Origin of the sequence: Burkholderia sp. Tr-20390 (assembly GCF_017104595.1) — a bacterium.
GTDB lineage: Bacteria > Pseudomonadota > Gammaproteobacteria > Burkholderiales > Burkholderiaceae > Burkholderia.
Genome location: NZ_JAAGPC010000049.1, coordinates 1 through 50805, shown reverse-complemented (window position 1 = coordinate 50805; position 50805 = coordinate 1). Strand labels below are relative to the sequence as shown.

The 50805-nt window shown below is 65.5% G+C and carries 48 protein-coding genes, 1 tRNA gene and 1 pseudogene; 13 read left to right on the top strand and 37 right to left on the bottom strand.

Annotated elements, in window-relative coordinates:
- Positions 1–317: hypothetical protein (locus G3N98_RS16065; protein ID WP_206148650.1), on the top strand; the 317-nt coding region annotated here is incomplete at its 5' end.
- A 181-nt stretch (positions 318–498) separates the two neighbouring features.
- Here G3N98_RS16065 and G3N98_RS16060 read toward each other — a convergent pair.
- The gene (locus G3N98_RS16060) at positions 499–1029 is read right to left on the bottom strand and encodes a cytochrome b (RefSeq protein WP_175237668.1); all 531 of its coding nucleotides are present in this window, start codon (positions 1027–1029) and stop codon (positions 499–501) included.
- Positions 1029–2123 (bottom strand): catalase family peroxidase, encoded by a 1095-nt coding sequence (locus G3N98_RS16055; RefSeq protein WP_206148649.1) that lies wholly within the window; start codon positions 2121–2123, stop codon positions 1029–1031. The genes G3N98_RS16060 and G3N98_RS16055 overlap by 1 nt, the downstream gene beginning before the upstream one ends.
- Before the next feature lie 156 nt (positions 2124–2279).
- On the opposite strand from G3N98_RS16055, the gene G3N98_RS16050 reads away from it, so the two are divergent.
- Both G3N98_RS16050 and G3N98_RS16045 read left to right on the top strand, forming a co-directional pair.
- The gene (locus G3N98_RS16050) at positions 2280–2801 is read left to right on the top strand and encodes a sigma-70 family RNA polymerase sigma factor (RefSeq protein WP_206148648.1); all 522 of its coding nucleotides are present in this window, start codon (positions 2280–2282) and stop codon (positions 2799–2801) included.
- Positions 2798–3556 carry an anti-sigma factor gene (locus G3N98_RS16045; RefSeq protein WP_206148647.1) on the top strand — a complete coding sequence of 253 codons (759 nt, stop codon included), beginning with the start codon at positions 2798–2800 and terminating at the stop codon, positions 3554–3556. Before G3N98_RS16050 ends, G3N98_RS16045 begins: the two co-directional genes overlap by 4 nt.
- A 247-nt stretch (positions 3557–3803) precedes the next feature.
- Here the strand turns inward: G3N98_RS16045 and G3N98_RS16040 are convergent, their stop codons facing one another.
- The 8 genes from G3N98_RS16040 to G3N98_RS16005 form a co-directional block, all read right to left on the bottom strand.
- A complete protein-coding gene (locus tag G3N98_RS16040; protein ID WP_206148646.1) occupies positions 3804–4364 on the bottom strand; it encodes a hypothetical protein in 561 nt (186 codons plus the stop codon).
- 806 nt (positions 4365–5170) lie between these two features.
- On the bottom strand, positions 5171–5494 hold the full coding sequence (locus G3N98_RS16035; RefSeq protein ID WP_206148645.1) for a hypothetical protein: 324 nt from the start codon (positions 5492–5494) through the stop codon (positions 5171–5173).
- 325 nt (positions 5495–5819) lie between these two features.
- Positions 5820–6170: a hypothetical protein gene (locus G3N98_RS16030; RefSeq protein WP_346779090.1), complete on the bottom strand. Its 351-nt coding sequence runs from the start codon at positions 6168–6170 to the stop codon at positions 5820–5822.
- A 192-nt stretch (positions 6171–6362) separates the two neighbouring features.
- Positions 6363–6683 carry a hypothetical protein gene (locus tag G3N98_RS16025; protein WP_206148644.1) on the bottom strand — a complete coding sequence of 107 codons (321 nt, stop codon included), beginning with the start codon at positions 6681–6683 and terminating at the stop codon, positions 6363–6365.
- A gap of 176 nt (positions 6684–6859) precedes the next feature.
- Complete coding sequence (locus G3N98_RS16020; RefSeq protein ID WP_241025937.1) at positions 6860–7225, bottom strand: hypothetical protein; 366 nt, start codon at positions 7223–7225, stop codon at positions 6860–6862.
- The gene (locus G3N98_RS16015) at positions 7222–11967 is read right to left on the bottom strand and encodes an RHS repeat-associated core domain-containing protein (RefSeq protein WP_206148643.1); all 4746 of its coding nucleotides are present in this window, start codon (positions 11965–11967) and stop codon (positions 7222–7224) included. Before G3N98_RS16015 ends, G3N98_RS16020 begins: the two co-directional genes overlap by 4 nt.
- Positions 11968–12017: 50 nt before the next feature.
- A complete protein-coding gene (locus tag G3N98_RS16010; RefSeq protein ID WP_206148642.1) occupies positions 12018–15188 on the bottom strand; it encodes a type VI secretion system Vgr family protein in 3171 nt (1056 codons plus the stop codon).
- A gap of 181 nt (positions 15189–15369) precedes the next feature.
- Positions 15370–16086, bottom strand: a complete 717-nt coding sequence (locus G3N98_RS16005; protein ID WP_175237675.1) for a hypothetical protein — start codon at positions 16084–16086, stop codon at positions 15370–15372.
- Between the two features lie 694 nt (positions 16087–16780).
- On the opposite strand from G3N98_RS16005, the gene G3N98_RS16000 reads away from it, so the two are divergent.
- A tRNA-Val gene (locus G3N98_RS16000) sits at positions 16781–16857 on the top strand.
- 308 nt (positions 16858–17165) lie between these two features.
- Positions 17166–17669: a DUF2628 domain-containing protein gene (locus G3N98_RS15995; RefSeq protein WP_206148641.1), complete on the top strand. Its 504-nt coding sequence runs from the start codon at positions 17166–17168 to the stop codon at positions 17667–17669.
- 109 nt (positions 17670–17778) lie between these two features.
- On the opposite strand, the gene G3N98_RS15990 is transcribed toward G3N98_RS15995, so the two are convergent.
- Positions 17779–18660: a sigma-70 family RNA polymerase sigma factor gene (locus G3N98_RS15990; RefSeq protein WP_206148640.1), complete on the bottom strand. Its 882-nt coding sequence runs from the start codon at positions 18658–18660 to the stop codon at positions 17779–17781.
- Positions 18660–19136, bottom strand: a complete 477-nt coding sequence (locus G3N98_RS15985; RefSeq protein WP_206148639.1) for a carboxymuconolactone decarboxylase family protein — start codon at positions 19134–19136, stop codon at positions 18660–18662. Before G3N98_RS15985 ends, G3N98_RS15990 begins: the two co-directional genes overlap by 1 nt.
- Positions 19137–19698: 562 nt before the next feature.
- On the opposite strand from G3N98_RS15985, the gene egtB reads away from it, so the two are divergent.
- The 5 genes from egtB to G3N98_RS15960 all read left to right on the top strand — a co-directional run bounded on the left by egtB (position 19699) and on the right by G3N98_RS15960 (position 23391).
- Positions 19699–20922, top strand: coding sequence for an ergothioneine biosynthesis protein EgtB (egtB, locus tag G3N98_RS15980; protein ID WP_206148638.1), 1224 nt, complete (start codon positions 19699–19701; stop codon positions 20920–20922).
- Positions 20906–21919: an L-histidine N(alpha)-methyltransferase gene (egtD, locus tag G3N98_RS15975; protein WP_206148637.1), complete on the top strand. Its 1014-nt coding sequence runs from the start codon at positions 20906–20908 to the stop codon at positions 21917–21919. Before egtB ends, egtD begins: the two co-directional genes overlap by 17 nt.
- 296 nt (positions 21920–22215) lie before the next feature.
- The gene (locus tag G3N98_RS15970) at positions 22216–22518 is read left to right on the top strand and encodes a hypothetical protein (protein WP_206148636.1); all 303 of its coding nucleotides are present in this window, start codon (positions 22216–22218) and stop codon (positions 22516–22518) included.
- A gap of 43 nt (positions 22519–22561) precedes the next feature.
- Entirely contained in the window at positions 22562–22816 is a 255-nt protein-coding gene (locus G3N98_RS15965; protein ID WP_174974691.1) for a hypothetical protein, read from the top strand.
- 188 nt (positions 22817–23004) lie between these two features.
- On the top strand, positions 23005–23391 hold the full coding sequence (locus G3N98_RS15960; RefSeq protein ID WP_206148635.1) for a hypothetical protein: 387 nt from the start codon (positions 23005–23007) through the stop codon (positions 23389–23391).
- A 256-nt stretch (positions 23392–23647) separates the two neighbouring features.
- Here G3N98_RS15960 and G3N98_RS15955 read toward each other — a convergent pair whose 3' ends face one another.
- The 19 genes from G3N98_RS15955 to G3N98_RS15865 all read right to left on the bottom strand — a co-directional run bounded on the left by G3N98_RS15955 (position 23648) and on the right by G3N98_RS15865 (position 42856).
- The gene (locus G3N98_RS15955) at positions 23648–26674 is read right to left on the bottom strand and encodes a DEAD/DEAH box helicase family protein (protein WP_175237683.1); all 3027 of its coding nucleotides are present in this window, start codon (positions 26672–26674) and stop codon (positions 23648–23650) included.
- Positions 26674–28692 (bottom strand): site-specific DNA-methyltransferase, encoded by a 2019-nt coding sequence (locus G3N98_RS15950; RefSeq protein WP_206148634.1) that lies wholly within the window; start codon positions 28690–28692, stop codon positions 26674–26676. The genes G3N98_RS15955 and G3N98_RS15950 overlap by 1 nt, the downstream gene beginning before the upstream one ends.
- Positions 28693–29027: 335 nt before the next feature.
- The gene (locus G3N98_RS15945; protein ID WP_089424113.1) at positions 29028–30158 is read right to left on the bottom strand and encodes a porin; all 1131 of its coding nucleotides are present in this window, start codon (positions 30156–30158) and stop codon (positions 29028–29030) included.
- A 281-nt stretch (positions 30159–30439) separates the two neighbouring features.
- The gene (locus G3N98_RS15940; RefSeq protein WP_069246727.1) at positions 30440–31117 is read right to left on the bottom strand and encodes a response regulator; all 678 of its coding nucleotides are present in this window, start codon (positions 31115–31117) and stop codon (positions 30440–30442) included.
- Positions 31118–31130: 13 nt separating this feature from the next.
- Entirely contained in the window at positions 31131–32498 is a 1368-nt protein-coding gene (locus tag G3N98_RS15935; protein ID WP_089424114.1) for a sensor histidine kinase, read from the bottom strand.
- A gap of 88 nt (positions 32499–32586) precedes the next feature.
- Positions 32587–33444, bottom strand: coding sequence for an ABC transporter permease (locus G3N98_RS15930; RefSeq protein ID WP_089438879.1), 858 nt, complete (start codon positions 33442–33444; stop codon positions 32587–32589).
- Positions 33445–33481: 37 nt separating this feature from the next.
- Positions 33482–34279: an ABC transporter ATP-binding protein gene (locus tag G3N98_RS15925; RefSeq protein WP_039351969.1), complete on the bottom strand. Its 798-nt coding sequence runs from the start codon at positions 34277–34279 to the stop codon at positions 33482–33484.
- Between the two features lie 121 nt (positions 34280–34400).
- The gene (locus G3N98_RS15920; RefSeq protein ID WP_069249187.1) at positions 34401–35405 is read right to left on the bottom strand and encodes an ABC transporter substrate-binding protein; all 1005 of its coding nucleotides are present in this window, start codon (positions 35403–35405) and stop codon (positions 34401–34403) included.
- A gap of 184 nt (positions 35406–35589) precedes the next feature.
- The gene (locus G3N98_RS15915) at positions 35590–36060 is read right to left on the bottom strand and encodes a hypothetical protein (RefSeq protein ID WP_206148633.1); all 471 of its coding nucleotides are present in this window, start codon (positions 36058–36060) and stop codon (positions 35590–35592) included.
- Between the two features lie 59 nt (positions 36061–36119).
- Positions 36120–36815: a hypothetical protein gene (locus G3N98_RS15910; protein WP_241025936.1), complete on the bottom strand. Its 696-nt coding sequence runs from the start codon at positions 36813–36815 to the stop codon at positions 36120–36122.
- A 66-nt stretch (positions 36816–36881) separates the two neighbouring features.
- Positions 36882–37664, bottom strand: coding sequence for a flagellar biosynthetic protein FliR (fliR, locus tag G3N98_RS15905; protein WP_206148632.1), 783 nt, complete (start codon positions 37662–37664; stop codon positions 36882–36884).
- Between the two features lie 23 nt (positions 37665–37687).
- The gene (fliQ, locus tag G3N98_RS15900) at positions 37688–37960 is read right to left on the bottom strand and encodes a flagellar biosynthesis protein FliQ (RefSeq protein WP_039351961.1); all 273 of its coding nucleotides are present in this window, start codon (positions 37958–37960) and stop codon (positions 37688–37690) included.
- Between the two features lie 20 nt (positions 37961–37980).
- Positions 37981–38742: a flagellar type III secretion system pore protein FliP gene (gene fliP / locus G3N98_RS15895; protein ID WP_027788754.1), complete on the bottom strand. Its 762-nt coding sequence runs from the start codon at positions 38740–38742 to the stop codon at positions 37981–37983.
- A 36-nt stretch (positions 38743–38778) separates the two neighbouring features.
- Positions 38779–39342 (bottom strand): flagellar biosynthetic protein FliO, encoded by a 564-nt coding sequence (gene fliO / locus G3N98_RS15890; RefSeq protein WP_175237688.1) that lies wholly within the window; start codon positions 39340–39342, stop codon positions 38779–38781.
- Positions 39339–39830: a flagellar motor switch protein FliN gene (gene fliN / locus G3N98_RS15885; protein ID WP_206148631.1), complete on the bottom strand. Its 492-nt coding sequence runs from the start codon at positions 39828–39830 to the stop codon at positions 39339–39341. Before fliN ends, fliO begins: the two co-directional genes overlap by 4 nt.
- The gene (gene fliM / locus G3N98_RS15880; protein WP_069246733.1) at positions 39823–40821 is read right to left on the bottom strand and encodes a flagellar motor switch protein FliM; all 999 of its coding nucleotides are present in this window, start codon (positions 40819–40821) and stop codon (positions 39823–39825) included. Before fliM ends, fliN begins: the two co-directional genes overlap by 8 nt.
- A gap of 22 nt (positions 40822–40843) precedes the next feature.
- On the bottom strand, positions 40844–41380 hold the full coding sequence (gene fliL / locus G3N98_RS15875; protein ID WP_089424119.1) for a flagellar basal body-associated protein FliL: 537 nt from the start codon (positions 41378–41380) through the stop codon (positions 40844–40846).
- A 263-nt stretch (positions 41381–41643) separates the two neighbouring features.
- Positions 41644–42366, bottom strand: coding sequence for an LrgB family protein (locus tag G3N98_RS15870; protein ID WP_069246735.1), 723 nt, complete (start codon positions 42364–42366; stop codon positions 41644–41646).
- 13 nt (positions 42367–42379) lie between these two features.
- A complete protein-coding gene (locus G3N98_RS15865; RefSeq protein WP_069246736.1) occupies positions 42380–42856 on the bottom strand; it encodes a CidA/LrgA family protein in 477 nt (158 codons plus the stop codon).
- A gap of 140 nt (positions 42857–42996) precedes the next feature.
- On the opposite strand from G3N98_RS15865, the gene G3N98_RS15860 reads away from it, so the two are divergent.
- The gene (locus G3N98_RS15860) at positions 42997–43923 is read left to right on the top strand and encodes a LysR family transcriptional regulator (RefSeq protein WP_085041246.1); all 927 of its coding nucleotides are present in this window, start codon (positions 42997–42999) and stop codon (positions 43921–43923) included.
- Positions 43924–43960: 37 nt separating this feature from the next.
- On the opposite strand, the pseudogene G3N98_RS15855 reads toward G3N98_RS15860, so the two are convergent.
- From G3N98_RS15855 to G3N98_RS15845, 3 genes and pseudogenes are all read right to left on the bottom strand, one after another.
- Positions 43961–44208, bottom strand: a pseudogene (locus G3N98_RS15855) (type II toxin-antitoxin system prevent-host-death family antitoxin).
- Between the two features lie 115 nt (positions 44209–44323).
- The gene (locus G3N98_RS15850) at positions 44324–45883 is read right to left on the bottom strand and encodes a DHA2 family efflux MFS transporter permease subunit (RefSeq protein WP_206148630.1); all 1560 of its coding nucleotides are present in this window, start codon (positions 45881–45883) and stop codon (positions 44324–44326) included.
- A 177-nt stretch (positions 45884–46060) separates the two neighbouring features.
- Positions 46061–46552, bottom strand: coding sequence for a MarR family transcriptional regulator (locus G3N98_RS15845; RefSeq protein ID WP_089471858.1), 492 nt, complete (start codon positions 46550–46552; stop codon positions 46061–46063).
- 174 nt (positions 46553–46726) lie between these two features.
- Between G3N98_RS15845 and G3N98_RS15840 the strand changes: the two genes are divergently transcribed.
- Entirely contained in the window at positions 46727–47011 is a 285-nt protein-coding gene (locus tag G3N98_RS15840) for a multidrug ABC transporter ATPase (protein WP_089439027.1), read from the top strand.
- Between the two features lie 276 nt (positions 47012–47287).
- Complete coding sequence (locus tag G3N98_RS15835; RefSeq protein WP_175237689.1) at positions 47288–48859, top strand: efflux transporter outer membrane subunit; 1572 nt, start codon at positions 47288–47290, stop codon at positions 48857–48859.
- Between the two features lie 22 nt (positions 48860–48881).
- Here G3N98_RS15835 and G3N98_RS15830 read toward each other — a convergent pair whose 3' ends face one another.
- From G3N98_RS15830 to gspL, 3 genes are all read right to left on the bottom strand, one after another.
- Positions 48882–49670, bottom strand: a complete 789-nt coding sequence (locus G3N98_RS15830) for a type II secretion system protein N (protein ID WP_206148629.1) — start codon at positions 49668–49670, stop codon at positions 48882–48884.
- Between the two features lie 32 nt (positions 49671–49702).
- Positions 49703–50209, bottom strand: coding sequence for a type II secretion system protein M (locus G3N98_RS15825; protein ID WP_069249188.1), 507 nt, complete (start codon positions 50207–50209; stop codon positions 49703–49705).
- A partial coding sequence (gene gspL, locus G3N98_RS15820; protein ID WP_206148628.1) for a type II secretion system protein GspL occupies positions 50206–50805 on the bottom strand: 600 nt, incomplete at its 5' end. The genes G3N98_RS15825 and gspL, both read right to left, overlap by 4 nt.

Below are 50805 nucleotides of genomic sequence, written 5' to 3'. Positions count from 1 at the left end.
ACCTGACTTACTTTAGTGTGAGACTCTTGATACTTTCGCTATCTGATCCGAGGATCAGCTCGCTTTCATCAAGCGCCCACACTTATCGGCTGTTAATTTTTAAAGAGCGTTTCTGCGAGGAACTTCGTGTTTCTCAGCAGCGCTGCGTTTTCAGCAGCAGAGAAGCGAGATTATCAACCGTTTTTTTAAATCCGTCAACAACTTTTTTAACTACTTCGTTGCGACGACTGCGGTTTAATTCCATTTGCGCTGGAGTCTTTAAAACCGACATCAACAGCACCGCTTCCCTTCTTTCCCCCGCGCTGCGTTTCCGTTAGCGCGAAAGAGGCGTGATTCTAAGCACCCGTCTCAGTCTTCGCAACCCCTTTTGTGAAATTATTTTGACATGGGGTGGCGGAGGCGCTGAACCGCTCTATTAGTCATATATAAGCGGCACGGCAGGAGCCGCCCCGGTTGCCCGTGAACAGCCCCGCCGCATCGAACGCAACCCACCGTCGCTCATCGCCCTACCATCGCCCTCACCACGCCGTCCCGTCGAATCAGCCCGTGATACAGCGCCGCCGCAAAGTGCGCGAGGAACGTCGCGAAGAACAGATAGGCCAGCACCCGGTGCGCGACCCGGAGCCAGGCAAACGTCACCGGATCAGCCGACACCAGCGCCGGCAGCTGCACACCGCCGCCCAACGTCACCGGATACCCGCCCGCCGACAGCATCGCCCATCCGATCAGCGGCATCGCAAGCATCAGCGCATACAGCACGAGATGCGACCCGTGCGCGGCAACCTTCTGCCACCACGGCAGATCCTCGGGCAATGCCGGCGGCTTCGACAGAATCCGCACCACGATCCGCACGCAAACCAGCACGAGCACGGCAATACCCAGAGGCTTGTGGATCGCCACCAGAAGCGCATGCCGCTCAGAGACAGACGCCACCATCCCCACCCCGATGAACAGCATCGCGATGATCATCGCGGCCATCACCCAGTGCAGCACCCGCGCCGGCAAGCTAAACGTCGTCGAAGCCTTCATCACCGTCCCTCCCCACTCAATCGCGCCACGCCCGCTACCCCGGCCTCTTCACTCGTCCTGCGCAGATACGAATCCGCGTAAGCCGCCGACCGCGCCGGCAGCAACGGATCTCCCGACACCTGAATCCCCTGCGGCAGCACCGTCGGGTCGTAATTCACGTCGCGGCACGGCCCGCTGTCCTGCGCCTCCACGTGGTCGAGCACGAGCGTGCCCGCATCGATCGTCGTGCGCTGTGCGGGCCAGACCTTCGTCGCGTCGTCCACCGGGTCGCCTGGCTCCGCCAGCGTGACCAGCAGCTTCCACTTCTGCGGACCGGCCGCGATACGCTGCGTCACGTCCTGCTGCAACACGTTCGGGTCCGCCGCCGTCGCGACGTCGCCGGCGCCGGCCGTCTGCTCCGGCACGACGCGCCACCGCACCGCCTGGCGCTTGCCCGCCGCGTCGACGAAGTAGAACGCGTTCAACCCGTAATAGCTCTCGGTGACGTAGCTTGCGCTCGGCTTCGCACCTTTGATCCACTGCAGGAACGCGGCCGTCTCCGGATGCGCACCGAAAAACGCCTTCACCTTCGCCGGGTCGGGCTTGCCCGTCTTCGGATCGGGCCGGGTCGCCATCAATTGCGCGTAGAACGCCTGCGGCGTCGCCACCGGAAACACGGGCATCGCGTTCATCCCGGTGCGCCATTGCTCGCCGTCCGGCGCGGTGAGCCTCAGCGCGAGGCTGCGGATCGGCACGCTGCTGTCGGGTGCATACGGATTTCCGCCCGGCAACGCGAACCGCCCGACCACCGGCGTGCGCACCGCCTTGAAGAACGGCGCGACCGAATACGCGCTCGCCGCACCGTTGCCTTCGAAGTAACCGGTCACGCACACGCCCTTCGCGTGATTGCGCCGGAAGCCCGGGTGAATGCCGCCGCCGGCCGTCTGCAACGCGTCGACGATCCGGTTCGGGGTCAGACGCGCCGGCGCGAGCCAGCCGCCGACATACCCGAACGCCACGGCCACGCCGGCCACCGCGCCGCCGATCGCGGCCCAGCGCCACCACCCGCGCCCGGGCTCGCGCCGCGGTGAAGAAGAGGAAGAAGATCGCTCCATATATAGACTCCCGACCATCAGGTCATTGTCGAACCCGCGTAGGACGCCGCCCGCGCCGCTTTATTCCACGAAAAGTTTTTTCGTATGCTGGTGGAATAAGCGGCGCCGACCGGCGTCCTACGTGGCATCTCGACCCATTCGGCAACCGGCCCGGCCATGCCCTCCACCGCCCTCGACGACGAAGCACTGCGCGAACTCATCCCCAGGCTGCGACGCTTCGCGCTCTGGCTCGCGCGTGACGTCCACGCGGCAGACGATCTCGTCCAGTCGACGCTCGAGCGTGCGCTGTCGCGCTGGTCGAGCCGCCGCGACGACGCGTCGCTGCGCAGCTGGCTCTTCACGATCCTGTACCGGCAGTTTCTCGACGGCAAGCGCAGCGCGAAGCGCTACGCGTGGCTGCTTGGGCGCATCCGCGACGACGACGAAGCGCACTGGCCGTCCGCCGAACGCGAATTCGCGGCGCGCGCGACGCTCGAAGCATTCGGCCGGCTCTCCGACGAGCAGCGCAGCCTGCTGCTGCTCGTCGCGGTCGAGGGCTTCACCTATCAGGAAGTCGCCGACCTGCTCGACGTGCCGATCGGCACCGTGATGTCGCGGCTCGCGCGCGCGCGCCAGGCGCTGCGCCAGCTCAGCGACGGCGAGCTTCCCGCTCCTTCTCTCCGGTTGATGAAGAAATGAACACGCCTCCGAACGAACACGACCTTCAGGCCTACGTCGACGGCCAGCTCGACGACGATGCGCGCGCCGCGGTCGAGCGCTATCTCGCGCTGCATCCGGAGCGCGCGGAACAGGTCAGGCAATGGCAGCAGGATGCGCAGCGGTTGCGGGCCGCGCTCGAAAGCGTGCGGATGCCGGCGGATAACCCCACGCTGGATCCAGCCGCGATTCGTGGCCGGCGGGCCGATCGCGTGCGCATGCGGTTCGCGATGGCGGCTTCGTTCGTGTTCTGCGTCGGGCTGGGGACGTTCGGCGGCTGGCAGGCGCGCGGGTGGAACGCGCCGCCGCCCATCGCGCCGATGAGCGATGCGGTCGAGGCTTACCGGATGATGGTGGTCGATCAAACGGCCAAGGTGGATTACCGGCCGACCGGTGCGGGAGATTTGCAGGGGTGGCTCACCCGGCGCGTGGGGGCTTCGGCGAAGCTGCCGGATTTGAGCGCGGCGGGGTTCAGGCCGGTCGGCGGGCGGTTGTTCACGACGGACAGCGGCGCCACGGCTGCGATGGTGCTCTATGAGGATGCAGCCGGAAGGACGCTGAGCTTCTATATGCGGCCGGCGGAATCGAAACATCGGCTGCTGCCGGCCGGGCAACGCGTGGATGGTGCGTTGCTCGCGCGATATGGATCGGTGAACGGGCTCAACTATGCGGTGGTCGGGCCGGCCGGGAGTCTCGCGGAGAAAGCGGTCGTGCAGGCGCTCGACCAGCAGACTTGAAGTGGCAGGATGCGCGCCCGACTGGCGGTTGGTAACGGCCGCCCGCGCCTTTCGTGGGGCGGCCCGGCGGGCTTGAACGGGCGCCCGCTCACCACTCACCTGCACAGCGTTTCGACTGACTTTCCCTCGCTGTTATGCACATCGCGCCACGCTGGCGCCCTCACCTTTGGAATCACAGGGTTTCGAGTTGCTGCGGAACAGGATATCCACATCGATCACGGGTAAGCGATCTGGCTTCCAAGGCGGGCTACGATCCTGTCCGTCCAGGTAGAGTCGTCACCGAGACCTGGCTGCCGGCAAGCATCTTGTTCGTCCGGCGCACGAACACCCAGTGCCAAACCCAGAGGAAAACCGCGACGCCGCCAGCGATCGAGCCAATGGTATTGGGTATCAACGAAAGAACCTGGGCAAGACACCACCCGATGCCGCTGATCCGTCCGAACGAGCGCAACCCCGACAGAGCCGGATTGATACGAGACTCCGCTTCCAGGGACTTCGCAACGTTGGAAATAATGAAGAAGTCCTCGATGAAGTTGTAGGGCAAGAGGAACATCAGCCAGACGCTGTTGGGTTCGGCCGCACGCGATCCTCGGTTGACCGATTTCAGGGTCGTCCTGAGGTCACTCGCGTAGGCATAGACCAGCGCCAGGAAAACCGCGACGACGACGATGCTTCCGATTGTTCCAAGCACCGCTATTTCGCCGAGAACGCCTCCGTCTTCGGAGGGATGGACAAGGGGATAGGCAAGCCCAAAGGCAATGGGGATGCTCAGAATGGCTTTGAGAATGGTCCGTGCAGTTGCGCTCATGTGTGTCGCGGAGGGAATCGGTGCGTTGTCACCGGCAGCATAGCGAACGATCATCCTCGCTGTGCGACTTTGTCATGGCGTTTGCCGCCTTCTCTCGCGACGCTCGCCGAGCCGGTGCCTGAAGTGCGTCGGGAATCGTGGAGTCGACTTGTATGAAAGCGCGATATCCACGACCCGTGAGGTAATGCGAACATCCTCGCCGAATTCGCGTACCCTCACCCGTTGAATGCACAGGGTTTCGAGTGCGTTGGCTGCTCGATATCCACAAGGCATTCCATCACGACGGATCGCGCCAGCAGGCTCCACATCGCCTGCGCTATTCCGGAAAATCCCTGTCAGACAAGGCGTTCGGGCTGATTCGCATGGTCGAATGCATGGCGCTCACCTGTTCGACGCACAGCGATTCGACTGGTTGGGTATGCGAGTTGTCCACATACGCGCTGTGGACAAACGCACGAAACCCAATGCACGTTCCGCATACACCCCGTTCTCAGCGCTTGCTTCTCTCCGTCCAGTCGCGTGCTCGAACATTCTGATCGGCTTGTCGAGGTCAACATTCGCCGAGATCCGCGCCCAGCTTGTGATCCGGGCAAACGCTCACCTTGTGTCGGCACAGCGTTTCGCATCGTTTTGTGCCGCAGTTGTCCACACGTGAAGGCTGACGACCTTCACCCCCTCCGAAGTCACTTGGTCAGATAAACCCCGAGAATCTCGCCGGTTTCCGGAGAAACGACGTACTGGATCGACGTTCCGAGCGGACTCGCGTTACCGAGCCCGCGCGAGCACATGTCGCGCGCTGGCATCACTTATCCCGTCTCGAACAGCGCCCTAAATTCACGAAGGCAAGCGCCGCAGGTCGTTGTCAATAAACCGATCGCCGCCTCCATCGATTCGTCGTCGCTGAAGCGATAAACATCACCATCCTCGTACGTGCCGCCCAAATCGGCGATCGTCCCGCTCTCCGAATCGAGCATGAAACCCGGATATTCGATCTCGTCACGAACAAGCGTCAAAGGCACGACACCATCATCGTCCTTCCAGCTCTGACGATCATTGACGAGATGGCGCACGGCTTGCGTAACAAGCTCGCCGCCGCCGCATCCGTGAGACGTGCAATGCACTAACGGCATCGAGCCTCCGTTGTCCTGACACCTGATCTCGCGAATGCATCGCGTATCGATAGCGAAGAAAAGCCATGTTGAAGCACGCCCGCCCCTCTTTGTGTTGCTGGCCGACCTTCGCTCGACTCGACTCACGACCAGAACGTCGCACGCAATCGTCGATTCGGCAGGCAAGCTGATGACCCAGTGCGCTTCCGGCCGCTTCTGCAGCGGCAGCCGAATTGCTGGCCTTGTTCAGCTCTGCCGCCTGCGCATCCTTCAATGCGGCCCGCGAGAAAGACACTCCGCTCGTTCCCGCCACTCGTCGACCGTATAAAGCAGGTTGCGTGATCGACTACCTCGCCAGATAGATCGCAAGGATCTCTCCGTTCTCTGGCGAGATGACGTAGTTGATCGACTTCCCGAGCCGGTTTGCGTTGCCAAGGCCCTTCATTCCCGGGATGAACTTTGCGGTAAACGATACGCCAATGACGTCTTTTCCATCGACACCTTCGCCGTTGGATGCCTTTCGTTCGTAGACGGACACTTCGAAATTATTGATGTCCTGCTCGCTCTTTTCGAAGTCGGCATAGGCCGAGCGCAGCCCGATGACTGTTGCGGTATTGAGGGTGACGCTATCGTTGTCCGCATCACCAAAAATTGTTTTACTCATGGCAAGTACAGGTATCGGGGCGATATGCGTCATAGTGTTTTCGTGGCGGCATGGTAGCCCTTGTGACCATCACTTGGCGTGCCGAGGTCCCCTCGGTAGTCGGGATCATCACCCAGCCCCATCTCGGCCACCGACCTGGTCTCGCGAATGCAACTCGTATCGATGGCGAAGAAAAGCCATGTCGAACCACGCCCGCTCCTCTTTGTACTGCTGGCCGACCTTCGCTCAACTCGACTCGCGACCAGAACGCCGCAGGCAATCGTCGATTCGGCAGGCAAGGTGATGACCCAGTGCGCTTCCGGCCGCTTCCGCAGCAGCAGCCCACTTGCGGGCCTTGTTCATCTCCGGCGGTTGTGCATCCATCAACCCGACCGCCAGAGCACACTGCGCACACTCAGAACCGAGGCGAGCGGCCGTCAAGCACCAGTGATCGGCACCGGCGTAATCGTATTCACCGAATGAATAGTAGATGTACAGCCGCCCTGCGGCGGCCACATCGCCGGAATTGGCAGCGACCAAGGTCGCGCGCGATGCAACTTCGGACAATGTGTGTTGCTCTCGTCTAGTCGCAGGTATCGCGTCGTCCGACGGAGCTTTCATCTACAAGCTCACGCGACCTGTCGACACGTATCGCCACGCGCCAACCTTCCGATACCGGCGAAAATTTTCATCGATCCCGAACTCGCCGACGGAAATGGCTCGACATACATCACTCCATTCGATCATTTCGTACCATATATCTTAACTATTTTCCCATCCTCGGGAGATATAAGGTAGTTAATTGACTCCCCAAGGCGATTTGCGTTACCAAGCCCACGCTTCCCTTGGATAAACTTTGCCACAAATGCCACAGATATAAAATTTTCCTCATCTGTCGCATCTTCCTTTGAGGCTTTCACATCGCGAATATGGACTTCGAAATTATTCAAGTCCTGCCCTGATTTTTCGAAATCCTCATACGCAGCCCTCAATCCAACTGTAGTTGCAGTGTTGAGAATAATACTATTTCTATTCATCGAGCCAAAATTCAAATCACTCATGGCGGATATAGGAAAAATTAAGGCAACAATTAAGAGACATGCTTTCATAGACGATATTCATGGTCCTTGGCGGCCTGGTATCCCTTGTGACCATCACTCGGCGTCCCAAGGTAACCCCGGTAGTCAGGATATTCGTCCAGCCCAATTACAGCCGCATTCCTGTCTGCCGGCGAAAATTCGTTGCTATTGTAGTAATCCCGTCCTTTCGTCGTTCTGTTCCCGCGCCGATCCGAATGGTCGCCGTGCGTGTGCCAGTAACCGACCTCTTGTGCGCAATTCGGAGGTTGGGGCGCACGCGAATCCCACGGATTAACCTCAGCCCCATCGCCCCGGATCGCCTTCGTATAGTCGAACCGACCATCCGGTGTCCGATAGATGAGCCCACCATATTCCAGGTTGTCACGAATCGACTTGTCGTTGTATCTGAGCAAGGCGGCCTTTGCCGCACCATCCGGCGTCGCAAACCGGCCAGACCTGAACTTCTTGCAGGTCGTGCCCAACGGATCGATCCAGCCCGTGGGATTGGGGCCGTACCGATACGTATTCAGTCCGCCCTGCAAGCCGACAGGATCCTTCGAAATGAAACGTCCGCTCTCCGGAGCGTAGTAACGATGTCGGTTGTAGGCAAGCCCGGTTTCGTCATCCAGCTGCTGCCCCTGGAACCGGATCGGATTGCGCACCGTCAAGCCCGTGGCACGCGATACGCGCTCGATGACTTCTCGCACGTCACCCCAAGCCTTGTAGCTGGCCTCCCACACCACGTCCCCAAGCTCGTCGGTCAACAATTGCGGCGTGCCGATCTGATCGCAGTGGTAGTAGTACACCGCTGCCTTCGACTTCGGTTCCGGAATTCGCCGCAGTGGATCCTCCTCAGGCGTATGACGCATCGCGGCATCGTGGCTCGGCGTTTCCACACCCTCGACCGCCGCGCCGACATACTGGGCGAGCGGCACGAACGAATCAGCCTCGTACACGTAATGCGTACTGCTCGTGGCGCCGCTTTCGTATGCGAGCGCGTTGCCTTCCCAGCCATACGTCGTCACAACACCATCGACCTCCTTCGCGATTCGTCGCCCGAACGCATCGTAGAAATAACGTGCCTCGCTGCGGCGTGCCTCGGTTTCAGTCAGGGCCCGTGCCAGTCGATTGAATCCGTCCCACTCGAAGCGCTGCAGGCTGCCCGCCGCTCGGGTTTCGACGAGATTGCCCTGCGGGTCATACTCGAGTTGCTTGCCCGCATACGCACGAAGCAGGTTGCCGAGCACCTTCGACACCTGCGGTGGCAACGTGCTTTCAGGCCGAACCGGGTTCGCCGGCGTGCGCGCCTGAGGATGATCGGGACTCCGTGCGTCGATCACATTGCTCGCCGGATCGAACGCAAACCGCTCCGTGCCTCCGGGCCCGATCGACTCGATCAATCGTCCGATCGGATCGTATCGGTAGTCGCTCAACCCGCGCCGACTGTCTTCGACATGCGTCAGCTGACCCGCGAGATCGTAGCGGTAATGTCTGCCGCTCAGCGGCGCCGGCGCATGTTCGCGCCGGAGAGTCTGGCTGCGGATCAGGCCCGCCGGATCGTAATCCGTACTCTGGATCAGTTTGCTCGGCAGCACACGCCGGACCTCACGGTGCAGATCGTCCCGCTCGAACTGCATCCGTTCGTCGCCATCGAGCAGCATCCCATGGACATGCCCGGAACCGTAGGTCAACCAGTCGATCGCGTGGCCATCCGGTCGGATCGTCCGCTTGCGGTTGCCCAGCTCGTCATACGTGTGATGCCACACGTAGCTGCGCTTGACACCGAACAAGTCGTACGCGTGATGTTCGCGAACCAGATTGCCGACCGGATCGAAGAAATGCTGCACCCGGCTGAATGCATTTTGCGCGTCGGCCAGACGACCGAGCGCATCGTAAGCGAAGCGCTCGTCGGCATCGCCGCTTGTGCGGCGTGTCAGCCGGCCTGCACCATCGTATTCGACCCGTGTGACCTTTCCCGCAACGTCGATGGTCGACAGGCGATTCGTTTCGTCATCGAAGCCGTAACGCGTCACTATCCCGTCAAAATCGACCGTTTCGAGCAGCCGGCCGACAGGGTCATAGGTGAATCGATAGCTGGCCTGATTCGCATCGATCAGACTGACCAGCCGGCCGAGGCGATCGTGGCCGTAGTTCAGCGTGTGGCCGAGCGCGTCGCTGCGTGCGTGCAACCGACCCGCCGCATCGTAGCCGTAGCGCGTCGTGCGGTTCATTGGATCGGTGTAATTCAGCAGGCGCCCTTCCGCGTCGTATTGAAAGCGTTCGACGCCCGCTGGCGTACGCACCTCATTCAGCCAGCCGTTTGCGCCATAGCCGAACGCTGTCGCGATACCCATCGCATCCGTGGCTTCGACCAACCGACCTTGCGCATCGTATTTCCACTGCGTCGTCTTGCCCGAACAATCGGTATGCGCAGTTAGTCGTCCAGCCTCATCGTATGCCATGACCGTCGTGCCACCCTTCGCATCGGTCACTTCACTCGGCAGCCCCTGCGCGTTGTAGCTGTATTTCGTCTCGTGGCCGAGCGGGTCCGTCTCCAGCACGACGTTCCCCGCTTCGTCATAGCCGCGTTTCCATGCATGCCCCTGCGGATCGACAATGCGGATCATCTGATCCTTCTCGTCATATTCCATCTCGATCACGCTGCCGTCGACACGCTGGTGGCGCACCATGTTGCCGCGGGCGTCGTACGTCATCTTCTCGTTGCCGCCATCCGGATACGTATGCTGCACGAGATTGTGGTGCACATCGCGATACATCCACTCCTCGCTGCCTTCCGCATAGACGATTCTGAACGGATAGCCGTAACGGTCGTAGTAGTGTCGCGTGACGTTGCCGAGCGCATCGGTCACGCTCACCATCCGGAAGTCGGGGTGCCAAGCGAAGCGCGTCTCGTCGCTGCCACCATCCGCATATTCGCGAACACATTTTGCCTTCGGTCCGGTTCCGCTCCATTCAAGGTTGGTGCCACGACCGGTGCGGTCCGTATAGCGCGTGATCAGGTGGTGACGGTACGCATATTCACGACGGTTGCCGTTGCGATCCGTTGCCGCGACGAGATCGTTGTCCTCGCTGTATTCGTAACGCGCAAGCGTGCCGACCCGTGTTCCTTCGCTATCGTGATGCAACACCTCGGCGATGCGATGCTTGTCGTCGTATGCGAACGCAACAATCGCTTGTCGCGCGATGATCCGAGAAAGGCGTTGCTGCGCGTCGTAGTCGAGTGTCAGCTGATTGCCGGAGCGATCCTTGATGAATGCGAGACGAAACGCGTCGCCACGCTTCTCGTATGCTTCAAGCAATTCGTGGCCTCGCGTGACAGTGACCCACGACTCGTCCAGCCGCAACAAGGTCAATCCTTCGCCGCGATCATCGTGCGCGTCGCCCGGGGAAAGCAGCGGATAGTCGATGCTGCGACCGGTCGCATCGTGATATACGAGCTTCGATGCATGCATGTCGATGCGCGTCGTCAATGATGTGATCCATCGGGCGCCGAGCTCGCCATGCACGTCATTTGCGTCGAAGAAAGATCGATAGGTGCGGCTCCATATGATCGGCATCACGCCGGGAAGGACAAAATCCTGATGGGTCACCCGTTCGTCGCCCAGCGCAAACCCGACTGAACGTCTCGTCGCCGCCGCGGGCGTCGACGCCGGACATCCGAGCTTGCAGTCGTTCGGGCCGGGATGCTGCGCCTCTTCCGTATGCCGGACCGATTCCTTCTGGCCTTCACCCTCCTGGCGGTGCACTTTCGTGCTGCCTTGCTCCTTGATTCCGGTCTGGTGTTTGCGCTGACGATGCAAAAAGTCGCGCTTCTTGTCGATGGCGACCTGGATAAGATTGATCAGCCAACCGATCTTGCCCGCGTCTACACCGCCGAGCGCAAGGATTTTTTCCTTGATCACCGGCACCAAGGTGCGCAACGTCTTCGCCATGTTCAGCAGCGGCTCGCGATACTTGAGATCGAGTGCCTTCGCCACCTGCGTCCCTGTATTGATGAGCTCCTTCGCCTCGATCTTCACGAAGTCGACGATCAGATGACCGAGCCCCGCAAACGTCTTGCGTGCATCATGCGCCGCGAAGCCAGATGCAACCTGGCCCGCATGCTGCCCAACCGCCCGCACATTGTGCGCGACGCTCAATTGCTTCTCGCCCGCCACCTCCTCGAACAGGCGCGCGAAGCCGATCATGAATTTCTCGATGTAATCGGCGCAAGTCTTGAGCAGGTTGTCCAGCTCTTTCTTCACGCCATCGACGAAACTCTGAATACGGCCGGCGAACTGCTCGCTCAGACTGTCGATGAGTGCCTGCAGCAGTGCGGTCTGCATGACCTGCAATGTCGCTTCACCGACTGCCTTGCCGCTTTCGACGACCTTTTGCCGCACGAGCTTCATCACCGGACGTACACCCATCCGGAATTCGGCAGTCCCGGGTGGAATCGGGATGATCCCGATCAAGTCGAGACCGAGGTTCAGATAGTCGAACACATCGGGATGCTTGCCGCTCTGTCCATGCTCGATCATGTCCTTGATATCGAGCACGAGATCGACGGCTGCCATGATGTTCGCCACCACCGGCAGCGCGTTGGCAACCATCTCGATCCGCTCGATGGTGATGAAGTCGTGGCTGATGGCACGCAGCCACCGGTCACAAGCCTTGACGCCGGCCTTTACATCGATGGTCTCGATCTGCAGCAACGGCGCGACATAGACCTCAGTCGGCTTGGGAAGAATGACGCCAGAAGAAGCGGTCATGGTTGTTCTTTATTCGAAAGTGATGGATCGCGCCTTGCGCGAGCGGATACTCAGAGAACCTTCAGCGCAGGCACGGCACTTCGCGCGGCTTGGGCGAGCGCACCGACCTGGTGGGCTGCGGCGCCGAGTTGGCTGGCTTGCGAAAGGGCCGCACCGGCACCAGACGGTAATGCGCCGGCAAGGGCACCTTTGGCGAGGCTCACCGCCTGTCCGCTCAACGCCTGACCAACACCTCCCTGGACAACCTGCCCCGCCATGCCGGCCAGTTGGGTCGCCCCCGACACCGCGCCCATCGCGCCTGACGGCAACGCGTTAGCAAGCGCCCCCTGCGCGAGCCTCGTCACTTGTCCGCTCAACGCCTTCCCGATGCCGCCCTGGGCGGCCTGCCCCGCGACGGCTGCAACCTTCGTCGCACCCGGCAGCGCCCCAGGTGGCAACAGGCCGCTCAGTTGAGACATCGCCGTCGCAGCCGCATTCCCTTCCTGCATCGGCTTAGCTGGCCATTGCGCCGTCTTGAATACGCTCGACGGATCGTACTGATTGCGCGGATCTTCGCCGAACTGGACCTGCGCTGCGCCGGCCGGCAAGCCGCTCACGATCGTATGTCCCTTTGCATCCAGCGCACCTTCTCTCAACACGCCACCGCTGGCGTCCAGCACCTTGAATTTGCCGCCCTTGAAACCCTCGCCATTCGCGTACTGGTGCAGCAATTCCAGTTGCCCCGGCTGATCCGGTCGCGGGCTCGGCAACGGATACCCCATGCTCGCCGGCCCCGCGAACGTATGCGACGCACCCTTCACGTCGATCGTCCCGGGCGCATGGACCTCGACATTGCCATCCTTGATCCGGATGTATGCCCCGCCGCTCGTCAGCAGGATCCCCTGATCAGCCGCGATCTCGATCCTGTCCGTCGCCGACACCACCTTCACCGCCTTCTGCGCGGTCACCTCGATGTTGTCCGACTGCGCCTGGATCTCCACCTTGCCCTTGCCCGCGAACAGCTTCATCCCCGCGTTCTGCACAAAGAGGCTCAGCTTCTGCCCGATGCTCCCGATCAGCGACTTGCCCGCCGCAACGTGCACGCTCTGCCCGCTCGCCACGTTCACGTGATCGTTCGCGACCATGTGCACCGACTGCTGCGTCGACATCCCGATCCCCGACGGGCTGCCGAACAGCATCACCGGCTCCTTGAACGCGTTCGCGTTCCCCGTGCCGCCGCCTGCCGTGCGCCCGCCGGACGCGCTGCCCGATACGCTGTCCTGCGTCGCATCCGTGAACGCGCGCATCGTGTCCTGCGCGTCCTTCATGCTTTCCGCCTGATGCTGCTCGCTCACGCCCGACATCGCCTCGACGAGGCTCTCGCCCGTCACGAGCTGCTGCTGCGTTTCCTTCACGTCGAGCGGCTGGCTGTTCGCCGCCTTCGGATGCGTCGTCACGTACAGGCCCTGGCTCGCCCGCACCGCGCCGTACGCATCCGAGCGCAGGTCGAAGCCGCTGCCGAGGTACGACCCGCGCGAATTGCCGCTCTGGTCGATGATGTAGCCCAGATGCAGCAGGCTGTTCGCGCTGCTGCTCATCAGCTGCACGCGGTTCTGCCCGGTCGCGTCGTCCATCACGAGCTGGTTGTAGCCGCCGCCCGAATACTCCTTCGACCGATACCCGGACAGGATCCCGTCGGTATGCCATTGCGGCTGGTTCGCGCCGTTGTACACGCGCCCGACTGCGAGCGGCCGGTCGCAGTCGCCGCCCACATAATCGATCAGCACTTCCTCGCCGACGCGCGGCACGTGCACGCCGCCGTAGCCGCCGCCCGTATCCGACTGCACGACGCGCACCCAGCACGACGCGTTCTCGTTGCCCGGATTCAACCGGTCCCACACGAACTGCACGCGGATCCGGTTCAACTCGTCGGTATAAACCTCCTCGCCCTGCGGCCCGACGACGATCGCTGTCTCGAGGTGCATCTCCGGTTTGCGATGCTCGAACGGGCTGCGGTACGGCACGCTCACGCGCTGAGCTTCGACTTCGACGAGATAGAAGCCGACCGATCCGTCGTTATGCGAAACCTGAAGCCCTGGCGTGTTTTCGTATCGCACTCGCGTCCGGTCAATCGAACGTTTCAAGCTATGCGGGAAATCCGAATCGCTAGCAGGTACGGGCAAGTTGTTCTCGATCCACCACGCCACCTCGATCGCGGCGAACTCCCGCTGGTCGGCCACGTCGCGATCATGCACCGGATGATCGGCCAACGTGAAGCGCCGGCCGGCATCGATCGCGCGAACCCCGCCAGAACCATGGAAGCGCTTCGCCCGCGACTCCCACTCCTCCATCTTGACCTTCGTCAGATGGTCGCCGCGCGTCTGATCGAGATACGTGTAAGCGCCCGTGTACTCGTAGACTTCGAGTTGATCCGGCAACTCGCCCTGACCGCCCATCGTCGGCAACGACGTGCCTTTCGGGTTCGACGGCTGCGAAGGATTCTTGTAGTCGAACGTGCGCGTCGTGAGCGTCACGCTCTGCAGCGTCCGGGTCCCTGACCATTGCGTGAACGCGTCGGCTTCGCCTGCCGTGCCGCCGCGGTAGAAGCGCACGGTTTCCGGCGACAGCGGCACGAACGCCAGCAAGTTGTCGGTGATGACGAGCGTATGCGACTTGCCGTCGTCAGCTTGCTGCCATGCGCAGTAGAGCCCTTCGCTCTCCATCAATCGGTGCACGAGGTCCCAGTCCGTTTCGCTCTGCCGCGTGTACGAACGGTTCGCTAAAGGCTGTGACAACGCAAAGCGGAAACGCCCGCGTGCTTCCGGGTGCATTCCAAGCACGTCGGAAATGATTTCCTCGACGTTCTTGTCGATCCAGATCTTCTCGTCGCGGCGGAACCGGAGCACATGCATCCACGCACGCAGCTCAAGCTGATAGGTCGTCAGGCCGCCGTTCGCGCCCAGCCGACGCGCGGTATAGAGATAGCCGCTGACAGGCCGGTACGCATTGTTCTCGAGCTGAATCCAGAGCGTCGCAGGCTGAGCGATCAGCTTCTTGAGTTCAAGACTGTCATTGTTCGATACGACATCGAGTGTGAATGAGTAGTCCCTGCCTATCCGCGATCGGCCGACCGCGCGCTGTACGGCGAGTGCGTTGGCGCCCAGGGGGGTGTCCAACTTGAGCAAACGATCCTGCTGAAGCAAGCCACCGCGAATCGCGGCGCCAATGTCCGGCATATCCATGATGCAGCCCTTTTTTTTATTTCAGCACCCTCGGATGGTGTCTGTGACTTAGTCGGGCGAGATTTTACCGCTTAATCAATGCGTCAATGTTAATCGTCGGATCAGAAACAGGGACATGGCACGAACACGCGCTGTGCGATCCGTCATGTGGATCGCCCCGGCCGTCGTCGCTTCGTTCAGTTCAGGCTGGTGTGTCGTCGTCACCCAGGCCGCTGCGTTTCAACGTTTCGCGCAGGCAGTACCGGCACACGGGTTCGCCGGCATTCCACAACACCCGGAACGCTTCCTCGTCAGCGATTCTGAGCGCCGAATCCTCGACCCCGGCTCCCGGCCCAAGCACCTGATGCAGAAACGCTTCGCTGAACCAGTACTTCTGCTCATGCCTCGTCGTGCCATCGGTCACCTGCACGACACGATAATCGCGAATCCCGCCGGTCGACAGGATCGCTGCTTCGATATCAGGCGATGTCGGTACCGGCGAGATCAACCCGTTACGCTCGCATCGCACGAAACCCTCGGGCCATGTCGCATCGGCCGCGACGACGGATGTGTCGAATGCCTGCTGCAGCGACCTGGGCTCACGTGGTGTTTCACCGGACCGCACGAGCAACTCGTCAACACACGTCGAGCAGCCATAGGCCCGCAAACGCTCGAGCGCTGCAATTTTCGGGAACGCAGTGACATGGGCAACGTTCCCAACGAACGGCGCTTCGACCTCGAGTTCGTCGAACTCGGCACGCAGCACCCACATTTCACGGCTGTACCTCGGCCGGTCAAGCGAGACCTTGACCAGTTCGCCGGGCACAAACTGGCCGCGCACCCGGACGCGTGCATGGACACGTTCCGATGTCATTCTGACAACGTTGAACCCGTGGCGATGGCAAACAATCGGTCCCATCACTGGCTCCCCTTGCGAGCATCATCGTTGGTATCGCCCTGCTTTTTGCCAGGGTTCATCTCGTCGCGGAAAACATCGATAGCCGGGTCAACGAAGAATCACTCATCTGTCGCGAGCCTGTGTGCCAGGCCTTCGGATCCTGAATGCTGGCGATTCTACAGATACAGCGGCTCGGGCATCGTCCGATGCGCCTCACAGCTTGCCGCTTCGTTCATCCAGTCACCGCACGCAGTGCATATCCTGCCCGGATCACAGTCGACGAACTGTGCTTATCCAAAGGTGTTAACAGAGTTCGTATACATACGTAGTGATAGTTAACAAACCCTGTGCCTCACAGTGGATAACGTCCCTAACCCCATGAATTCTCGACGGGAAGCAGAATGCATAACCCTGGGTGCGCGACGTGAACAGCTCCCGGCAGCACAGAACAACTTTTCGTCGATTCACAGTCGCGGCGACATATCCTCAATCGTTCCACTGTGAATCCAGAGGCTTGTCGAAGGGTTATCCAGAGGGCAATGTGGATAACATCACAGCACATCGACGCGTTTTGCTGTGATGCGAACAGGTGAAGCCAACGTTCCCGGCATCGCGAGGCATCATCGATCGTCGGCCCTCGCGCACCTCGATTCAAAAAATTTTCACGAAGGGGCTTGTGCTCCTCAAAAACCCTCTCTATAATTCGCGGCTTCTTAGGCTCGTAGCTCAGTTGGTTAGAGCACCACCTTGACATGGTGGGGGTCGTTGGTTCGAATCCAATCGAGCCTACCAACGAACAAATGAAGGGGTCTGGCAGCACAACTTGCCTACAGGCAATGCGGCTCGCCAACATACAAACGCCACGCGGCAACATCGCGTGGCGTTTTTCTTTTTCCGGCCGAAACAACGCATGTCGCCCCGATGCGTTGCGCGATCCGCGGCATCGCATCCTTCCTCGCCGACCCTTCGATCCGCCACACAACGGCCACTGCGCCGCGCGTAGAATCGTGTGCGCATCGCAGCGGCGGTTCCGACCGTCGCCCGATCTCCAGCACATCAAAACAACGACGCGCGATCCGCGCGACTGAGAGCACACGACCATGTCCGACGTCACGACCGCCACGTCCTCCGCGAGCAACGACGAGATCGCCGCTTACGTCGGCAAGAAAGCCGCCTGGTTCGAAAGGAAGTGGGAGATCGCCGCGTCGCGAAAGAACCGGCAGTCGTGGAACTGGGCCGCCTGTTTCCTCGGCCCGGTGTGGATGGCGTATCGCTGCATGTACTGGCAGGCGGCGGCCGTCCTTGGCGCGTCGCTCGCGATCACGCTGGTCGAGCTGCTGTACTTCCCGCGTTACTTCGAATCGACCACGTTCGACCCGGTCACCATCGGGATCGCGGTCACGCTCGGCTGGTGCGGGAACAGCCTCTACAGGACGCACGTCGAACGCCAGATCGAAAAACTGCGCCCGAGCGCGACGTCCCGCGAATCATTGCTCGCGCTGCTGGAAGCGCAGGGCGGCACGAACTGGCTCGCGGCAGCCGGCTTTGCGATCGCGACGCCGTTGCTGGGCTTCCTGATCTACATCGTGGCCGGGACGTATTGATCGCAGGAGCCGGCGGCCGGCAGCCGGTAAAGCAGGGCGGCAGGGCGAAGAAAGAGGCCGCATCGCGGCCGCGCATGCGCACGGCACCTGACGCATGATTCCGCCGCACTCAATGCAGATGCTTCAACTTGTCAGGATTCCGCACGACATAGATCGCGACGATTTTCCCGTCCTCGATCTCGAGCGCCGTGGTCTGCAGCTCGCCGTCCGCTTCCTGCGTCACGAAACCCGGCAGCCCGTTGATGAACCCCGCACGCACGAGCGTCGACGCATGCGTGGCGAACAGCCTGGCCAGGTACTCGTGCACCTTCATCACGCGCTCGAAGCCGAGCACCGGGATGCCCGCGGCCGGGCGCTTGCCGCCGCCATCCGCGTGCAGGCTCACGTCCTCGGCGAGCATCGCGCCGAGCGCGCGCATGTCGCCGCTGCGTGACGCCGCAAAAAACGCCTCCGCCAATTCGATCCCGCGCTGCTTCTCGACATGGAAGCGCGGTCGCGCCTCGCGCACATGCGTGCGGGCCCGCGCAGCGAGCTGCCGGCACGCGGCCGGGTCACGCTGGATCGTCGTGGCCACTTCGTCGAACTCGAGGCCGAACACGTCGTGCAGCAGGAACGCTGCACGTTCGAGCGGCGAGAGCCGTTCGAGCGCGAGCAGCAGCGGCAGCGTGACGTCTTCCTGTTCGTCTTCCTCGACGACCGGCTCGGGCAGCCACGGGCCGACATAGGTCTCGCGCTGGTGCCGCGCGGACTTCAGCTGGTCGAGGCACATGCGCATCACCATGCGGCGCAGGAACGCTTCAGGCACGCGTACCTCGGCGCGGTCGACGTCCATCCAGCGGATGAACGCCTCCTGTACCATGTCCTCGGCATCCGCGACGGAACCGAGCATCCGGTACGCGACGCGGATCAGCGTGCGACGCAGCGGGTCGAAGCTCGCCGCCGCATCGGCCCGTGCTTCGGCGCTGCCGTTGGCCGGGTCGAGGTTCGGCATCAGGCCACCATCTTCGCGGCGGCGGCCTTTGCATCGGCCGGTTCGATCCACAGCCCGAAACCGACCGCGAGCCGGTTCCAGCCGTTGATCACGTTGATCATCAGCGTGAGTTTCACCTGTTCCTCCTGGCTGAAGTGGTCATTCAGCGCCGCGTAGGCCGCTTCGTGTGCCGCGTGGTCCTCCGACAGTCGCGTGAGTGCGTCGGTCCAGCCGAGCGCCGCGCGTTCGCGGTCGGTGTAGCAGGGCGCTTCGTGCCACGCGGACAGCAGGTAGATGCGCTGCTCGGTCTCGCCTTGCTCGCGGGCTTCGGCCGCGTGCATGTTAATGCAGTTCGCGCATGCGTTGACCTGCGATGCGCGGATCTTGACCAGCTCGACCAGCGTCGGCTCGAGGCTCTGCGCGGCGGCGACCGAGACGGTCATCCAGCTCTTCATCAGCGCGGGTGCGGCGGCAAACGGGTTGAGTTTCGCAGTCATGGTCCTTCTCCTTTGGTGTGGGTTCCGGTGATATGACGAGCGAGCCCCCCGCGTGTGTGACATCGACGCAAAATTTTTTTCGAAGCCGGCGAGCGGATCGGCGCGGAAGGCCGCGGGGGAAGGGCGGGCAGGGTGCTCGTCGAATGCGATAAACGCGGCGAGCATGCTTCGCGCGTCCGTGCTGGTCAGACGATTCCGCATTCGCGTCAGGGAGACGATCACGGCCGCGAACGCCCGCGGCGTGCGTCGATCACAACGGCCGACGCATGCACTTCGGCACGCCCCTCGATACACGCTGATGTCAGCAATTGGCAACTGATCGGTTGCTTTCATTTACATTTATCTGCCGTTTCATTCGCATCTCGGTCAGCAACATTCACATTTCTGGCCCATACTGTTCTGCACGGGCAGATGAAGTGACGCCGCATCCGCGGCCCGGCGCGCGCGCCGGCTGCCCGACGACGCAGCAGCAGGTCGCACGTCAGCCGCGCGCATCACGCGCAAGGCTTTCCTTTTTCCGGCAACACGCAACGCAGCGAATCGCGACGTGGACGGTAAACCGATGAGCCTCCTTGCATCACAGCTTCAGCGCCGTTACCAGGACGTGCGCGCCCATAGCGTCGCGTTGACCGCGACGTTGTCCGCCGAGGACCAGGCCGTGCAGTCGATGCCCGATGCCAGTCCGACGAAATGGCACCTCGCGCATACGACCTGGTTCTTCGAAACCGTCGTGCTGATGCGACGCGTGCCCGGCTACGCGCCGTTCGACGCGGCATTCCAGTTCCTCTTCAATTCCTATTACGAAGCGCTCGGCCCGCGCCATCCGCGGCCGCAACGCGGGCTGCTCACGCGCCCGTCGCTCGACGAGGTGCATGCGTACCGGCAATACGTCGACGACGCGATGCTGCGCGCGCTGGCCGGCGCCGACGCGGCGCTGCTCGAGACGATCGCGCCTGAGCTTGTGCTCGGCCTGCATCACGAGCAGCAGCATCAGGAGCTGATCGTCACCGACATGCTGCACGCGTTCTCGTGCAACCCGCTGAAGCCGGCATTCCGGCCACGCAACGGGACGGACACCGGCGCGATGGCCGCGGGCGACGCCGGCGCGCAGCACTGGCTGCATCAGCCGGGCGGGCTCGTCGAGATCGGCCACGACGGCGAGGCGTTCTCGTTCGACAACGAACGGCCGCGCCATACGGCGCTCGTGCGGCCGTACGAGATCGCGAGCCGCCTGGTGACGAATGCGGAATTCGCGGCGTTCGTCGCCGACGGCGGCTATACGCGCCCCGAGTTCTGGCTGTCGGACGGCTGGGCCACCGTGCAGCGGGAAGGGTGGCAAGGGCCCGGGTACTGGATGCCCGACGACGACGATGCGGCCGCCACGCGCGTACGGCGCACGTTTGGCCTGCACGGCGTCGAGCCGCTCGCCCCCGACGCGCCGGTGTGCCACGTGAGCTTCTACGAAGCGGCCGCGTATGCGGAATGGGCGGGCGCCCGCCTGCCGACCGAATTCGAATGGGAAGCCGCGTTCCCCGCCGAAGGCATCCGGCAGATGCTCGGGCACGTGTGGCAATGGACGCGCTCGTCCTACGAGCCGTATCCGGGCTTTCGGCCGCTCGTCGGGGTAGCGGCCGAATACAACGGCAAGTTCATGGTCGGCCAGCAGGTCCTGCGCGGCAGCAGCATCGCGACGCCGCCGGGGCACGAGCGGCCGACGTACCGCAATTTCTTTCCGCCGGCCGCGCGCTGGCAATTCACGGGAGTGCGACTTGCGCGAGACGTCTGACCAGACGGCCACGAGCGGTGGCCAGCAACCCGCCCGCGATTCGCGGCCGAGCGCGTTCGAGCGCGACCTGATCGACGGACTGTCGCGTACGCCGCGCAGCATTCCGCCGAAATACTTCTACGATGCGGCCGGCTCCACGTTGTTCGATCGCATCTGCGAGTTGCCCGAGTATTACCCGACCCGCACCGAGCTCGGCATCCTGCACGATCGCGCGGCCGAGATCGTGCGGCGTGTCGGCCCGCATGCGGAACTCGTCGAATTCGGCGCGGGCTCGCTCGAGAAGATCCGCGTGCTGCTCGACGCGTTCGCGGGCAACTATGCGAACGCGCCGGCGCGCTACGTGCCGGTCGACATCTCGGCCGACTACCTGCACGGCGCCGCCGCGCGGCTGCGTGCCGCGTATCCGTGGCTCGACGTCGCGCCGATCGCGGCCGACTACACGAAGCCCGAGCAACTGGCCGAGCTGACCGCGACACCGGCGCGGCGCATCGGCTTCTTTCCCGGTTCGACGATCGGCAACTTCGCGCCGGACGAAGCCGATGCGTTCCTGCGCGATGCCGCGCGGCTGCTGCGTGGCGGCGGCTTGCTGGTGGGCGCGGATCTCGTGAAGGACGAGCGCACGCTGCACGACGCGTACAACGATGCGCAGGGCGTGACCGCGCAGTTCAACCTCAACCTGCTGGTGCGCGCGAACACCGAGCTCGGTGCGGATTTCAACGTCGACGCGTTCTCGCATTGCGCGTTCTACGACAGCGTGCGGCAGCGCATCGAGATGCATCTCGTCAGCGACGTCGCGCAGACGGTGCACGTGCGCGGCCACGCATTCCGCTTCGACGCCGGCGAGCGCATCCACACGGAGAATTCGCACAAGTTCACGATCGACGGTTTCCATGCGATCGCGCGCCGCGCCGGATTCGTGCCCGATACCGTGTGGACCGACGCGGACAACCTGTTCAGCGTGCACTGGCTGCGCAGCGTCGACGATATCCGCGCATGATGCACGTGCTTGCGAACCGCTCGCGGATGGTGCGGGCGGTTCGCTTTCGGCTCTTTCCAGTTCACGCCTGCGCGTGCCGATCACCCGGTTTCGTGCCGAACCCCCCTTTTTTACCGGCCCGATGCACCGCTGCAACGGTGTTTGGAATGCCGCCTCTTCCTTGTCCCGCAAGGCTTGGCGGGCGCCTGTAAACGTCCGTTACCTGTCTCGCATACCCGTTTCACCTGTGTCTGTGTCCGGTGCCTAGACTCCGAACCGTATTCACTTGACGCACGACACGTGCAGGGAGTTGCGAGATGAACAAGAAACTCATTCTCGGTGCAGTTCTCGGTGTAGCGGCGCTGGCAGCTTCGGGCGTCGCATCGGCCCACGTCGACCTGTCGGTCGGCATCGGTGTACCCGCCTATGTGGCGCCGGCGCCCGTCTACGTGGCGCCGCCTCCGCCCGTCATGTACGCGCCGGTCGGCTATCGCGACGACGGTTGGCGTGGCGACGGCTGGCGTCAGCGCGAATGGCGCGAACACGAGTGGCGCCGCCGTGAATGGCGCGAGCACGAGTGGCGCGATCGCGGCGGCTGGCGTGGCGGCCGTTGGGATTGAGCGAAGCGGCCCGACTTGATCTCCACACGAGGAGAATGAAAACATGATGCCCATTCGACACATCAGGCTGTGTGCCACCGCGGCCATCGTGGCGCTTGCCACCATCGGCAGCGCGCACGCGGCGGGCTGCATGAAGGGCGCGGTGGTCGGCGGTGTGGCCGGCCACTATGCGGGGCACCACGCGGTCGTCGGCGCGGTTGGCGGTTGTATCGTCGGCCACCATATGGCGAAGAAGCAGGCGCAGGAGCAGGCCGCGCAACACAGGGCCGCCGCGCAGGGCATCCAGCCGGCGCAGTAAGCATCATCGTCACCGGGGCGGCGCTGCGGCGCCGCGCCCGCCTGCCTCGTTCCCCGCTCAAGCACGATCCGGATTGATCTGACGAATGCGCGCCGCGCGCCTCGTTACGATCATTTACAACGTCGCGTGCCGCGAATCCTGCGCGTTCATAGAATGCAGTCACACGAACGCGCTCCAGGGAGCACAAGATGAAACAGCAACGATATCTGTCCGTACTGACGGCCGCGCTGCTCGCGCTCGGCACGGTGTCCGCGTATGCCGCAGCCGGCGGCAATGGCGGTGGAAACGGCGGTGGTGGCGGCGGCGGAGGTCACGGGGCAGGCGGCCTGGGCGGCAATGCAGGCGGCATGTCCGCCGGCCACATGAGCGGCCACGCGCTGAGCAACTCGAACGGCATGCACGCGGGCGACCGCGACAAGGGCCTGTCGCGCGCGGCCGACCGCTCCGACACGATCGCCGATCGCGCCGGCGCGCAGCCGGGCCGCGGTCACACGCACGCACACGCGCATGGCCACACGACGCACGCGTCGACGGCCACGCATTCGCATCACCATGCATTGGGCCGCACGCTTTAAGCGCGGCGCGCAATCGTGACGGAAGGGCGCTTCGGCGCCCTTTTTTCATGGCGGGAATGCAACGCGGCTGTCGCGCGAAAACATCGTGCCGACCCGATTTGCAACCAGCCGTAACCGCGCCGCGAACGGGCGCGAATACGGATCGCTTACACGCGGGTAACAGATCGGAAATCGGCGCAAGGCGCGCGCATGGCGAGCGCGCCGGGCCGCGTCGAGAAAGCCGATAAAAAAGGGCGGCTCATCGCCGCCCTTCGTTTCAGCGCCCGGCGCTCGCCAGGGGCACTGCAGGTTCAAACAAAGCGTCCGCCTGCCTCACGCGCACGAAGCGCGCCGCGCCGTCACCGTCCACCAGCGCCCGGAAGTGCGCTTCGCCGCACGCGAGCTTCGCCCGCTCGTGCTCGCTCGGCACGTGGCCGTCCGCATTCGGCGTATCGACGACGAAGTACAGCCGTTCGCCGCCGTCCTGTTCCGCGAGCACGGCCCAGTCCGGGTGATAGCTGCCGAGCGGCGTCTGCACGCGGAACCACGCGGGCAGCTTTGCATACAGCTTCACGCCGTCGTGTGCCTCGAGCGCATCGGCGAACGCGCGCTCCGCGTCCGTCTCGCACACGACCGCTTCGTGGATCGACTTCTGCGCATCGGGCCGCAGGTTGCGCAGATAGCCGGTCAGCGCCTCGCTCTCGAACGATTCGAGCGCATGCACATGACGCTCGCCGAGCTTGTGGTACGCGATGCCCGCGACGAGCGCGAGCCGCTTGCAGCGGTTGATCGCATCGGCCGCGACCGCGATGAACTGCTGCGGGTTCACGCGGAAATCCTCGAGCCGGCCGCTGTCGGCCAGGATCGTCGCGAGCGAACGGCGCGTGAGCTGCGTGCGGTCCTGCAGTTCGGTGAGCAGGTCGGGCAGCGGCAGCTCGCCTTCGTCGAGCAGCACCGTGCCGGCGCCGGCCACCTCGATCGCCTCGATGCCGGCCTTGCCGATGTCGATCTCGGCCTTGCGCCACTGCAGCCGGGCGCGCGCGATGTCCGGCGCGTCGTGCAGCGCGGCCGCGCAGTCACGCACGAGCTTCGCGTTGTCGAACTCGACGCGGTAAACGGTGCGATGGCGGATGCGGTCCCACAACGCGCGGAAATCCTCGCCGAACACGACGGCCTTGCCCGACGCATCGCGCCGCAGCGCGATCGCGCGGCGCTCGTCCGCGTTGCGCACCGCAAAGCGGCCCGACAGCTTGCGCAGCGTCGCGACGATCGGCGCGCGCAGCATCTCGAACGCCTCCGGCAGCACCAGCGCGCTCTGGCGCAGCGCATCCTTCAGCCGGTCGAGCACCTTGCCTTGCGCGTCGACGTAGCCTTGCTCGTGCAGGTGGTTCCACAGCACGCGCGACAGCTCGACGCCGAGCGCATGCGCGGGCCCGTCGCCTTCCTGCACGGGCAGCGCCGCGAACTGGTGTTCCTCGACGATCCCGAAACGGATGCCCGTATCGGCCTCGATTTCCTTCTGCAGGTTCTCCGCGAACGACTCGTAGCGCTCGGTCGCGATCACGGTGAGCGTGTTCACGCCCGGATCGCGCACGCGTTCGCCGTCCTGGTCGACGGCGAGGCGCAGCCCGCGGCCGAGCGTCTGGCGGCGCTCGCGTTCGGTCTGGATGTCGCGCAACGTGCAGATCTGGAACACGTTCGGGTTGTCCCAGCCTTCCTTCAGCGCCGAGTGCGAGAAGATGAACTTCAGCGGCGTGTCGAACGACAGCAGCGCCTCCTTCTCGCGCATGATCAGGCCGTACGCACGCTCTGCGTTCTCGCGCGCCGCCGCGCTGCTCTCGCTCGTGTCGGTCCAGCCGCCCTTGCGGTCGATCGAGAAGTAGCCGTTGTGCGCGCGGCCGACTTCGAGCGCCACGTCGACGCCGTCGAACAGTGCGCGATAGGCCGGCACGCGCGCCGCACGCGCATATTCCTCTTCGAAGATCAGCGCGTAGTCGCCCTTCGCGGGCATGCCGTTTTCGTCGTAGCGGCGATAGCGTTCGACCGAATCGACGAAGAACAGCGACAGCACCTTCACGCCGCGTTCGGCCAGGCGCAGTTCCTTGTCCAGATGCTCGCGGATCGTGCGGCGGATCATCTCGCGCTGCACGGCGAGCGTGTCGATGTCGCCGAACGCCTCGCCGAGCGACAGGAACGCCTCGCCTTCCGGATGGCGCAGCTCGACGTATTCGGCGCCCTTCACCGCATGGACTTCGCCGATCCGCAGCCCCGCGTACAGCGCGCGCTTGGTCAGGCGTTCGAGATCGTCGCCGTCGGTGGCCGACACGATCTGGCGCTTCACGCCGGCCGCCGTCGCGACGTCGAGCTCGATGCGCGCGCTGATCGCGCCGCGCCGGTTCGACACGCCGACGAGCCGCACATACGGCTTGTTGTGCGCATCCTCGACGATCGCCGACGCGATCTCGATCTGCTTGACCAGCTTGCGCTCGTACGCGTCGACCGCGTCGAGCCGGTACACCATGTGGTGGCGGTCGACGTGCGTGGCCGAATAGCGCAGCGTGCAGAGCGGCGCCATCGCGGCGAGCGCTTCGCGGCCGCGGCCTTCGAGCCCGCCGTCGACGCTTTGCGGCTCGTCGACGATCACGATCGGCCGCGTCGCGCGGATCAGGTCGATCGGCTTCTCGCCGCCGGTCTTCTCGCTGTCCTTGTAGAGGTTGTTGATTTCCTTCTTGTTGATCGCGGCCACCGTCATCACCATGATCTGGATCGCCGCGCTCGCCGCGAAGTGGCGCACCTGGCCGAGCTTCGCGGAGTCGTACAGGAAGTAGTCGTACGGCACGCCCGCGTACAGCGCGCGGAAGTGATCCTCGGTGATCGAGAGCGTCTTGTGCACGCCTTCCTTGATCGCGATCGACGGCACGACGATCACGAACTTCGTGAAGCCGTAGCGGCGGTTCAGCTCGAAGATCGTGCGCAGGTACACGTAGGTCTTGCCGGTGCCGGTCTCCATCTCGACGGTGAAGTCGCGCGAGCCGGGCAGGCCGGACGGCGGCAGCCCGCCGCGCAGCTGCACGTCGGCGAGGTTGCGCGCGAGCGCGTCGTCGGTCAGCGACAGCCGGTTGCCGACGCCTTGCTCCGACACCGCGAAGCCGAGCGAGCCTTGCGCGGCGGCCGTCGTGCCGGGCGCGGCGTTCGCGAGCACGCTGAAGTCGCCACGATACGATTCCTGGCCGCGAAACAGGTCGCAGACGGCGTCGATCGCCTCGCGCTGGTAGTCGAGATCCGCTTCGAAATGCAGCCGCATCACAGGCTCCGCACGCGCTTCACGCCGTGCTGTTCGAGCAGCGCGGCGAGATTGAGCTTCGCGACGTCGTCGACGAAGCCGCTGTCGCGGAACAGGCACGTGACGTCGTGCGTCGTGCCGGTCGCATCGAGCAGGTCGACGATGCCGTCGGCCAGCGGCCCCGCGTCGTCGCGCGAAATGCGCGCATCGAAGCACGCGACGATCGCGCGGCCGATCAGGTGCACGGTCTTGCCCGCCACCTGGTGATGCTCGACCGGCGTGCACAGGTCGAGGCCGAGCTTCAGCGTCAGCTCGGCGAGCAGGTCGTCCTCGGTGCGGCCGGTCTTCACGTGCTCGACGGACGCGAAGAGCGCGTGGTCGAAGTCGTCGCGGCGCGGGTCCCACTCGATCACGTTGGTCGTGTCGAGCCGGTACACGCGAAAGCCGAGGTCGCCATAGCTTTCCGGATAGTCGCGCGCGACCTGCTGCGCGGCGCGGCGCAGGCGCTCCTTCGTGATTTCGGCGAGCGTCAGCGGCTTCTTCAGCTTCGCGCAGAAGTCGGCGGCCGCCGTCTGCGTCTTGTCGCGGCGGTCGAGCGCCTCGGGCAGCTGCACGAGGATGTAGCGGCGCGCGCCGCCGTCGGTCGCGTTCACCTGCATCACCGCGTGGCCGGTCGAGCCGGAGCCGGCGAAGCAGTCGAGCACGATGTCGTCGCCGCGCGTGCACCAGCCGATCACGGCCGCCGCGAAATCGACCGGCTTGGGCAGGTCGAACGGGATGCCGAGCGTCTTCAGCAGCGCGTCGTCGGAGCCGGCGAACGGCAGCACCGACGGCACGTTCTCGTACATGTTCTCGTCGAGGTAGTAGATCCGCTGCGGCTGCGTGGTTTCATCCGCGCCGAATTCGATCTGGCCGCGCTCGATCAGCGCCTGCATCGTCGCGGGCGGGTTGCGCCAGCCGCGCGCCGGCATCGCGCACGGCTTGCCGGTGACCGGGTGGATCAGCGGCGTGAAATACTCGTCCGGCGCCTTCTTCTTGTTCGGCCAGGCCATCGACACGAGGCGGTAGACGCGGCCTTCCGGCGACAGCCGGTCGTACATTACCTCGCCGCCGGACAGGTTGGTCTGCGCCTTCATCCATGCGCGGTACGCCTTCTGCGCGTCCTTCGGGTTGCCGCTGCGGTAGACGGCGTCGTGCGCGGCGTCGAGCATGCGCTGCGCATTGCGCTTCGGACGCTTGAGCGGCGCCTGTTCGAGCAGTGTCTCCGCGTTGCGCGCGAACAGCACCAGCGATTCGTGCTGGTACGCGACGCCGCGCGCGTCGCCCTTCGGGTTGCGCTTGTCCCACACGGCCACGCCGAGCTCGTTCTCCTCGCCGAAGATCTCGCGCAGCATCAGCACCAGCGCATGCACTTCATGCTCGTCGATGTGCACCGCGATCAGCCCTTCGTCGGACAGCAGCGCGTGCGCGAGCTTCAGGCGCGGATACATCATGTTCAGCCAGTCGGTGTGGAACCGGCCGTTCGCCTCGGTGTTGGTGCTGCGCTTCGCGCCGCCCTGGGTCTGCCCGGTCATCGCCAGGTAGTGGCGGATGCTGTCGCTGAAGTCGTCCGGATAGACGAAATCGCTGCCGGTGTTGTACGGCGGGTCGATGTAGACGAGCTTCACCTTGCCCGCGTAGCTCTTGTGCAGCAGCTTCATCACGTCGAGGTTGTCGCCCTCGATCACGAGATGACGCGTGTCGTCCCACGCGACGCTGTCGTCGGGGCAGGGCCGCAGCGTGCCCGTCGACGGCGTGAGCGCGGCCTGGCGCGCGCTGCGCTTGCCGTGCCAGTGGAAGCCGTAGCGCTCGTCGGCGTCGCCGACCGTGCGGTCGCCGACCAGCGCCTTCAGCACGTCGACGTCGACCGACGCGCCGTCCGGGCCTTCGGTCACGAGTTCGGGGAACAGCGCCTTCAGGCGCGCGACGTTGTCGGCGGTGAAATCCGTCGACATCGCCTGCGGGCTGGCCGCATCGAGTTTCTGCATCGTCTTTTCCATCGGAGCCCGGCCGCGCGCGCCAGGACATCGGGCGCACTCACGGCAGCGGCGGCAACGGCCGCCCGGGCAAACCCGAAACGCTATCGAGTCACCCGGCCGAGGTCAAGCGCCGATGTGGGGCGAGCGTGCGGGCATCGGCCGCGATTGCCCGCCGGACGGGCCGCAAGCGGCTTCGGGCCGGTTGTCGCATGGCCGACCGGTGGGCGCCTGGCGGGCGGCCCGGGCGCGCTCGGGAAAGGACGAAAAAAAGGGCACGGTCGGCGCCAAGCGCCGGCGTGCCCGCATGGAGAATCCCGGACGGACGTGCGGCGGGGCCCGTCTGGCCCCGCTTCAGGTCAGAAGCGCGTGCGGATGCCCGACGTCAGTTCGAGCTGGTTCTTCGCGCCGAACGTCGACGACACCGTGTAGCCGCCATGCAGCTTCATGTAGTCGCCGGCCAGGTACACCTCGGTGCGCTTGCTCAGGTGGTAGAACACCGACCCGTAGATCGTCTCCTTGAAGCCGTTGGCGACGCCGTTGGTCAGGCTGAACGCGCCGAGGTTGGCGTTCGGCGTGAAGCCGTCCGCGTTGTTCGCGGCGTTCTTGATGCGCATCTGCTGGTAGCCGAGCTCGTAGTCGAGCGCGCCCTTCGGCGCGATCTTCATCGACACCGTCCACGAATCGTCGTGACGCTGACCGAGCGGGCCCTGGTCGCCGTTGTAGCGGAAGTAGCCGGCATTCAGGCGCACGATGTCGAACGTGTAGTTGCCGCCGACCGAGAACGTCTGGTTACGGAAGCCGTTGTGGTTCACGTGGTTGTAGAAGCCCGACACGTTGAACGGCCCGCCGTTGTAGCCGAGCGCGGCCTGATACGCGGAGCCGGTCGCGAACGACGTCGAGTTGCTGAACTGGTAGCCGGCGCTCGCGAAGATGCCGTTGCTGAACAGCTTCTTCCACGCGACGCCGTTGTTGTAGCGCGTGCCGGTCGGGCCGGCCGCGTAGAAGATCATCTGCTTGAAGTTGTTCGAGTTGGTCCAGCCGCCTTCCTCGGTCGTCAGCTTCGAGGAACCGTACGCATCGCCGTAGATCGTGGCCGCATCGCGGGCGATCGTGTTCTGGAAGCCGGCCGTCAGCTTGCCGAAGCGCTCGTCCTCGACGCCCACCCACGCGTCGCGGTCGAAGATCTGGCCTTCGTCTTCCATCTGGCCGTTCGCGACGACGAATTCGCTTTCGAGGCGGAAGATGATCTTCGTGCCGCCGCCGATGTCTTCAGCGCCGCGCAGGCCCCAGCGGCTGCCGCTGAACCACGGTTCGCCTTCGTTGCCCATGCCGATCACGTGTTTGCCGTTCGCGTCGGCGTGGGTCCGGTAGGTCGGAAAGCTCAGGTCCATCAGGCCGTAGAGCTGCACGCTCGATTGCGCATGCGCCTGGGTGCCGGCGCACAGGCCAGCCGCCGCGATGGAAAGGGCAAGGGTTTTTCGTTTCAAGATCGTCTCCTCCGAGCTGCCGCATTGGAATCTGGTCGTTGGCAGTACGCAATGTATGCCGACTCTTGCCGGCCACAGCGAGAGGGCCGACGCATAGCATCGTAGAGGGAGCAATCCTTCACGACGCTTTCCCGGGCACAAGAATCGGATCGGTGAAAACACCGAACGCGCAACAATCGCGGATCGGGCAGGCGGGCGGAAGCAGGCAAGCCGGAGGCGCCGGCATGCGTCGATGACGTTTCGTGCTACGAATGGGTATTCAGGGCGCGCAAAGCGGCCCGTCAGTCCTGCGTGCTCTTCATGCGCAGGATGTAACCGAGCCCGCGCAGCGTGATGATCTCGGCCGTGCTGCCCGCGAGATGCTTGCGCAGCCGGTGGATGTAGATGTCGATCGCGTCGGCGCTCGGTTCGTCGTCGAGCGCGAACACGCTGTCCATCAGGCGCGCCTTCGACACCGTCTTGTTCTGCTGCAGCATCAGCGTTTCGAGGATCGCGTGCTCGCGGCGGCGCAGCGCGAGCACCGTTTCTCCGCAGCGGAATTCGCGCGTGCCGAATGCGTAGACGAGATCGCCGCACACGAGCTGCGTCGTGCCGACGCCGGCCTGCCGGCGGATCAGCGCGCGAATCCGCGCAACCAGCTCGCGCGATTCGAACGGCTTCACGACGTAGTCGTCGGCGCCCGCGCCGAAGCAGTCGACCTTGTCGTCGACCGAGCCGTGCGCGGTCAGCATCAGCACCGGCACGTTGTCGTTGCGGCGCCGCAACCGCGCAAGCACCTCCTTGCCGCTGATGCCGGGCAGGCGCATGTCGAGCAGCACCGCGTCGTAGCGTTCGGTCTTCAGCACCGTGTCGGCGCGCTCGCCGTCGCCGACGGCATCGACCGCGAAATCCTCGCCGCGCAGCAGGTTCACGATCCAGTGCGCGAGTTCGGCGTTGTCTTCGACCAGCAGGAGTTTCATGACGGCGTTCTCTTCAGTCGTAGGCGGGCAGCCGTACAGTCACGACGATACCGCGATTGCCGGCCCCCGGCGCGAGCGACACGCTGCCGCCGTGCGCCTGCGCGATCTCGCGGACGATCGCGAGCCCGAGGCCCGAGCCTTCGGTGTCGGCCGACACGCGGTAGAACCGCTTGAACACGTGCGGCCGCGCTTCGGCCGGGATGCCGGGGCCGTTGTCGACGACGTCGAGCACGATCGCGTCGCCGTCGCGGCGGCCGCAGACCGTCACGCAGCCGCCCGGCTGCGTGTAGCGCACCGCGTTGTCGACGAGGTTCATCACCAGCGCGGTCAGCAGGCTGTCGCTGCCCGCGACGTCGAGCCGTTCGCCGAGGTCGGCCCCGAGATCGATATCGCGCCGCTGCGCGAGCACGATCGTTTCCTCCAGCACGCTCGACACCACGGCCGCGAGATCGACGCGATGGGTCAGCAGCGTCGACGGCGTCGCTTCCGCATGCGCGAGCAGCAGCAGCTTGTCGGTCACGTCGGCCATCTTGCGGCTGCTGCGCTGCATGCTGTCGAGCACCGACGCGAGTTCACGATCGTCGTTGCCGCGCTGCTGCGCGTACTGGATCTGCGTATCGAGCACCGCGATCGGCGTGCGCAGCTGGTGCGCGGCATCCGCGATGAAGCGGCGCTGCGTGGCCGTGTGCGTGTTGAGCCGCGCGATGCACTGGTTGATCGCGTCGACGATCGGCCGCAGCTCGTGCTGCAGCCGCTCGGGGCGGATCGGCTCCAGCTCCATCGGGCCGCGGTCGGCCACGTCGTCCTTCAGCTTCATCAGCGGCCGCATCTCGAAGGTGAGGCCGAGGTACACGAGCCCCATCGCGAGCACCAGCATCAGCGACAGGCGCACCAGCTGCGGCCGCCAGATCGTCGCGACCATCGCGCCGTGCGAACGCGTCGTCTTCGCGACGACCACCGTCACCGTCTCGATCTGCCCCTCGTCGTACAGCTGGCGATCGTAGGCCACCGCGCGCAACGGCACGCCGTCGAGCGACGTGTCGTACAGCGTCGGCTCGACGCCGTGCCGCGCGGGCACGTCGAGCGCCGGCGTGCCCGCGAGCAGGCGGTCGTGGCCGTCGATCACCTTGTAGAACACCGAATCGCGCGACGGCGATTCGAAGATCTCCAGCGCGGCCGGCGGCACGTCGGCGACCGGCAACCCGTTGCGCCATTCGACGTCCTCGCCGATCGTGCGCGCGGACGCGACGAGCGCGCTGTCCTGCACGAGCGCGGCCGTGGTCCGCGCGGTGTCGTACGACATCGCGCCGGCGATCAGCACGAACACCGCGAGCGGCAGCAGCAGCCACCACAGCAGCCGTCCGCGCAGGCTGTGCGCCATCCTGTTGCGCTCCTTCTCCGAAATGCCGAACCGCGCCGGGAGCGCCGGCGCGGTCGGGTGTGTCATGTCAGGCGTCCGTCTGCGGCGTTCAGAACGCCGCGGGGCGCCACTTCAGCAGCCGCTTCTCGAGCCACGTCAGCAGGTAGTCGGCGGCCAGCGCGACCACCGCCAGCACGATCATCGCCGCGAACACGCCGCTCGCGTTGAACGCGCCCTGGGCGGTGGAGATTAGCAGGCCGATGCCTTGCTTGGAACCCAGGAATTCGCCGACGACCGCCCCGACCAGCGCGAAGCCGAAGCTCACGTGCAGGCTGGCGAGAATCCAGCTCAGCGCGGACGGGATCACGACCGACGTGGTGATCTGCCGGCGCGACGCGCCGAGGATCTGCGCGTTCGCGATCAGGTAGCGGTCGGCTTCGCGCACGCCCTGGAACGCGTTGCCGAACACGACGAAGAACACCATCACGACGGCCAGCGCGATCTTCGACGCCATCCCGAGGCCCAGCGCGATCACGAAGATCGAGCCGAGCACGACGCGCGGAATCGAGTTCGCGATCTGGATGTACAGGCCGAACACGTCGGCCATCAGCTTGTTGCGGCCGAGCACGATCCCGCAGATCACGCCGGCCACCGAGCCGATCACGAAGCCGATGCCGGTTTCCTCGAGCGTGACCCACACCTGCGTGAGCAACGGGCCCTGCGACGTGCCGTTGACGAACCAGTCCTGGATCTGCGCGAAGATCAGCGTCGGTTGCGAGAAGAAGAACGGATCGATCCACTTCAGCCGTGCGGCGAGTTCCCACCCGCCCAGCACGATTACGAGTACGGCGATCCGCAGGCCGATGATCAGTTGCCGGCGGCGGCGCAGGCGGGTTTGAGCGGCGCGCGACTCGTCCTCGAGCGACGTTGCCGGAATGGCGGTGGGGGGAAGCGTCATGTCGGTCATGCTCCTGTCCTTGCGGTCCTTGCCTTGAGCGTATGCGTCAGCCGATCTGCACTTCTTCGCGCAGGTCGTGCCAGATGTCCTTGGAAATTTCGATGAAGCGCGTGTCGTAGCGGATCTCCGACGTGACGCGCGGGCGCGGCAGGTCGATCTCGTACACGCGCTTGAGCGTGGCGGGCCGCGCGGTCAGCACGAACACGCGGTCGGCCAGCGCGATCGCCTCCTCGAGATCGTGCGTGACGAACACCACCGAGCCCTTGTTCGCCGACCAGAGCTGCAGCAGCTCGTCCTGCATCAGCGTGCGCGTCTGCATGTCGAGCGCGGAGAACGGCTCGTCCATCAGCAGGATTTCCGGCTGGTTGATGAAGGTCTGCGCGAGCGCGACGCGCTTTCTCATCCCGCCGGACAGCTGGTGCGGGTAGTGCTTCGTGAACTTGTCCAGGCCGACCTTGCGGATCCATTCCTCGGCCTGCGTGTACGCGACGTCCTTCGAGCGGCCGCGAAACAGCGGGCCCGCCGCGACGTTGTCGATCACGTTGCGCCACGGGAACACCGCGTCCGCCTGGAACACGAAGCCGATGCGCGGGTCGATCCCGTCGACCGGACGGCCCATCACGCGCACCTCGCCCGTTGCGGGCTTGAGCAGCCCGGTGATCAGGTTCAGCGTCGTCGACTTGCCGCAGCCGGTCGGCCCGACGATCGCGATGAACTCGCCGCGCGCGACGCTCATGCTGAAGTCGCGCAGCGCGACGGTGGCCTTGCCTTCCGGCGAAATGAAGCGGCACGACACGTTGCGAAACTCGATCGCCGGTGTGCTCGGGGAGACTGCCTGATTCATCGCATTGATCCTGCGGGTGAGGAGAGCGTCGCAGCGTGGCGGCGCCGGGCCGGTCAACCGGGCCGGAACGGGGAGCGCACGGCGGCGGGATCGCCGCCGCCGGCGCGACTGCCGAGTTCGATTACTTCGCGTTCACGAAATCGTTCGTGTAGGTGCGCGCCAGGTCGATGTGCTTGCCCTTCACCGACGGGTTGAACGCCGACAGCACCTTCAGCACGGTGGCCGGGCCATCGGCCGGCATCTTGCCGTCGGCCGTGTACATCGGCAGCGACGCCTTCAGCGCGCTCACGTACAGCGCCTTGTCCTTCTGGTAGTCGGCCGGCATCTTCGCGGCGATCTCGTCGGCGCTGTGCGTGTGGATGAACTGCATCGTCTTCGCGAACGCGTGCGCGAGCTTGGTCGCCTGATCCTTGTGCGAATCGGCCCACGCCGACTGCACGTACAGGCTCGCGGCCGGGTAGGTGCCGCCGAGCGCCGCGCGCGTGCCTTCCAGCGTGCGCAGGTCGACCAGCACCTTCGCGTCGCCCATCTTCTCGAGCGCGGACACCGTCGGCTCGGTCGTCATGCCGGCGTCGATACGGCCCTGCTTGATCGCGGCGATGAAGCTCGCGTCGGCGCCGACCGGCAGCATCGTGTACTGGGTCGACTGCACGCCGTGCTGGAGCGCAAGGTACTGGGTGAGGAAGCTGGTCGACGAGCCGAGGCCCGTCACGCCGAGCGTCTTGCCCTTCGAGTCGGCCATCGACTTGAAGGTCGGCGCGGCCTTGGTCGACACCATCTCGACTTCGCCCGGCACCTGGCAGAGCACGGCGATCGCCTTCACGTCCTTGCCCTTGCTCTGCAGGTCGACCGTGTGGTCGTAGAAGCCGACCACGCCCTGCACGGCGCCCGCCAGCAGTTCGTTCTCGGCGTCGACGCCGGCCGGCTGCGACAGCAGCTCGACGTCGAGCCCTTCCGCCTTGAAGTTGCCGAGCTCCTGCGTGAGCCGCGCGGGCAGGTAGATCAGCTTCGCGATCCCGCCGACCATGATCGTGATCTTGCCGCCGTCGTCGGCGAAAGCGGGGTGAGCGGCGAGCGCGCAGCTGAGGCTGGCTGCAACGGCGAGGGTGCGCAGGATGGGTCGCATCGGGATCGTCTCCTTCGTTGTATTCGTATGGCGCGATGCTTGCTGCATCGTCACGACGAGTATAGGGAGGCGAAACCTTCTGCAACCTTTCGCGGGTTGGCGGTTCGTTTAGGGGTTTTCCAGCAATTTCGGGGCAGCGGGCCGGCGCAGGAAGAGACAGGCTGCGCCGTATGCGGCCGGTTGCTTAAATTGGCGCGATCCCGCCGAGGTCGATGCGAGCGAGATTCCCGTCGGGCGCGGCGGCAACCGACAGATTCGGTGCGATCGCGTACCTGATCGACGCATCGTCTTGCCAGATCAGGGAGAGGCAGCGTGCCGAGTCGTCGTAGGCAACCGCCGGTTCGCGGACGCTCGCGCGACCGAGCGCGTCAAATGCGGCACTGAAGCTCGGCGTATGCGGCGACACCGGAATGGGCGGCGCTGGATCGGCTTTTTGCCAATGATCGGCGTTGGTATAGAAGTCGAACGAACACAAGCGGCCGGCGCCGTCGAGCGTGAGCGCCAAGCTGCCGGCGGTGATGACGTGACGGGTGTCGGGCCGCACACGAAACTGGTCGTCAAGTCGGTCACGGAGAACGGATGGTCGTGCCGTCGGATTCTCCGGCGCATGGCGAATGTCGCAGGACAGCGTGAAGCCATCTGCGTCCCATTGCATGCAAGCGGTCGCCGGCACGGCGAGCGGCGCGGCACGAACGATTATCCCGGTCATATTGGCTAATGCCTGTAGACAAAATGCAGCACCGTGTAATCGCTTTCGCGGACGACAACATCGAGCTGATAGCGAACGCCTCGGTGCGTCATCGGCGCAGTGTACTGGAAGATCCCACGGTGTCCTTTGGGATCCGGTATGCGCTTGCCATGACGAATGGCCAGTCGAAGAATGTGAACCGGCACGAAGCGCCAGGGTTCTTGCATATGCGCGAGCGGAACGGCAGCGAGGCGCAGTTGCTTGCCTGACGACGCAGCGAAGCGCGTTCTGAGGCCCGATAGTGCGGACCGACCGATGATCGCGTGAGTACCGTGCGCACCGATCCTCGCCAGTGCGCGGGCACCCGATCGCCACACGGCACCGACAACGAAAATCGCATCGAGCGGATCGATGAGCGGCGCTTCCAGCGGCTTCTCGGTGACCGAAATGCATGTGCCGTCGAGATCGTATATACATGCGACGCCACCGGTTTCCGTACGGTATCCGATGATGGCGTCCAATCGACTGTCAAACAGCGGCTCCGCATGAACGGGCAGATTCGATGGCCGAATTTCGAACCAGGCAGGAGATACTGGCGCACGACCACGCCATACGTGTGCCGCTTCTGTACCCGTATAGAGCATGCTGGATGATCGACCCTCGACGAGGCTCGTTTCGCTGGATGGGTCCGCCAGCGTATTTTTCGCGAACGTCCAGAGCAATCAGACACGTTCGAAAAGCGAGGGGGCAGCGCGAAAACCCTGTCGCGATCGACGAGTATTGCCGCGTCAGCGCCAGCCCGTCAGCACCCGCCCCATCGCGTCGAGCCCCATGTCGAACAGGTGCGCCACGAACGGCACGAGGTTCGGGATCATCAGTTGCACGAGCAACAGCCCGACGAGCATCGTGACGGGAAAGCCGACCTGGAACACGCCGATCTGCGGCGCCGCGCGGTTCAGGATGCCGAGCGCGAGGTTCGCGATCAGCAGCGCCGCGATCACCGGCAGCGCGAGCAGCAGCCCCATCTCGAACACCGTCGTGCCGAACCCGGCGAGCGTGCGCCAGCCGGGCGCGTGCAGCAGGTCGGCCGACACCGGCAGCGACTGGAACGACGCGGTGAGCGCGGCGAACACCTGCAGGTGACCGTCCACCGCGAGGAACGCGAGCATCGCGATCGCGTTCAGGAAGCGGCCCATCGCGGGCGTCGCGCCGCTCGTGTGCGGATCGAAGAAGGTGGCGAAGCCGAGCCCCATCGACAGCCCGATGAAATCGCCGGCCGCCCCGACCGCCGCGAACACGATCTGCATCGTGAAGCCCATCGCGACGCCGATCAGGAACTGCATGACGACGATCCAGATGCCCTGCGCGGAGAACACGGTGACGTCCGGCATCGCGCCGAGCGTGGGGGCGACGACCAGCGCCATGAACGCGGCGAGGCCGATCTTCACGCGGATGGGCACCGCCGCATGGCCGACGACGGGCGCGGTCGCGACGAGCGCGAGCATCCGCACGAACGGCCACAGGAACGCCGTGAGCCAGCCGTTGAGCTGCGCGTAGGTAACCGAGAACATCGCCGCCGGGTGGTGCGCGCGGCTCAGCCGACGCCGAGGGTCGCGACGTGCAGCAGCGTCTGCCGCAGGTAGTCGAGCATCGTCGTCATCATCCACGGGCCGGCGATCACGAGCGTCGCGGCGACCGCGAGCAGCTTCGGGATGAACGACAGCGTCGCCTCGTTGATCTGCGTCGCGGCCTGGAACAGGCTCACGACCAGGCCGACCGCGAGCGCGACCAGCAGCAGCGGGGCGGCCAGCAGCAGGCCGACCATCATCGCGTGGTGCGCGAGCGTCATCACTTGTTCGGGCGTCATCGTGCGTGTTCCTCCGCGGCTTACGTAAAGCTCTGCGCGAGCGAGCCGATCAGCAGCTGCCAGCCGTCGACCAGCACGAACAGCATCAGCTTGAACGGCAGCGACACGGTGGACGGCGACACCATCATCATCCCCATCGACATCAGCACGCTCGCGACAACCATGTCGATGATCAGGAACGGGATGAACACCGTGAAGCCGATCTGGAAGCCGGTCTTCAGCTCGCTCGTGACGAACGCCGGCACCAGCAGCGACAGCGGCACGTCCTCGGGCCCCTGCATCGGCGCGGCCTTCGAGATCTTCGCGAACAGCGCGAGATCGGTCTCGCGGGTCTGCTTCAGCATGAAGGTCTTGAACGGCGCGACGCCGCGCTGCACCGCCTGCTCCATCGGCATCGAGCCGTCGGAGAACGGCTTGTAACCGTCGTTGTACGCCCGGTCGAGCACCGGCGACATCACGAAGAAGGTGAGGAACATCGCGAGGCCGACGAGCACCTGGTTCGGCGGCGTCGTCGCGGTGCCGAGCGCCTGGCGCAGCAGCGACAGCACGATGATGATGCGCGTGAAGCTCGTCATCATCAGCAGCATCGCCGGCAGGAACGACAGCATCGTGAGCAGCAGCATCGTCTGCACGCTCAGCGAATACGTGGTGCCGCCGTGCGGGCCCGGGCTCGCGTTGAATGCGGGCAGGCCGTTCGCCTGCGCACAGGCGAGCGCGGGAGCGAGGCAGAGGATCAGCACGGGCGCGAAGCGCGCCGCGCGATGCAGGAAGGCGTGTTTCATCGGAATGCGGGGTCGGAAAGAGGGCGCGGCGCCATGTCAGCGGTCCTTGCCGCGACCGAGGCGCTTCGCGGCTTCGCCCGCGAGCGCGTCGCGAAACCGCGAGCCGAACGTGCCGGGCAGGCCGCCGTCGGACGGGGCGGCGCCGGCGGGCGCGTCAGCGGAAACCGGGGCCGCCGCCGAACCGGCCGGCAGCGTATGCAGCAATCGCACGTTGCCCGGCGCGACGCCGAGCACGAGCCAGGTGTCGCCGATCTCGACGATCGTCGCGCTTTCCTTCGCGCCGACCGCGACGCTCGACACGACCTTCAGCGGGCCGCCGCGGCGTGCATGCTGGAAGCCGAAGCGGCGCGCGAGCCACGCGCACGCGAACACGAGACCGATCACGACCGCGAGCCCGACCAGCGTCTGCAGCACCGCGCCGAAGCCGAGCGACGGTGCGGCCGAGCCGACCATCACGCTCGATGCGATCGACCCGGGGTGGTTCACCGCGTTCATGTCGGCGGCGCCGGCCGGCGTGCAGGCAAGCGACGCCGCAATGGCCGCGGCAGCCGCTGCCACGCTTGCGACGCGCACGCGGCGGCCGGGCTTTACTACGTTCATCGATTCAGCTTCCGGATGCGTTCGGCCGGCGTGATGATGTCGGTCAGGCGGATGCCGAACTTGTCGTTGACGACCACGACCTCACCCTGCGCGATCAGGCAGCCGTTCACGAGCACGTCCATCGGCTCGCCGGCCATGCCGTCCAGCTCGACGACCGAACCTTGCGCGAGCTGCAGCAGGTTGCGGATCGCGATCTTCGTGCGGCCGAGCTCCACGGTCATCTTGACCGGGATGTCGAGAATCATCTCGATGTCGTTGTGCGTCGAGCTTGCCGCGGCCTTCGACAGCGGCTGGAACACGCCGGCGCCCGTCGCACCGGCCGGCACCGGCTGCTCGTTTTGCTCGGCGAGCGCGGCCGCCCAGTCGTCCATGCCCGGATCTTCTTCCGCCGCGGCCGGTGCCGCCTGCGCGGCGGCGGCCGATGCCGCGAGGGCCGCGTCGGCCATCGCTTGTGCGTCGTCCTCGGGCGTCTGGTTCAGCTCACTCATATCCACCTTCCTTCATCGAATCGCCCGCGCTGATCATCTTCTGCACGCGCAACGCATATTGACCATTGAAAATTCCGTAGCCGCATTCCATCACCGGCACGCCGTCGACCTTCGCGGTGATCGTGTCCTCGATCTCCAGCGGCAGCACGTCGCCCGCGCGCAGGTTCAGGATCTTCTCGAAGTTCGACGAGATCTCGGCGAGGTTCGCGGTCAGCTCGACCTCGGCGGACTGCACCTGCTGCGACAGCACGCGCACCCAGCGGCGGTCGACTTCGAGCGCCTCGCCCTGGATCGGCGACGCGAGCACGTCGCGGATCGGCTCGACCATCGAGTACGGCATGCAGATGTGCAGCGTGCCGCCCGTCGGCCCGAACTCGATCGAGAACTGCGTGACGATGACGATCTCGTTAGGCGTCGCGACGTTCGCGAACTGCGTGTGCATTTCCGAGCGCACGAATTCGAACTGCAGCGGCCGCACGCTCTTCCATGCGGTCGTGTAGTGCTCGAACACGAGGTTCAGCAGCTTGCCGATGATCCGCTGCTCGGTGGCCGTGAAATCGCGGCCCTCGACGCGCGTGTGAAAGCGCCCGTCGCCGCCGAACAGGTTGTCGACGACGAAGAACACGAGGTTCGGGTCGAACACGAACAGCGACGTGCCGCGCAGCGGCTTCACGTGCACCAGGTTCAGGTTCGTCGGGATCGGCAGGTTGCGGGTGAACTCGCTGTACTTCTGCACCTTCACCTGGCTGACGGAGATTTCCGCCGTGCGCCGCATGAAGTTGAAGATGCCGATCCGCAGCAGGCGCGCGAAGCGGTCGTTGATGATCTCGAGGCCGGGCATCCGGCCGCGGACGATCCGCTCCTGCGTCGCAATGTTGTAGGGGCGGACGCCCGATGTGTCGCGCTGTTCGTCGACTGAATCGGCTTCGCCCGTGACGCCCTTGAGGAGGGCATCGACCTCCTCCTGGGACATGAACTCCTGGTGACCCATACGCGCTCCTTTCTCGGCCGCGTTACTGGACGACGAACTCGGTGAACAGCACGTCGTCGACCTTCGCGCGCTGGTTGCCCGGCTGGGTCGGCTGCTCGATCAGCTCCCGCAGTTCCTTCGCGAGCGAACGTTTGCCGTCCGGTGTCGCGAGCTCCTCGGGATGCTTGTTCGACAGCGCGAGCAGGATCCGGCTGCGGATCTCCGGCATCCGCGCGGTCAGTTGCTCCTGCGCCTTCGAGTCGGTGAGCTTCAGCGACAGGCCGACGCGCAGGTAGTGCTGTGCGCCGTCGTCGGACTGCAGGTTCACGGTCAGCGGGTCGAGCGGGAAGAACACCGGCGCGGCCAGCGGCGCCGGCTCGGCGGGCTTGCTCGCATGGCCGACGCCTTCCTTGCTCAGGAACACGTACATGCCGCCGGCTGCGGCGGCTGCCGCGCCCAGCGCGATGACGGCGATCAGCGCGATGCGCTTGAACTTGCCGGAGGAAGCCGGCTTGTCGGCGGTCGGGTTTGCGGTCGTGGAGGCCATGTGAATGCGTGCGTGATGTCTCGTAGCATGCATTGTTCGGCATCCGGGCCGAGGCCGATGGGCGGAAAAGAGGGGGGATTTGCGGCTATCTCAGCCGATTGTCGGCCGGGTGTCGGCTCGATGCAGGGTAAGTGGGGGCGGAAAGGGCCGCCGGGGCGGGCGGCTGAAGCGGGTGGGGTGGGTGGCGTAGGGCGTGAGCGCCGTACCCGCCGCGCGGGGCCTGCCGCGCCGCTGGCGGCAGGCACGATTGAGCCAGGCCAGGCCAGGCCGGCGCCTGGCGGGCGTCCGCCGCCCGGTCAGATCGGCAGCAGTGTCAGGAGCGGCGCGATCAGCACCATCGCGACGCCCGCGATCATCATCGTCAGGCTCGACACGACGCCTTCCTCGCTGCCGATCTCGCGCGCCTTCGCGGTGCCCACGCCGTGGGCGGCCGCGCCGAACAGCGCGCCGCGCGCGAGCCGCGTGCGCATCGGCACCAGCGCGAGCACCAGCTCGCCGAGCAGCATCCCGCAGATGCCGGTCGCGATCACGAACAGCGCGGTGAGATCCTTCGGCGCGTGGATCTTGTCCGATACGGCGAGCGCGAACGGCGTCGACACCGAGCGCGTCATCAGCGAGCGCTGCAGCTCGGGCGACAGGTGCAGCAGCTTCGCGAGCAGCAGCGACCCGCACACGCCCGCACTGATCCCGACCGCGACGCCGACCGACAGCGACAGCCAGTGGCGGCGGATCAGGTCGCGATAGTCGTAGATCGGCACCGCGAACGCGATCGTCGCCGGGCCGAGCAGCCACATCAGCCAGCGCGTGTCGTGGAAGTAGACCGAATAGGGGATGCCGGTCAGCAGGACGAGCAGCACCAGCACGCCCGGCACGAACACGAGCGGCGAGAACAGCAGCGTCTTCTTGTATGCGTAGAGCCGCTTCGACGCGAAATACAGCACCACCGTCAGCACGAAGCAGCCGAACGAGATCGCGGTGTTCGCCTGGTCGGCGGACAGGTTCGACAATGCGGCAAGCATGGCAGGCTCCGGCTCAGTGGGCGGACGCGGCGGTGAGGCGCGTGCGGCGGCGTTCGGCGAACACGCGCTGTGCGGCGAGCCGGCGCTCGAGCTTCGCGGCGAGGTCGACCGCGACGGCCACCGCGACCATCACGAACGCGGTGCCGGCGAGCATCACCAGCGCGATGCGCCAGCCGTCCTCGCGGAACAGCCCGCCGTACTGCACGGCCGCGACGGCGGCCGGCACGAAGAACAGCAGCATGTCGGACAGCAGCCAGTTCGCGCCGTCCTTCACCCAGGCGGGCGCGACGCGGCCCGAGAACAGCAGCACGAGGAGCACCGCGAGGCCGATCACGCCGGACGGAATCGGCAGCCCGATCTTGCGCACGGCCCAGTCGACCGCCATCCACAGCGCGCCGAGCGCGGCGGCCTGCAGCGCGATCCGGCCCGTGCGGGCCAGGCTGCCCGAAGCGGCGGGGCGGGCGGCGAGTGCGGCGGTCGGCTTGGTCATGGCGGGCTCCCTACAGATATTCCGTTGATGGTGGGAGTATAGGGTTTCCCCTAACCATAAATAAAATGACTTGTCTCTATCCTTGTCATTCCAATTCGGAATTCACTTTCTGATCGCCGCACCACTTTGGGGAGTCATCGATGGAATTGCGCGCGTTGCGGTACTTCGTCGAGGTGGTTCGCCAGCAGAGTTTCACGGCGGCCGCCGACAAGCTGTTCGTGACCCAGCCGACCATCAGCAAGATGGTGAAGGCGCTCGAGGACGAGATCGGCTCGCCGCTGCTGCTGCGCGACGGCCGGCAGATGGTGCTGACCGACGCGGGGCGGATCGTGTTCCAGCGCGGCCAGGACGTGCTCGCCGCGCAGGCGCAGCTGCAGTCGGAGCTGAACGATCTCGGCACGCTCGGGCGCGGCGAGCTGACGATCGGCATCCCGCCGCTCGGCGGCTCGCTGTTCACGCCGATCATCGCCGCGTACAAGCAGCGCTATCCGAACATCGAGCTGAAGCTGTTCGAGCAGGGCGCGCGGATGATCGAGGCCGCGCTGACGTCGGGTGAGCTGGAGCTCGGCGGGCTGCTGGAGCCGGTCGATCCCGGCACCTTCGAGCGGCTGCCGATGGTGCGCGCGCCGCTGTGGCTCGTCGCGCCGCGCGAGTCGCGCTGGGAGGATCACGCGGCCGTGCCGCTCGCGGATCTCGCGCGCGAGTCGTTCGTGTTCTACGCGGAAAGTCTCGCGCTGCACGACGCGGTGCTGGATGCGTGCCGGCAGGCCGGCTTCACGCCGTCGATCGTGAGCCGCAGCGGCCACTGGGATTTCATGGCCGCGCTCGTGCATGCGGGGGTCGGCATCGCGCTGCTGCCCGAGCCGTATTGCCGGCGGCTCGACGCGGGCCAGTTCACGTGCCGGCCGATCGTCGAGCCGGAGATCACGTGGGCGATCGCGCTCGGCTGGCTGAAGAAGGGGTATCTGTCGCACGCGGCGCGCGCGTGGCTCGACGTGGCGCGGGCGACGCTGCCGATCGCGCCGGGTGACGATCTGGCGTTCGGCGGGTTGCGGGCGCGGGAGTGATGCGCAGCGCGCGATCAGACGAGCTGGATCGACAACTTTACCCGCCGCTCTCGAACAGCTTCGAAATCGTATCGCGGCCCATCGAATCGAAGTGATCCGGGACACGAATCTGCCTCTTCATGAAGCCGATCCGGCTTCGTGAAACGGGCTTCGGCATGTCGATCGTACGACCCTGACGAGCGGCTTGCCGGCTTTGGCAATCACAAACGGCTTGCCAGTGTCGACGGCTTTGTCGATCAACTGCGGCAGGCTCGTCTTTGCTTCACCCATGTCGTAAGTCTGCATCGCACCCTCGAAATCGGCCGAATTGAAACAATCTTGTCGGCTTAGTTTAGTTTGAAGATGCGAGAAGGCGAGCGCGCCCGCAAGACGTCGCAGTGCCCGCCGCCAGTCACTGGTTTCAATGCCCCATCGCCGGCCCCGCACCCTTCCTCGGCTTCGTGACCCACACGAGCGCCGCGAGCGCGCCGAACATGAACGCCGACAGCAGGAAGAAGTCGTTGGTCGCCATCATGAAGCCCTGTTGCGTGACGAGCTGGTTGAGCTGCGCATTGGCCGTCTGGCCGACGATGCCGAGCTGCGACAGCGCACCCTGGTAGTCGGTCGTGCTCTGCGCATACACGCTCACCGATTCCGACAGCCGCGCGTGGTGGTAGATCGCGTCGTTCTCCCAGAACGTCGAGCTGGCCGCGGTGCCGATCGCGCCGGACAGCGTGCGCAGGAAGTTCGACAGCCCCGACGCGCTCGCGAGCCGGTCGTCGGAGATGCTCGACAGCGTGATCGTCGTCATCGGCACGAAGAAGCACGCGACGCCGATCCCCTGCACGAGCCGCGGCAGGATCACATGGTTGAACGGCACGTCGAGCGTAAACGTCGAATTCCAGATCGACACGCCGGCGAACACGATGAACGCGAAGCTCGCGACCATCCGCAGGTCGAGCCGGTGCATGTTGCGGCCGATCAGCGGCGACAGCACGAGCGCGAGCAGCCCGACCGGCGCGGTCGCGAGGCCGGCCTTGCCGGCCGTGTAGCCCATCACCGTCTGCAGCCACAGCGGGAAGATCACGACCGAGCCGAAGAACGCCATGAAGCCGAACGAGATGATCATCGCGCCGAGCGCGAAGTTGCGGTCCTTGAACAGCGACAGGTCGACCACCGGCTCCTTCTCGGTCGCCTCCCACACGAGCATGAACGCGAGCGACACGACCGCGATCAGCGCGAGCGCGACGATGAACGTCGAGTTGAACCAGTCACGGTCCTTGCCGAGGTCGAGCATCATCTGCAGGCACGACACGCCGATCACGAGCAGTGCCAGGCCGATCGCGTCGATCCGCTGCTTCGACGTCTTCGTCTCGCGGCCGCGCAGCAGGAAATACGCGCAGGTCGCCGAGAAGATGCCGATCGGCAGGTTGATGTAGAAGATCCACGGCCACGTGTAGTTGTCGCTGATCCAGCCGCCCAGCAACGGGCCGAAGATCGGGGCGACGATCACCGTCATCGCCCATAGCCCGAGCGCGAGCCCGCGCTTCGCGGGCGGGTAGCTGCGCATCAGGATCGTCTGCGACAGCGGCACCATCGGCCCCGACACGAGGCCCTGCAGCAGCCGGAACGCGATCAGCGTCTCGAAGTTGGTCGCGAGGCCGCACAGCGCCGATGCGACGGTGAACGCGAGCACCGACAGCGTGAACAGCCGCACCTCGCCGACCCGCCGCGCGAGCCAGCCGGTGAGCGGCACCGCGATCGCGGACGCCACCGAGTATGACGAGATCACCCAGGTGCCTTCGCTCGTCGCGACGCCGAGGCTGCCGGAAATGGTCGGCACCGCGACGTTCGCGATCGACGTGTCGAGCACTTCCATGAAGGTGCCGAGCGCGAGCCCGACGGTGAGCAGCGCGAGCGCACCGCCGGACAACGGCGCGGGTTCGGCGGCGGGGGCGGCGGATGCCGTGGTGGCGGACATCGGAATCTCCTAGACGCGGCGCGCGCGATGCGCCGGCGCAACGCACGGGTGTGCGCCGCAGCGCAACCCGGCCGGGTGGAACGGATAAAGGGAAAAGGGGAGCGCGTGCCTTGTCATCTTCTGCCCAGACAGATAAATAAGCGAGTGCTTAACCTAGACATGGGGCCTCCGCGCACCTCAGCCGTCCGCTTCGTCGTCGGGTTTCGGGCAACCGGTCGAACCGGGCCCGTTGGCGATGAAGCGCTGCAACAGGCCGGTGAGCGTCACGAGCTCGTCGGCCGAGAAACCGTCGAGTTGCGCGTTGAGCGCGTTCGCGATCAGCGACGGCAGCGCACGCGCGGCGTCGGCGCCGCGTTCGGTCAGCGTCAGCTCGATCATCCGGCGATCCTGCTCGCTGCGCGAGCGGGCGACCAGCCCCTTGCGTTCGAGGCGGTCGAGCATCCGCGTCATCGACCCGCTGTCGTACGACATCTTGCGGGACAGCTCGAACGGCGTGCGCGCATAGCCGCGCGACAGCAGCAGGATCACGCCGATCTGCTGCGCGGTGAGGTCGAGCGGCTCGAGCGCACGGTCCATCCGCTCGACGAGCGCCTGCTTCGCCTTCGACAGGTAATAGCCGAGGCTCGTTTCCAGCGCGATGTTCTCGGGATCGTAGAGGCCGCCGGTCATGCGATTGCGCGCGCAGCAATAGTGCGTTTCAGATTTAAACGCGCCCAGTATCTTGAAAATTGCTTGCTTAGTCAATATTATTTGAGGCAACCAGTTACGACGTGCATGTTGCACTGCCGGAGACTATGTTCTGACCGATGCGCCCGCGCTGCGGGCACCCCGAGGATGTTCGCGATGCTGTTCCTGAAAAATGCCGCCGGCGCGCTGCGCCGCAACCTGACCGATACCGCTCATCATGCGTTTTCCGGGCCGCACCGCGGCTGGAAGATCGCGCTGTACGTGACGATGCTGGTGGTCCCGGGCGGCTCGCTCGCGGCGCTCGGATTCGCATGGTTCGATCATCGCCGGCAGCGCAACGCGAAAGACGGCGCTCGCCGCGCGGGCCAGCCGGCCGCGACGGAGCCGTCGACATGGCGGTCCGCCGCCGAACCGCTCCCGCTGCCCGCGCGCTGCCACTGACCGCTGACCGCGCGCGTGTCCCGCCTTCCTGGCTGCTCCGACTGAGCGCCGGCCGCGCCCCGCACGGCCGGCGTGGCCTCCCCGTCTTCCCGTCAGCTGGCCGTAATGGCCGGTAAACCGGCCGCTCGCGCCGGTAACACATTCCTGTCCCTGCGCACCGTACCCTTGGGGCTGCGCAGCTTTCCAGCCGTCAGTTACCATTTGTCCGCCAGCGGCACGACGACCGCATCGCGCGACGCCGCTCGCCGGACGTCGCGCCCAGACAGGAAAACCACCATGCCGTACGCCTCCCTCCCGCGCGCCCTTCGCCCGCTGAGCGCCGCCGTCGCCGTCGCGACGGCCGTGCTGCTCGCCGGCTGCGCCGTCGGGCCCGACTATCACCGGCCCGACACGTCGATCCCCGCCGCCTACAAGGAAGCGCCGGCCGGCTGGAAGGTCGCGCAGCCCGCCGACCGCACCGACCGCGGCGCGTGGTGGACGGTCTACAACGACCCGCAGCTCGACGCGCTGATCGGCAGGCTCAACGCGTCGAACCAGACCATCGCGCAATCGGCGGCCGCGTACCGGCAGGCGCGCGCGCTCGTCACCGAGGCGCGGGCCGCGTATTTCCCGACCGTCGGGCTGACCGCGTCGGGCTCGCGCGCCCGCACGCCGCGCACGTCGGTGTCGTCGGGTTCGTCGTCGAGCTTCGGCAGCGGTTCGTCCGGCTCGATCAACAACAGCTACAGCGTCGGCCTCGACGCGAGCTGGGAACCGGACCTGTGGGGCAAGGTGAGTCGCACCGTCAGCGCGCAGCGTGCCGGCGAAGCGGCCGCCGCGGCCGATCTCGCGAACGCTCGGCTGTCGCAGCAGGCGCTGCTCGCGCAAACCTATTTCCAGCTGCGCACGTCCGATGCGCTGCAGAAGCTGCTCGACGACACCGTGAAGTCGTACGAACAGTCGCTGAAACTCACGCAGAACCAGTACGCGCAGGGCGTCGCCGCACGTGCTGACGTGATCCAGGCGCAGACGCAGCTGCAGAGCGCGCAGGCCGCATCGATCGACAACGGCGTGGCCCGCGCGCAGTACGAGCATGCAATCGCGACGCTGATCGGCGAACCGGCGTCCACTTTCTCGCTGCCGCCGAATCCGCTCACCGCCGAGCCGCCGATCACGCCGGTCGACGTGCCGTCCGCGATCCTCGAGCGCCGGCCCGACATCGCCGCGGCCGAGCGCCGTGCGGCGGCGGCGAACGAGCAGATCGGCGTCGCGATCGCCGCGTTCTTTCCGACGCTCACGCTGTCGGCCACCGGCGGCTTCCAGAGCTCGGTGTGGTCGCAGCTGTTCACGCTGCCGGCGCGCTTCTGGACGGTCGGCCCGCAGCTCGCGGCCACGCTGTTCGACGCCGGGCTGCGCGCCGCGCAGACCGACGCCGCGCGCGCGACCTACGACCAGGACGTCGCCGCGTACCGCCTCGCGGTGCTCACCGCGTTCCAGGACGTCGAGGACAACCTCGCGTCGCAGCGCATCCTCGCGCAGGAAATCGACGTGCAGCGGCAGGCGGTCGACAGCGCCGAGCATTCGCTTGCGATCGTCACGAACCAGTACAAGGCCGGCACGGTCGCCTACCTGAACGTGCTGACCGCGCAGACCACCGCGTTCACCGCGCAGCAGAAGCTCGCGACGATCGCCGGGCAGCGGATGACGTCGTCGGTCGGGCTCGTGAAGGCGCTCGGCGGCGGCTGGAACGTCGCGGAGATGGCGCGCGAGAACGGCGACGTGGCGGCGCCTGCACCGGTGCCGGCGTCCGGTGCGGCCGCGCCCGCGGCCACCGCACCGGCGGTCGCCGCGCCGCTCGCGCAGAAGTAGGAAGAAAAGGGCGACGCGCGCGTCAGCGCTGCGCGTCGCCGAAGATCAGCGACACCTCGTTGTTGCCGATCGGGTGGCCGAGCAGGTTCAGCAGCCCCGCGAGGTTCGCCTGCTGCTCGGGCGCCGAATGCGCGGTGCCGCGGAACGAGCCCTGGCCCGGGCCGAAAGTGCCGTGGCCGTCGAGGAACAGCGGGCCCTGCGTCGTCGACAGGTCGAGATCGGCGCCGGCCCCCTTCGCCTGCAGCACCGCGCGGTACGAACCGAGCGGCTTCACGCGCGAGACGCGCGAACTCATCGACTCGATCGTCACCGTCAGCTGGCCGAACGCGTTGTTGCCGATCAGGCGCCAGTCGCTCCAGCCGAGCCGCACGTCGCCCTGCAGGTCGAGCGTGTTGAACGGTGTGCCAAGCCCGGCGAGCAGCGACGCGGGCACGGCCATCGTGCCCGCCGACAGCACCGCGCCGCGCCACGTCGCATCGAGCGTGACCGCGTCGGGCATCGCCTCGGTCTGCCGCATGCGCATCTGCACGCGCCCGGTCAGCAGCGGCCAGAAGCGCGTGGTCCATTCGACCCGGCCGGGCAGCAGCGTCGCCGCGCTCTGGTCGGCCCCCGGCGCGAGCATCAGCGTGCCCGAGCCGTGCCACAGCGACCCGTCGGGATCGACGAGATTCACGTGCCCGCCGGTCGCGCGCGCGAACTGCGGCGCGATCCACGCGGCCGGCGCAAGTGCGACGAGCGTCACCGCCGTCGCCAGGCCGCCCGCCAGTACCCACGGCAATGCGGTGGCGAGCCGCTTCAATCCCGGCCTCATCGGCCGACCGCCACTTGCGTCGTCCAACTGCGTCATTTCTGCGTAGACGGTTGCATCACGGCCGTCAGGTCGACCTGGCCATCGTCCTTCAGCGCGGTGGCATGCGCCTCGCCGACCTGCACCTTGAACTGCCGGCGCGCATCGTCGAGCCACTGCGTCCACGCCGGGAACGACACGTTCTTCATCTGGATCTGCACGCCGTTGCCGACGATCTGCACCTGCGCGCCCTGCAGCCCGTGATCGGACAGCGACGCGGTCAGCGCGTCCTTCAGCGCGAGGCCGGTCGGTGCCACGCCCTGCGCGGCGGCCGTCAGCGACTTCGCCTCGTTCGCCTGCGCGGTCATCTGCGCCAGCTCGCGGCGCATCGTCGGCAGCTCGCGCTGGATCCGCGCGCGGCCTTCCTGCGCGGGCGACCACAGCACCGAATACGCGATCGCGACCGCCAGCACGGCGCCGCCCCAGCCGAGCAGCATCTTTTCGCGCTGGGAGCGCTCGCCCCAGAACTGGGCCAGCGTCTGGTTCAGTTGTTCCGTCTTCATGAGCGGCTCCGGATCGTCCATTTGCCCGTGTTGCTGTCGACTTCGCCGGACAGTCCGTTACGCGCGAGGCGCTGCGTGAAATCGGGATCGACCTTGACCTCCGGCTTGAAGCCGACGTCGAGCCGTCGGTCGTGATAGTCGAGCGACGCGATGCCGTTCAGCGGCAGCGCGCCCATCGAACGCGACAGCCCGCTCGCCAGCGCGAGGAAATCGTTCGGCGACAGTTCGCCGGCCGCGAGACGCAACTGATCGAGCTGGCGCTGCATCTGCGCGGGCGGATCGAGCACCGTCGTCGTTTTCGGGAACGCGGACAGCAGCGTCTCGGTGATCTGCGCGGACAGCGCATCGCGCTCGCGCGACAGCTTCCACCAGTGCAGGTTCATCCCGATCACCGCCACGCCGAGCGTCGCCGCGACGAGCGCGAGCGGCACGCGCAGGCGCTTCACCGTCGCGCGGTCGAAGCGCCACGGCTGCGATTCGAATTCGAACTGGCACAGGTCGAACTTCTCGGTCAGCGCGCGCCGCGCGAACGCGTCGAACGACAGCGGCGCGGCGCCCGGCAGCAGCGGGCCGCCGTCGGTGCGGCCGACCGATGC

Coding starts and splice junctions, on each gene's coding strand:
- G3N98_RS16060 (WP_175237668.1), bottom strand. CDS start 1,029: ATGAAGGCTTCGACGACGTTTAGCTTGCCGGCGCGGGTGCTGCACTGG.
- G3N98_RS16055 (WP_206148649.1), bottom strand. CDS start 2,123: ATGGAGCGATCTTCTTCCTCTTCTTCACCGCGGCGCGAGCCCGGGCGC.
- G3N98_RS16050 (WP_206148648.1), top strand. CDS start 2,280: ATGCCCTCCACCGCCCTCGACGACGAAGCACTGCGCGAACTCATCCCC.
- G3N98_RS16045 (WP_206148647.1), top strand. CDS start 2,798: ATGAACACGCCTCCGAACGAACACGACCTTCAGGCCTACGTCGACGGC.
- G3N98_RS16040 (WP_206148646.1), bottom strand. CDS start 4,364: ATGAGCGCAACTGCACGGACCATTCTCAAAGCCATTCTGAGCATCCCC.
- G3N98_RS16035 (WP_206148645.1), bottom strand. CDS start 5,494: ATGCCGTTAGTGCATTGCACGTCTCACGGATGCGGCGGCGGCGAGCTT.
- G3N98_RS16030 (WP_346779090.1), bottom strand. CDS start 6,170: ATGACGCATATCGCCCCGATACCTGTACTTGCCATGAGTAAAACAATT.
- G3N98_RS16020 (WP_241025937.1), bottom strand. CDS start 7,225: ATGAAAGCATGTCTCTTAATTGTTGCCTTAATTTTTCCTATATCCGCC.
- G3N98_RS16015 (WP_206148643.1), bottom strand. CDS start 11,967: ATGACCGCTTCTTCTGGCGTCATTCTTCCCAAGCCGACTGAGGTCTAT.
- G3N98_RS16010 (WP_206148642.1), bottom strand. CDS start 15,188: ATGGATATGCCGGACATTGGCGCCGCGATTCGCGGTGGCTTGCTTCAG.
- G3N98_RS16005 (WP_175237675.1), bottom strand. CDS start 16,086: ATGGGACCGATTGTTTGCCATCGCCACGGGTTCAACGTTGTCAGAATG.
- G3N98_RS15995 (WP_206148641.1), top strand. CDS start 17,166: ATGTCCGACGTCACGACCGCCACGTCCTCCGCGAGCAACGACGAGATC.
- G3N98_RS15990 (WP_206148640.1), bottom strand. CDS start 18,660: ATGCCGAACCTCGACCCGGCCAACGGCAGCGCCGAAGCACGGGCCGAT.
- G3N98_RS15985 (WP_206148639.1), bottom strand. CDS start 19,136: ATGACTGCGAAACTCAACCCGTTTGCCGCCGCACCCGCGCTGATGAAG.
- egtB (WP_206148638.1), top strand. CDS start 19,699: ATGAGCCTCCTTGCATCACAGCTTCAGCGCCGTTACCAGGACGTGCGC.
- G3N98_RS15970 (WP_206148636.1), top strand. CDS start 22,216: ATGAACAAGAAACTCATTCTCGGTGCAGTTCTCGGTGTAGCGGCGCTG.
- G3N98_RS15965 (WP_174974691.1), top strand. CDS start 22,562: ATGATGCCCATTCGACACATCAGGCTGTGTGCCACCGCGGCCATCGTG.
- G3N98_RS15960 (WP_206148635.1), top strand. CDS start 23,005: ATGAAACAGCAACGATATCTGTCCGTACTGACGGCCGCGCTGCTCGCG.
- G3N98_RS15955 (WP_175237683.1), bottom strand. CDS start 26,674: ATGCGGCTGCATTTCGAAGCGGATCTCGACTACCAGCGCGAGGCGATC.
- G3N98_RS15950 (WP_206148634.1), bottom strand. CDS start 28,692: ATGGAAAAGACGATGCAGAAACTCGATGCGGCCAGCCCGCAGGCGATG.
- G3N98_RS15940 (WP_069246727.1), bottom strand. CDS start 31,117: ATGAAACTCCTGCTGGTCGAAGACAACGCCGAACTCGCGCACTGGATC.
- G3N98_RS15935 (WP_089424114.1), bottom strand. CDS start 32,498: ATGGCGCACAGCCTGCGCGGACGGCTGCTGTGGTGGCTGCTGCTGCCG.
- G3N98_RS15930 (WP_089438879.1), bottom strand. CDS start 33,444: ATGACCGACATGACGCTTCCCCCCACCGCCATTCCGGCAACGTCGCTC.
- G3N98_RS15925 (WP_039351969.1), bottom strand. CDS start 34,279: ATGAATCAGGCAGTCTCCCCGAGCACACCGGCGATCGAGTTTCGCAAC.
- G3N98_RS15920 (WP_069249187.1), bottom strand. CDS start 35,405: ATGCGACCCATCCTGCGCACCCTCGCCGTTGCAGCCAGCCTCAGCTGC.
- G3N98_RS15915 (WP_206148633.1), bottom strand. CDS start 36,060: ATGCAATGGGACGCAGATGGCTTCACGCTGTCCTGCGACATTCGCCAT.
- fliR (WP_206148632.1), bottom strand. CDS start 37,664: ATGTTCTCGGTTACCTACGCGCAGCTCAACGGCTGGCTCACGGCGTTC.
- fliQ (WP_039351961.1), bottom strand. CDS start 37,960: ATGACGCCCGAACAAGTGATGACGCTCGCGCACCACGCGATGATGGTC.
- fliP (WP_027788754.1), bottom strand. CDS start 38,742: ATGAAACACGCCTTCCTGCATCGCGCGGCGCGCTTCGCGCCCGTGCTG.
- fliO (WP_175237688.1), bottom strand. CDS start 39,342: ATGAACGTAGTAAAGCCCGGCCGCCGCGTGCGCGTCGCAAGCGTGGCA.
- fliN (WP_206148631.1), bottom strand. CDS start 39,830: ATGAGTGAGCTGAACCAGACGCCCGAGGACGACGCACAAGCGATGGCC.
- fliM (WP_069246733.1), bottom strand. CDS start 40,821: ATGGGTCACCAGGAGTTCATGTCCCAGGAGGAGGTCGATGCCCTCCTC.
- fliL (WP_089424119.1), bottom strand. CDS start 41,380: ATGCATGCTACGAGACATCACGCACGCATTCACATGGCCTCCACGACC.
- G3N98_RS15870 (WP_069246735.1), bottom strand. CDS start 42,366: ATGCTTGCCGCATTGTCGAACCTGTCCGCCGACCAGGCGAACACCGCG.
- G3N98_RS15865 (WP_069246736.1), bottom strand. CDS start 42,856: ATGACCAAGCCGACCGCCGCACTCGCCGCCCGCCCCGCCGCTTCGGGC.
- G3N98_RS15860 (WP_085041246.1), top strand. CDS start 42,997: ATGGAATTGCGCGCGTTGCGGTACTTCGTCGAGGTGGTTCGCCAGCAG.
- G3N98_RS15850 (WP_206148630.1), bottom strand. CDS start 45,883: ATGTCCGCCACCACGGCATCCGCCGCCCCCGCCGCCGAACCCGCGCCG.
- G3N98_RS15845 (WP_089471858.1), bottom strand. CDS start 46,552: ATGACCGGCGGCCTCTACGATCCCGAGAACATCGCGCTGGAAACGAGC.
- G3N98_RS15840 (WP_089439027.1), top strand. CDS start 46,727: ATGCTGTTCCTGAAAAATGCCGCCGGCGCGCTGCGCCGCAACCTGACC.
- G3N98_RS15835 (WP_175237689.1), top strand. CDS start 47,288: ATGCCGTACGCCTCCCTCCCGCGCGCCCTTCGCCCGCTGAGCGCCGCC.
- G3N98_RS15830 (WP_206148629.1), bottom strand. CDS start 49,670: ATGAGGCCGGGATTGAAGCGGCTCGCCACCGCATTGCCGTGGGTACTG.
- G3N98_RS15825 (WP_069249188.1), bottom strand. CDS start 50,209: ATGAAGACGGAACAACTGAACCAGACGCTGGCCCAGTTCTGGGGCGAG.